Here is a 57,671-nt window from a genome sequence, read left to right on the forward strand (position 1 = left end):
TTTTTAACCTTTATGCCGACCACGAAGCAAATTACCCGCTACCGGATAGCCTGCTACTGGGTGATGTAAGCACGGCATATAATTCGTTTTATATATCGTATAAACAATATAGGCAACTACTCACCTCAGATTTGTATGCCACGATGCGCATAAGCCTACAACAGCAAATCGAAATAGACAAAGAAATTGAAGACAATTTGCACAAGGAGATTGCTTTAAAAAAACAGGTGTTGGAAGCAATGGGCAAGCGTTTGGAAAAAGACAGCATCTTGTATGCAGCCAAAGGCATCAGCCAACAAGAGTATTTGGAAAAAGAATCCAACTACTTTTCTTTGCAAGAAACATTGCTAGCATTGGAAAGCAACTGTTTAATAAAACAATCTGAAATCAGACAAAGTCAAATAGAAATACAACGCACATTACTGGAAGAACAAGAAAACAAAGAAAAAGCCTTTGCCGAACTGGTAGCCCAACAAAATGTACTGTCCAACGCTATCAGCGTATGGAAAGAAAAATATATGGAAATAGCCCCGATTACAGGTGAGGTGGAGTACCTGGATTTCTGGAAAGACAACAGCTTCGTACAAGCCGGACAAGAACTGTTTACCGTCATACCAACCCGAAACGATATAGTAGGAGAAGTCATGATCGCTTCATATGGGGCAGGAAAAGTAAAAGAAGGACAAACTGCCAATGTAAAAATAAACAATTATCCTTACGAAGAATACGGAATGCTGAAAGGCAAGGTGCATTCTATCTCGCGTTTGACTAACAAGATGGAAACCAACAATAACATAATCGATGTATATTTGGTGGAAATCGTATTCCCTGATGGATTGGTCAGCAATTTTGGCAAGACACTTCCATTGGATTTTGAAAGCAAAGGTACAGTAGAAATCATAACAAAACGAAAAAGATTAATAGAACGTTTATTCGATAATCTTCGGTCAATAGGAGAAAAGTAAATATGAGATGGAAAAGGTTTCCAGTAGAATATCAGATGGACTCGCAAGACTGCGGACCAGCATCGTTGAAAATTATAGCCAAGTATTTCGGACGTTATTACTCCCTACAATACTTGCGGGACCGCTGCGGAATTACAAAAGAAGGTGTCTCTTTGCTAGATATTAGCACTGGAGCTGAAAGCATCGGACTACGCACTCTTGCCATTAAATGTACATTAAACGACGTTGTATCGAAAGTGCCACTACCTGCCATTGTGTTTTGGAATGAGAACCATTTTGTGGTAGTGTATAATGCAGATAAGAAATATATTTGGATATCCGACCCAGCCAAAGGACGTGTAAAATACACCCACGAAGAATTTCGCAAAGGATGGTATCCCAAGGGAGAAGAAAACGGTGTATTGCTTGCCGTAGAGCCGACTGTGGACTTCCAAAAAAGCGAAGCTGAAAAGACGCAACGCAAATCTACCTTTAGCGGCATACTGAGATACTTTTTCCCATATAAAAAACAGTTCGGCCTGGTCTTAGGTATCATGTTAGTGGTTACTTTATTGCAAGCAGTCCTTCCTTTCATATCGAAGGCTGTCATCGATGTAGGAATTAAAACCTCGGACGTGAACTTCATTCACATGGTGTTATTCGGCAACATTTGCATACTGGCAAGTGTCATGGCATTCAATGTACTACGCGACTGGGTGCTTCTACATATTACTTCGCGAGTGAACATTGCTTTGATATCTGATTATTTGATTAAGTTGATGAAATTGCCGGTAACATTCTTTGAAAATAAACTGCTGGGCGATATCCTGCAACGCGCACAAGATCATGAACGTATTCGCAGTTTTATCATGAATAATTCGCTGGCTTTAATATTTTCTTCACTAACGTTTGTTATCTTTGCAATCATATTGTTGGTTTACAATACAAATATCTTCTACATCTTTTTAGCAGGATCTGTATGTTACATCGTTTGGGTGTTACTATTCTTATCTATCCGCAAAAAATTAGATTGGGAATATTTTGAATTGCTCTCCAAAAACCAAAGTTATTGGGTAGAAACAGTATCCGCCATTCAAGACATCAAGATATTCAATTATGAAAAATACCGTCGTTGGAAATGGGAAGAGATACAAGCAAGATTGTATCATGTAAATAAGAAGGTACTGACCGTGACCAACGCACAAAATCTTGGTGCACAATTCATTGAAGGAATGAAAAATATGGCCATTGTGTTTTATTGCGCCGTAGCTGTCATTAATGGAGAAATCACATTTGGCGTCATGATATCCACACAATTCATTTTAGGTATGTTGAACGGCCCATTGATACAATTCATTAATTTCGTAGTTTCAGCCCAATATGCCAAGATCAGTTTTTTGCGCATTAACGAAATACGCGAATTGGAAGATGAAGAAGAATTACTCTCCATCGGCTCAACAACCGTCATGCCGGAGAAAAAAGACATCACGCTGGAGAATGTTTTCTTCCAATATACTCCGAATGGCTTTATGGTCCTGCGAAATGTCTTCTTACGCATCCCAGAAAAAAAAGTAACAGCTATTGTGGGAGGTAGCGGAAGCGGAAAATCAACATTGCTGAAATTATTGGTTCGACTTTATAAACCCACTCACGGAGAGATAAAAATGGGGGGGTATGAATGTTACAGCCATCAACTTGCGGCAATGGAGAGATTTGTGCGGGGTAGTGATGCAGGATGGAAAAATTTTTAGCGATACGATTTTGAACAATATAGTGTTGGATGATGACCACATTGACTATGAGCGCTTGCGTGAAGTATGCCGTACGGCACAATTGGAAGAAGAAATCAACAACATGCCTAAAGGATTTGAAACTATGATAGGAGAAACAGGGCGTGGATTAAGCGGTGGACAAAAACAGCGATTACTAATAGCACGTGCACTTTACCAAGACCCAGAGTTCTTATTTTTAGACGAAGCGACCAATTCATTAGACGTGATGAATGAACGGAAAATCGTAGAAGCTTTAAACAATGCTTTCAAGCAACGAACCGTGGTAGTGATTGCACATCGGTTAAGTACAATACAACATGCAGATCAAATCGTTGTCCTAAACCAAGGATATATTGCGGAAATAGGAAATCATCAGACTTTAATGGAGAAAAAAGAATTATACTATCAACTGGTGGCCACACAAGCTACAGTTAATCCTTGTATACCGTCCTCAACCATATAGAACATACTGTGCAGATTTTAAGGCTTATTTTAGCATCCAAACATTATAGTCCGATAGAACTGGACTAAATTTCATGTTATCACCTTCCATTCAACCTTCTGTAGCTATCTATTTGAGCTATTTTCTTGCTTTCTGCCACCATAGCCCTCTACTAGCCTATAAAGCGAGAAAATAGCTCAAAATATCCCTCAAGCAGAAAAGAATAAATCTTAAGACAGACTGACAACGCATATTTTCACAATCATTTTATTATAATTAACATGGAAATATCCCATTATTCACTTTTTTGATTTATCTTTATAATATAAATATCTACAACACCTTATGAAAGGCGGTGCATTATATCTGTTTTTTTTGTGCCTGTTATTTCCAAGCCAGTTAACAGCGCAAGAATTATCTACCTTAAGATTGAATGAGGTATTGCACGTGTATGTTTTACAATCGCCTGTTGCACAAATAGAACAAAAAGAACATCAGAATGATCTGCTTCAATATGAAAATTATCGGAAAGGTCTCCTGCCTTCCGTTTCTTTTTCCTTCAACCCAGTAGCTTTCAATCGTTCATTGCGCCTGCTTCAAAGTCCGGAGGACGGCAGTTATTCATCGGTAGAAGATTATGCCAACAGCAGCTCGGCAGGCATCACAATCAGCCAACGTATCGGGTTTACAGGGGGAAGCCTCCAAATCGGTACAAATTTAAGCTACCTAAATGAATTTTCCGACAAGCGGCATAGCTTCACAACTTCTCCTTTCTTTGTTAGCTATTCCCAGCAACTATGGGGAGGCCGCAAATTGTTCCTTTTCGATAAAAAAATACAAGAAGCGGAACATAGCATCTCCATAAAGAAATATTGCTCCAAGATTTCTAAAATCCAAGAGGAAGCATTGGAGTTATTTTTCATAGCTTTATCTCATCAGCTGGAAAGTGAACTGACATTGCTCAACAGTGCTGCAAACGACACCTTGCTTTCTATTGCCAAGACTAAATTAACCCATGGACATATCACTGAATACGACTATCGGCAAGTGGAACTGCAAACGATTGAATTGCAACTTAACTACAGACTGGCACGGAAACAGTATGAAGAATCTTTCCGGGCTCTTTGCACATATTTAGGACTTGAAAGAAACAACGGTAGACTAATTTTGCCTGACTTCGACCTACCTTCTTTGATCGAACGTCAAGAGGTGGAATATTACGTGAAGCAGAATAATCCCACGTTGACAGAACAAGAAGTGAACAGACTGGAGGCAGAAAAAGATTTTTTCAATGCCAAAATGGAAACGCGCTTCAATGGTAATCTCAGCCTGAATTATGGCATCAACCAATATGCCGAGAATTTTACAGACGCTTACCGCCATGCCAACAAGTTGCAAACGGTTACTCTCAGTTTCCAAATTCCTATCTGGCAATGGGGCATCAACCGAAATAAACGGAAGATAGCCCGCAACACCTATCAGGCACGTAACCTTGAGATAGAAAACATAATTCGCAAGTTCCGCGATGAGATAAAAGAATGCACCGACAACTATAATCATTCTGTCGGTTTATGGCAATTGTCCGAACGCGCCTATAAATTGTCACGCGAACAGTACCAGTTAGCCATCAAAAGTTTTGCACTGGGTCACGTATCTGTGTACGAATTGACCGACGCATTGCAAAAACAACACGAAACGATGCTGCAATTCTATTCAGCCATGCGAGACACCTATGCAGCTTATTATAGGTTGCGGGGAATGGCACTGTATGATTTTAAAGAGAAAAAAAACTTAGAAGAAATCTATCTATGAAACCATATTGCATCAATAAAGAGATTCTTGCGAAGATGAGCTATTATGTAGCGCTCAACGCATGTACTGTGGGGTTAAGTGGACTCTACAATGGCAAAGCCGGCATGTCTTTGACATTGTTCGAGGCTTCCCGCGTGCTTGCAGACGAATATCTGGAAGAACAAGCCAGCCAACTGTTGCAAGAAGCTTTATTGGTCAGAACTCAAGATATTAGCTTCGAGAACGGGTTGTCGGGCATTGGGTATACCGTACTGTATCTATTAGAAAACGGTTTTATAGAGACCGAGTTTGAAGATGTGTTTGGCAAGCAAGCTTTGACTATTTGCCAGCAGATAGGCAGGCAACAAAAACAATGCGAAGAAACTGGCAAACGCAGTCTTTACCCCGCCATTTATTTCCTGCACCATTATTCTAAATGGACAAACAAACCGGAAATCCGGGAATTGGAAGACAAGCTGTTCAGACGCATGTCGGAAGAACTGCTGCAGCAAGCATCACGGACAAACGCTTCTGCCGAAGAAATGGCACATTGGTTAGTTCTTTTCAAACAATACCTTTCCTTGTCGCTTTATTGCCGCAAGTTGTCACTCCAACCGGGTGAGTGGATGTCGCTATACGCATATGCACATGCCTGTGAATCTCAAGAACACATGTATTATATTGACTATGCCATTAGAAAGGTTGCCGAACAAGCATTCATCGATGATTTGCAAGTACAAGCTCGGTCGCATTTGGAGATTTCTGTATCCAAATTCGAATGGCAGAATTCTACTCTTGCCGCACAAGTAGATTTTTTGTTCCGACCGCTGCACGAACTGCCTTATCGGCAAAAAGCAGAAGAAATGCAGATGTGTTTCAGCGATGCAGATGCAGAATATTGGGAAGATTATCTGACAACTCATATACCAGCCTCTACCTTCTATGCCGGCTACCAACACGGAGTATCCCGTCTGATATTGTGGGCTGTGAACGATGCTACCGGAAGAAAAAGAAACGATGTATTACGACCTTTGTAACGATGGATTATGAAACAGATAAATCTATACTTGCTGGATATAAACAGTACGGAAGATACAACGGGAGTAAGCCGTTATTTACACGTACTGCAAGAAGGGCTACGCCACTATGCTTCCGTCCGCGTTTGCCGCATCGTGTTCCAATTCAGTCCGCGCGTAACGTTCGTTTCGATAAAAGAACTGCCGGAAGGCAAAAGACAGGTCATAATACCACTCCCGCAACATCCGGACGGTACAATGAACGAACCTTTCTGGATGGAACAGTACAACAAACTGGCATTCGGTCTTATAAAACAAGTATTTGTTGACGATGGCTGGCATATTTTGCACTTACATACGCTGAATTTGATTGACTTTGCCCTATTGGTAAAAAACCAGGTTCCAAATTGCCGCATTGTAACTCACCTGCACTGCATTCCTTGGAAAGGATTGTATAATAGAGACACACAACGCTTCAACCGACTCTACAAACAATTCTGCATTGACGGAATGCAACAACAAAAGGCAAGCATGGCAATGTCCTGCCATAACGAACTGAAAGCCTATGAGGAAGCAGACCATATCGTTTGCGTCACCGAAAACGGACATCGTTTCATAACGTCTCTGCTGGGTGAGAATGTAAACGTTTCTGTAATATACAATGGAATGCCCGATTTGAATCTGAATGATAACGCTTGCAGACGCAATGACAATCAGCGAGTACCTTTCCGCCTATTGTATGTAGGCTCTATATCTCCTTCCAAAGGCCTTGTATACATTTTACAGGCATTAAGAATGCTTCAGACAGAAGGCTACTGCTTGTCTCTGACTGTAGCAGGAAGAGGACAAAGCAATTACTTAGAAACATTACGAAAGGAATATGCAGATGTAGAAGCTGATTTTGTAGGAAGAATTTCCTTGGCAGAATTGAAAGAATACTACCAGACATGCGACGTGGGAGTCATAGCTTCCTTGCAGGAACAGTGCAGCTATGTAGCTATTGAGATGGCCATGTTCGCCCTGCCAATAGTTACTACAGGAATTGACGGCTTGGACGAAATGTTTGCCGATGAAGTAAATGCATTGAAAGTGCCGGTTAATTTTTCAGAAACAGAGGGACTAGCGGTAGATGTTATCCGGCTAAAAGAGCAAATCAAGCGATTAATCAATAATCCTTTATTACGGATGAAATTGGAACAAAATGCCCGCAAACTTTACGAGGAAAAGTTTTGTCTGAATACAATGGTAAAAAAGACTTTGGGGATTTATCAAAAGGTTACAATGAAGTAATATATGCCTAACATTTAAAAACGGAATTTTTATGAAAAAGATTACGAGAAAAAGTTTGGATGAGTTGGCTAAAATAATGCCGATCATCAATGAAACAGAGCAACGTACATACATAGGAGGGACAATGCCCCCAAGCGGACTGTATGGTTCTCAAACTTACACCTATCAAGAATATTTAGCTATGATGGCCAGCGGCTTATGGAATGGTGGATATGTTGAAGGCTTAGGAGTAATAGGGCCTGATGGAGGAAAAATAAGCGATGGAGGATATAATGTGAATGAAACTGTATCATATTTAACTTCTCATGCGCAATCAACCTCAACCCAGCAATGCGCAAAAGCTATACGACAGGCACTGGAAGCTGGTGGATTATTAACAAATGGTCATCCAATAGATGCGTGTGATTATGATACATGGCTACAAGAACGAGGCTTTTATACCGTGAGTTCTTCTATAACATCCGGGGTATATGTTCCTCAGGCTGGAGACATCGTAGTTTTTGAAGCAATAGAAGGACATCAACACGGGCATGTCGCTATGTATAATGGACAATATTGGATTTCGGATTTTGTACAACGAGACATGTATGGAGGACCTGCTTACCGTGAAAATCCAAATACGGAATATACGATATTAAGACGTTAAAAATGAGTTTAGATTGAATTAAATAAAAGATTAATTATCAGAATTTTTAATCCAATATTATAGAGTTTCCATAGCAGAATGCTTCTTTTATGTTATATAAGCTAACTATAAGAAGTTATAAAAAATCATTTGTCCAACTTAAAAACACCAATTATGAAAACGAAGTTCTTACTCTTGTTTTTGATTCTATTCCTCGCATCTGCTTCGCAAGGACAAACGGTACAAACAAGAAGTACAGTTGAAAGTCCGGAGGAAGCTTCAGCACCCGTAAGGATGCTGTACGATTTCTATAGGAAATATATGGAATACATGGCGGTCATGCCCCATTCGCAGGCTTTCGAGGATTCCCTGAAACGGGCCTGTCTTACCCCAAAAGCAATGGAGCAGGCAAGGAAGATGTCGCAGGAAAGCGGAGCAGATGCCCTTATCTGCGCACAAGATGCAAGCATGGACGGCATAGAGAGTATAAGAGTAGTCCATATACGAGGAAACAATTATGCGGTAATTTATCAAGACAAGTATGCCAAACGGGTTATACAGATACCTTTGACGGTGGAGCAGGTCGATGGACACTACATGATTAGCAACGTAGGGAAGGCTACCCGTACGGCATACTTTAAAGAAACTAATACCCATCTGCAATAAACCACAGTTGCAGATTTGTAAGATATTAATCGACTATTTTAGTAATGGCTAATCAAAATTTGAGCACAATGAAAACTTATGCAATTACCATCATTTTTGCTTTTTGCGCTTCTTTATTGGCGGCTCAAAACAGTTATTCTCCGAAGGCCCTTGCCAAAAACAACAGGACGGAACGCATGAGCATGCATTCGGATTCTTTGGAAACGGCTCTTAAACTTTTGGACGAAGCAATTGCCATAGACCCGTCGCTGGTAAACGCTTACGGCAACAAAGCCGACATCCTGGAGTCTTTGAAGTGTTCGGAAGAAGCCTTGCAGACCATTCTTGACGCAGAACAATATGTGGACAAACGTAATCCGTATTACTACTTAGGGAAAGATAACATATTGCTGAAGAACGGAAGAAACGGTGAAGCATCCGAAGCATATACCTAGTCGCTCCAGCTGTTCGAAGACATGCTGAAAAGCAAACCGACTTTGGAATCATTCATCAACTACGTTACTAACAAATATTTCGTGAACGGCATCGAACTGTCCTTGGCAGAAATAGAGAAACTGATGCCTACCACATTCTCTACCATGGAGAAAAAACAGGTGACAGATTTCTTTGAGCACATGGGCACTCCGGCACGGATAAAAGAAGCGTTACTTGCAAAAAGCAGATGAAAAAATGAAAATTTAGTTGTTTCATAAAATCTGAATGATTTCTTAGACAAGTATGGCAGCGATGGAATTACAATCACAATTAAATAACCCATAAACAATCACATCTATGAGACCTTTGTTATTATTCTTTGCAGCATTTGCTTTGTCGCTTTCAGCGAAAGCGCAGCAGAGTGCGTATGTTATGGTAGACACTGTACGACTGAATGCCGCCTACGAAGCCCTGATGAAGAAGGAGGATGCGGACAGCCAGCGCGAGTACTTCGATGCCTTTCCTAAGACTTGGATGCAATATATCGCAACTTTTCAATACACCCGCAACAATGTCCCGCCAACTTTGTATTCCACATCGCACAAATTCGTGAATGCTTTCAGCAACAAGCTAACGGCCATATCAGCAGATGAGTATTGCAAAAGAGCAATAGACTTGTGCATAGGAGCAGAGATTGACGCAGACGCTCCCAATTATTTAAAAAGCATGGTTAGACAGTTATTGAACCAAACTGACACACGAAAAGCCATTTTCAACTACTTGTCCAGCTTACGCATCGGACATAGATTCCAATTCTGGTTTTTCTATTGGTCCAACATCACTCGCTCAAAAGACCTGGAAAAACAATTCGCCGATTTTTACGACTCCGTAAAAAACGACTATTCCGAAGAAGCAAACATCATGTTTGATGCTTACAAATACGCATACAACAATGTGAATTTTATGAGTACCGGGTATTTGGATGGCGAATAGGCACAGGTCATTTTTAATGCTCTACTCATGACGCAGCTGTTGCTATGAGAACATATTTTGTTGTTGAACAAGGAATAACTGAATAGTGCAATGAATCACGTGGTAAGAATTTTTTTAGCAGTCATCATTTGCCTGCTGGGAGCAAATCCGAAGGCAAATGCTCAGAATCCGTTTCTGACCCAGGTAGATTATATCTGGCAATTCGATGTGTCACCGGACGGGAAGTATCTTGCTTACAAGCAATGGAACAAGGACAAAGTGTCCAAGATCGTAGTAAAGAACCTTTCTTCGCAAAAGGAATTTGTGGTAGACTCGACGGAAATGTCCGGCAATGCGCCAACGGAGGCATCGTATGGTTTGACATTCCTCCCGAACGGGCAACTGCTGTTCGAGAAGCAAGGAAACCTCTTAGCCTATTCACCCTCGACACAAACTTGCAGTGAGATGGTGCGACAGGCAACCATCTCCCCAGCTCCCCTCTTGCATATGAGCGCCACCTGGCAAACAGTATACCTCGCAGGCATGCACACGCTTGCTTGCATGGATTTGGGCAAGGGCAGCAAAAAGCAGATTGAGACGGGCAAACAGGACGGGAACATCATTTCATTGTCTGCAACTCCCGGAGGAAACGCAATTTACAGCACCACGTATACGGAAGCAGGCAAGACGCAGGCACGGATATGGCAATGGAACGCCTCGCTTGCAAAGCCTGCGGACGTGACGGCACGCTTTGAGAAACTGGTCGCTGCCCCCTACCTGATAGAGGCTGCTTCGCAAGAAGGAACATTCATCGTGGCGGGCCGCGAAGGCGTATTCCGGGTAAATACGGAAACGGAAGAAACCACCCGGCTGATGGACAACTTGAGCGAGAATCCGGTGAGCAAAATCCATTTCGATGAACAGTCGCATGTATTGTATTACCTATTGTTGCGCGACAGCGGGCAAATACACCAATGCGAGGTACATAACTAGCCATAGTCTGTTTTTTATGATAATGGGAATTTAGCGGGACGAAGCCATGCAGCTACAAGCTGCAGACTATCCGGCAATAACCAGGACAGTGAAACCGCCCCAACTATGTTTAACCGCAGCGTGCCGCGTAGCTAGAGTTTCCGACGCAAAATTCAGCACCCGTAAGGGTGCTGTACGATTTCTATAGGAAATACATGGAATACATAGCGGTCATGCCCCATTCGCAGGCTTTCGAGGATTCCCTGAAACGGGCCTGTCTTACCCCAAAAGCAATGGAGCAGGCAAAGAAGATGTCGCAGGAAAGCGGAACAGATGCCCTTATCTGCGCGCAAGATGCAAGCATGGACGGCATCGAACTGTCCTTGGCAGAAATAGAGAAACTGATGCCTGCCACATTCTCCGCCATGGAGAAAAAGCAGGTGACGGATTTTTTTGAGCACATGGGCACTCCGGCACGGATAAAAGAAGCGTTGCTTGCAAAAGGCAAATGAAAAATGACAATTTAGCTGTTTCATAAAAACTGAATGATTTCTTGGATAAATATGTAGAGCGATGGAACTACAATCACAATTAAATAACCTCATAGGCTGGAGGCCGGATATTCTAATAGAAAATAAAAAGTAAGCAGATAATGGGCGGGTAATGAGGAGAAAAATGTATATTTGCAACCTATTATCATTATACTGCTTGATTATGTCTTGTATTTTACATATAGAAACTTCTACGGAAGTCTGTTCGGTGGCCGTCAGCCAGGATGGAGCTTCCATTTTCTCGAAAGAAGATTTTAAGGGACCTTCCCATGCCACGGAACTCGGGACATTTGTTGATGAAGCTTTGTCATTTGCCGACAGCCATGCCATTCCGGTAGATGCTGTGGCGGTCAGCTGCGGTCCGGGATCTTATACCGGGCTGCGTATCGGCGTTTCTATGGCAAAAGGCATCTGCTATGCATTGGGCATTCCTTTGATAGGCCTTCCTACACTGGAGGTGATGTGTGTCCCTGTACTGCTTTTCCGTGATTTGCCGGAAGACGCGCTTCTTTGTCCGATGATTGACGCCCGCCGTATGGAAGTATATGCTGCCGTTTACGACCGCGCCTTGCGTGTGAAGCGTGAAATCTCTGCGGATATTGTCGATGAGAACGCTTATGAAGAATTCTTGGCTGAGCGTCCGGTGTATTTCTTCGGAAACGGCGCTGCCAAGTGCAAGGATAAGATTAAGCATCCCAACGCCCATTTCCTGGACGACGTTCATCCGTTGGCAAAATGGATGTTTCCGTTGGCAGAGAAGGCTGTAGCGAACAATGATTTTAAGGATGTGGCTTATTTTGAACCTTTCTATCTGAAAGAGTTTGTTGCGTCCAAACCTAAAAAGCTGCTGTAGCAGTTTATTTGTTTTTAGAACAACTTATTGATATGGAATATAATACCCAACAACGAAAATTGCCTCTTCCTGAATACGGAAGAAGCGTGCAGAATATGGTTGACCATGCACTGACCATTGAAGACCGTGCGGAGCGCCAGCGCTGCGCCAATACCATTGTGAACATCATGGGAGGAATGTTTCCTCAATTGCGCGACATGGAAGACTATCGCCACAAGCTGTGGGACCATCTGGCAATCATGTCTGATTTCAAACTGGATATAGATTATCCGGTGGAGGTGGTGAAGAAAGAAAGTCTGGAAGTGAAGCCGGAACAGATTCCTTATTCGCCGAATAAGATTAACTACCGTCATTATGGCCGTTTGATACAGGATCTGATTAAGATTGCGGTTGCCTATCCGGAGGGCGAAGAGAAAGATGTTCTTGTCCGTTACATCGCCAACCACATGAAAAAGGATTATATCAACTGGAATAAGGACGGAGTAGAAGATCAGAAGATTCTGGATGATCTTTGCGAACTGTCCGGAGGGAAAATAAAGCTTTCCGCTGCCGATTATCATTTGGTTGAACAGCGTATGCTGATTCCTCGGCGCCGTCAGGGGCAGCAGAACAATAATCAGAAACGTAAATATTAAAATGCTATGGCTTCGTTTGTCATCGAAGGCGGATATAAACTGAATGGGGAAATCACTCCGCAAGGGGCGAAAAATGAAGTGCTGCAAGTGCTTTGCGCAACCTTGCTGACCGATGAGGAAGTGACGGTCAGCAATATCCCGAACATTCTGGATGTGAACAACCTGATTCAGTTGCTCCGCGATATGGGAGTGCAGGTGTCGAAGACTGGAAGCGACACTTACACGTTCAAGGCGGATAACATCAATCTGGCTTATCTGGAAACCGAAGAGTTTCTTTCGCGGTGTTCCAAGTTAAGAGGTTCTGTCATGCTTGTCGGTCCGTTGGTAGCCCGCTTCGGGAAGGCGATGATATCCAAGCCCGGAGGGGATAAGATCGGACGCCGCCGGCTGGATACGCACTTTCTCGGAATCCAGAAACTGGGGGCGAAATTCGATTATGACGCATCGGAAGGCTTGTTCCGCATTTCGGCTGATAAACTGAAGGGCACTTCTATGTTGCTTGACGAGGCTTCCATTACCGGAACGGCCAATATCATCATGGCTGCTGTTCTGGCAGAAGGAACGACTGTCATTTATAATGCGGCGTGTGAACCGTATATACAGCAGTTGTGCAAGATGCTGAACCGTATGGGAGCGCGAATTTCGGGCATTGCGTCTAACCTTCTGACAATCGAAGGGGTAAGCAGCCTGAAAGGATGCACGCACCGTGCGCTTCCGGATATGATTGAGGTGGGCAGCTTTATCGGTATGGCAGCAATGACAGGGAGTGAGATTACAATCAAGGATGTTTCTTATGAGAATCTGGGAATCATTCCCGACAGTTTCCGCCGGCTGGGCATCCGGGTGGAGCAGCGCAATGATGATATTTTTGTGCCGGCGCAGGAACATTATCAGATCGAAACCTTTCTCGACGGTTCTATCATGACGATAGCCGACGCGCCCTGGCCGGGTCTGACTCCGGATTTGCTCAGTGTGATGCTGGTTGTTGCTACTCAGGCAAAAGGAAGCGTGCTGATCCATCAGAAGATGTTTGAAAGCCGCCTGTTCTTTGTGGACAAGCTGATTGACATGGGAGCTCAGATTATATTGTGTGATCCGCACCGGGCGGTGGTGATCGGGCATGACCGGGGCTTTTGTCTGCGTGGCGGAAACATGACTTCGCCGGATATCCGTGCAGGAATCGCGCTGCTGATAGCGGCCTTGGGAGCTGAAGGCATCAGCCGCATTCATAATATTGAACAGATTGACCGTGGTTATCAGAATATAGAGCAGCGCCTGACTGCTTTGGGTGCCCGGATTACACGAATCGAATGACAGCATATGATCAGAAAAGAAGAAGTATATAAGATAGGTGTCATAAACAAGCCGCATGGGGTGAGGGGAGAAGTATCGTTTACTTTCTCTGATGACATTTTTGACCGTGCGGACTGCGATTATCTGGTGCTTCTGCTCGACGGAATATTTGTCCCTTTCTTTATCGAAGAGTATCGTTTCAAGAGCAGCAATGTGGCTTTGGTGAAATTTGAGGGGGTGGATACTGCCGAAAAAGCGCGCATGTTTACAAATGTCGAGGTCTATTTCCCGATCAGATATGCGGAAGAGGACGGGGATGCAGCCTTGTCGTGGAATATATTTGAGGGCTTTAAGGTGATAGACAAGAATCATGGCTTTCTGGGAGAGATAGTCGGTGTGGACGATTCGACAATCAATGTGCTTTTTGTAATAGAGAAAGAAGGGAAGGAGCTGCTGCTTCCTGCTCACGAAGAGTTTATTCTGGATGTAGACAGGGAAAATAAGGCCGTACATGTGGATGTGCCTGACGGATTGTTGGATTAAAGCGGTTGTGTTATGAAGAACTCAGGACATAAGGCATTCTGGAGGAACTTCAAGTTCAAGTATAAGTTGACGGTCATCAACGAGAATACGCTGGAAGAAGTGGTGGGCATCCATGTTTCAAAACTGAACGGATTGTCTGTGCTTCTGTCTGCATGTACTGTCATCTTTCTGATTGCCGCTCTGATTATCGCTTTTACGCCTTTGCGCAATTATCTGCCCGGCTATATGAACAGTGAAGTCCGTGCGCAGGTGGTGGACAATGCGCTTCGGGCGGATTCGCTTGCCGAGGCTTTGAATCGTCAGAAGATGTATATCATGAATATTCAGGATATACTTGAAGGGCGTGTCAAGACGGATACGGTCGGCTCGATGGATTCGCTTACCAGCATACGTACGGAAGAACTGATGTCGCGCACACAGGAAGAAGAGCGTTTTCGTCAGGAATATGAGCGGAAAGAACGCTATAACCTGCGTTCGGTATCGGAACGTACGGAAGTGACCGGACTTATTTTCTATCGTCCGTCACGGGGTGTCATAACGACGGAATTCAATCCTGAAGAAAAGCATTTCGGCGTAGATTTGGCTACGGCTTCCGGAGGAAGTGTGCTGTCGGCCTTAGACGGAACCGTGGTGTTTGCCGGGTATGCAATGGACTACGGATATATCATTCAGGTCCAGCATGTGCAGAATTTTATAACCATATACAAGAATTGCGGTTCGCTGATGAAACAGGTGGGCGACCGCGTGAAAGGCGGAGAAGTTATTGCTTTGACTGGAAAATCGGACGACAAGCGCTCTGAGCCGCATCTGCATTTTGAATTGTGGCACAAAGGGCAGGCTATCAATCCGGCTAAATATATCGTTTTTTAGACTTATGAAGAAACAGATTGCTATATTGGGCTCTACAGGCTCTATCGGGACGCAGGCTCTTCAGGTGATAGAAGAACATCCCGATTTGTATGAGGTATATGCGCTTACGGCGAACAATAAGGCGGACCTGCTGGCTGAACAGGCACGCAAGTTTCATCCGGAGGTTGTAGTTATAGCCAACGAAGACAGGTACTTGCAGCTTAAGGAGGCGTTGGAGGATCTCCCTGTAAAGGTTTATGCAGGGAACGATGCCTTGTCGCAGGTTGTTGAGGCAGGGCCGATAGACATCGTGCTTACGGCGATGGTGGGCTATGCGGGACTGCGTCCGACGATAAATGCCATCAAGGCCGGAAAAACAATCGCGCTTGCCAATAAGGAAACGTTAGTCGTGGCGGGAGAACTTGTCACCAGGCTGGCGAATGAGTATCACGCGCCTATCTTGCCGGTCGATTCGGAGCATTCAGCGGTTTTCCAGTGTCTGGAAATGAACAACCCGGTGCATAAGGTGATTCTTACTGCTTCCGGCGGACCGTTCCGCACTTATACGATGGATCAGTTGCAGACTGTTACGAAAGAGCAGGCTCTGAAGCATCCGAACTGGCACATGGGAGCGAAAATCACCGTCGACTCGGCTTCGATGATGAACAAGGGATTTGAAGTGATGGAAGCCAAATGGCTCTTTGGCGTGCGTCCCGACCAGATAGAGGTGGTGGTTCACCCCCAGTCGGTGATTCATTCCATGGTTGAATTTGAGGATGGAGCGGTGAAGGCTCAACTGGGAGTTCCTGACATGCGCTTGCCCATACAGTATGCCTTTTCCTATCCCCGCCGTGTACACTTGTCGGGCGAACGGCTGGACTTTTCGAAATACAGTACGTTGACTTTTGAAAAGCCGGACACTGCCCGTTTCCGTAACCTGGCGCTGGCATACGAAGCCTTGCATCAGGGAGGGAACATGCCGTGTATAGTCAATGCAGCCAACGAAGTGGTTGTGTCAGCTTTTCTGAGCGACAAGATTTCTTTCCTCGGAATGAGCGATGTCATCGAGAAGGCAATGGCCCGCGTGCCGTTTATACAGATTCCCGATTACACGGATTATGTGGAAACGGATGCCGAAACACGCCGTATCGCCGCCGAACTGGTGATAAACGGAGTGAAATGAGATGAAGAACAGTTATGGTTTAATTATAAAACAAGAATTTAAAGTAGAATGGAAACGTTTTTGATTCGCGCCTTGCAGCTCGTTCTCAGCCTTTCGTTGCTGGTGATTGTGCATGAAGGCGGACATTTTTTCTTTGCGCGTCTGTTCAAGATCCGTGTGGAGAAGTTTTATATATTCTTTGATCCTTGGTTTTCTTTGTTCAAGTACAAGCCGAAGAACAGTGACACGGAATATGGTGTGGGATGGCTGCCCGTAGGCGGATACTGCAAAATTTCGGGCATGATCGACGAATCGATGGATACCGAACAGATGAAGCGGCCGCCTCAGCCCTGGGAGTTCCGTTCCAAACCGGCATGGCAGCGTCTGCTGGTGATGATTGGCGGTGTGCTGATGAACTTTCTGCTGGCTTTGTTTATCTATTCCATGATTTTGTATGCGTGGGGCGAGCGTTATACGGCCTTGGGCGACATGACGTATGGAATGAAGTTTAACGAACAGGCTCAGAAGATAGGATTCCGCGACGGTGATATCCTCAAGCGTGCGGACGGAAAGGAACTGACCCGTTTCAACATGGATATGATACGGAGCGTTGTGGAGGCGCGCGAAGTGACGGTGCTCCGCAATGGAGAAGAAAAGAAGATTCTTATGCCGGAACTGAGCCTGCTGGACGTGGCGAAAGAAGATCCGATGTTTATGGATCTGTTTTGTCCGAATGTCGTAGACTCTGTGCTTGCCGGGGGCGGATTTGCCAAGGCGGGCATACAGAAGGGAGATTCGTTGCTGGCGTTCAACGGCAGGCCGCTGGCATCGTGGAACGAGTTCCAGCATGAAATGAACGTGCTTAAGGCGAAAGCTGAACTGGAGAAGAAAACTTCCGCCGAGTTTTCGCTGGTCTACTCCCGTGCAGGTGTACGCGATACGGTGAATGTACAGACCGATTCGAACTTTAAGGTTGCCGCAATCGGAAGCATTCCCGACTATAAGGTGACTGAGGTGGATTATGGCTTTTTCCAGTCGTTCCCTGCCGGCGTGACGCTGGGTATTAACACGCTGAAGGGATATGTAAACGACATGAAGTATGTGTTTACGGCGGAAGGCGCCAAGAGTCTGGGAGGATTCGGCACGATCGGGAGCATTTTCCCGAAGGTATGGGACTGGCAGCGTTTCTGGGAGATGACTGCATTTTTGTCTATCATCCTGGCCGTGATGAATCTTCTTCCGATTCCGGCGCTCGATGGCGGGCATGTGCTGTTCCTGCTTTACGAAATCATCGCGCGCCGCAAGCCGAGTGACAAGTTCCTGGAATATGCGCAGGTGGTGGGAATGTTCCTGCTGTTCGGCCTGCTCATCTGGGCAAACTTCAACGATGTGATGAGGTTCTTGTTCTGACAAACTTACGTAATGCCATACGGGGCTGCCGGGAGCGATTCTCGGCGGCCTCTTTTTTTGAGGTGGCTATGACGGAATTTCTGGAAAAGAATCCCGTCATTTTTATCTCCTCACTGGAGTGAAGAGGTTGGTGTGCCTCAGACTTTTATGCGGACAAAGGCTTGTCTTTTACGGAAAATCCTTATTTTTGTCGGTGAAACTTGGGGATAGTTGACCTCCTCTTTGCGCGAATGCGTTTATGACTACAATTTGTAAATAATTAATGATATGATGAAACATTTGTTTGTTGCCACGGTATTGGCGGGAAGTCTGTGTGCCGCACCCTCTGCCTATGCGCAGGAGCGCCTTCCCGAATACCTTCAGGCTGAAAAGTTTACCAAATCCAAACTCGACCACATGCTGTTTTCTACAACGGTCGATCCGCATTGGTTTCAGAAGGGCGATTCTTTCTGGTTTACCTATAAGACCAGTGAAGGCACGTTCTGGTATGTAGTGAATCCCTCGGCTCGCTCGAAAGAATTGCTTTTCGACCGTGAGCAGCTTGCCTCCGAGCTGACGGCAATCATGCACGATCCTTTCGAGGCTCGCCAGCTCCCTATCCGCAACTTGAAGGCAAAGGAGGACGGGCGCACCTTTACGTTTGAAGTGGTGTCTTCGCAAGACGAGAAGCCGGAAAAAGGAAAGAAGTCCGGCAAGAAGGAAAAGAAGGTATATTATTTCTCGTATGATTACCCGACTCGCAAGCTGACCCATCTGGAAAAGGCGGAAAAAGAACCGAAGAGGCTGGGATGGGCGTCGGTTTCTCCGGATGAAAAGACGGTGGTTTACGCCAAAGACTGCAACCTTTACCGGATGAGCATTGAGGACTACCGCAAGGCGCAGAAGGACGAAAAGGACAGCACCATCGTTGAAGTGCAGCTTACCAAGGACGGCACTCCCGATTTCGGCTATGGAATCCCTTACAGCATGTTGAACACTGATACGTTGTGCAACGGAAAGCGCAGGGGTGTGTGGGGTGCCTGGTCGCCCGATTCGCGGTATTATGTGACCATCGTTCTTGACCAGACTGATGTGAAGCCTCTGTGGGTTATCAACTCTGTTGCCGAGCCGCGCCCTACGCTCGAAACTTATAAGTATGAGATGCCTGGCGAAACGGGCATGCCCGAATATCATCTGTATCTGTTTGACATGCAGAACAACACGCGGAAGGAAATCAAAACATCGGCCTGGAAGAACCAGTCGCTCGACCTTTCGTTCAAGCCTCGTGAACAGAAGCAGCGCGACAAGGAGTTCGCTCCCTCGGTGTGGCAGGGCGACAACAACCGTTTCTTCCTCACCCGCAGCAGCCGCGACCTGCACCGCATAGACGTGTGCACCTATACGGTCGGGCAGGATTCGATTGTGCCAATCGTGGAAGAACGCATGAACACTTATCAGGAAACCCGTCCGATTGAGGTGTTCAACGGAGGCAAGGAGTTCATTCAGTGGAGCGAACGCGACGGATGGGCGCATCTGTATCTGTATGATGACAAGGGAAACCTGAAGAACCGCATCACTTCGGGACCTTGGCATGTAGAGCGTGTGCTGAAGGTGGACGAGGCGACACGCACCGTTTATTTCATCGCAAACGGGCGCGAGAAGGATGAGAATCCGTATTATGAGCACCTCTATAAAGTGAATGCTGACGGAAGCGGACTGAAGCTGCTGACGAAAGGAGATTATTTTCATCAGGTGAAGGCCGATGACGACGCCCGTTTCTTTGTTGACAACTATTCGCGGGTAAATACCGTTCCCTGCGCCGATCTGATTGACCGGAACGGAAACAAGGTGATGACCATTCAGGAAAGTGACTTTTCGCAGCTTAAGCTCGCCGGGTATCAATTCCCCGAACTGTTCAAAGTGAAAGCGGCTGATGGAGTGACTGACCTGTATGGAGTGATGTACAAGCCGTTCGACTTTGACTCGACCAAAGTTTATCCGATTATCGACTACGTATATCCGGGCCCGCAGGTTGAGGCGGTTTATTACCCGTTTACCCGCATGAGTGTGCGTACCGACCGTTTGGCGCAGGCTGGTTTCATCGTGATATCCGTAGGCCAGCGCGGAGGTCATCCCAGCCGTTCGAAATGGTATCATAATTACGGCTACGGCAATATGCGCGATTATCCGCTGGCCGATCATAAGGCAGCCGTAGAGCAGCTTGCTGCACGTTACTCCTTTATCGACATTGACCGCGTCGGCATCCACGGACATTCGGGAGGCGGCTTCATGTCGACCGCAGCCATCTGCCAGTATCCGGACTTCTATAAGGCAGCCGTTTCGTGTGCCGGAAACCATGACAACCGCATCTATAACCGCTGGTGGAGCGAAACCCATCATGGAGTGAAGGAAGAGATCTCGGAGAAAGGGGATACTACCTTTGCTTACCGTATCGCCACCAATCCGGATATTGTGAAGCAGCTGAAGGGACATCTGATGCTTGTGCACGGTGATATAGACAATAATGTGCATCCCGGGAATACGATTCGCGTGGTCAATGCCCTGATCCGTGCCAACAAGCGTTTCGACATGCTGATTCTTCCCGGCCAGCGTCACGGATTCGGCGACATGGATGAATATTTCTATTGGAGGATGGTAGACTTCTTCTCAGAGCATCTGAAAGGGAAAAAAGAAACTTCGGTTGACATACCGCGGAGGTAACGGCCATCGCAGTATGTTTATATGACAAGGGCTTGCGGTTCATGACGGAATTCAGTTTCCTGAATGTGCTGCAAGCCTTTTTTTCTTCGGGCAGGTGCATAAAAAAAGCGAGGTTCAGATTCATGAACATCGCCGACATCCTAAAGAACCCCCTTTACGGGTTCTTTTCATCTTTTGTCTAGTCATTTTTGTTTGTGTTATCCTTTTATCAATCTCTTCTTTACCAAGAGAAAAAACAATTAATCTTTGAAAACTTTACTTCTTTGTTACCTTAATCTAATACCTTTAAAACCTTAAATTAATACCTAAATGTAAATTGCTTTTTACCTTAAAAATATTAATATAAATCTAATACCTGATTTTTTTATCTTTTTACCTTCTGGTTTCACAACCACATTGCAAATGTACGTCATTTTCTTTATATGGCAAGCATTTGGTAGCTGTTTTTTGGTGATTTGCTTGTTTTCATGACATAAATCAAGAAAACATGTGCTTGTCTGGCTTCTGGCTGTTTCTGAAGCGTGTGCGATAACGGAATTTCTCATGAAATGCAGCGGCTGAAAATGTCCATTCTCCTGTATGTGTCAAATGGGTAACTTCAGCCGTGTCATTTGGCTGTTATTGTTAAATCTGTATCCGGATGCTCCCGCTTGTTCTTACAGGCGCATGCCGTTCATTCTCAGCACACGCTGGTTGCTGCTTCCCTTGAACTCCAGATGCGGCGAGTATAGTTCTTCGATGAACCGGCCGTCTACCAATACGTCGATGTGTTTCAGGAGCGGGCTCCGCAAAGGGTCGTTCTGTATTTCTTCCAGCGTATATCCCGTATAGCACCAGATGTTCATGCCGGTCTGCTGCTTGACTGCTTTCAGCACTTCGGCAAATTCCTGGGGATTGAAGAAGGGGTCGCCCCCGGTGAATGTCACTCCGTCCAGCAGCGGGTTGGAGTTTATTTCGCCGATAAACTTTTGCAGAACTTTCCCGGTGAGCGGGAATCCGACAGCCGGATTCCATGATTCGGGGTTGTGGCAGCCTTTGCAGCGGTGAGAGCATCCGGCAAGATAGATGGAATACCGGATGCCTTCACCGTCGACAATCGTTTCGGGATAGGTGTACAGGTAGTGCAGCATTCTTATGAATGTTTTACTCTGTCGCTTTCTTCTGCCCGCTTTGCCGAGTTCCAGCTGTTCAGGTCACCGGTAAGATAGCCGGTGATGCGGCGCATGCGGAGTATGTTGTCGCTGTTGCATACGGGGCATTTGCTGTAAATCACTCCTTTGTATCCGCAATTGTGGCATGTGTCTACCGGGTGGTTGATTGAGCCGTATCCGATCTGTTCGTCGTGCATTGCTTTGACGATTTTCACGATGGCTCTGACATTCTTCTGCGCTTCGCCGTCCAGTTCTACGTAAGTGATGTGGCCTCCGCGTGTCAGTGCATGAAAAGGTGCTTCGCATTTGATCTTTTCAATGATGCTGATCGGCTCCTTTACATCCACATGGAACGAATTTACATAATAGTCGCGGTCGTTCACTCCCTCGATAATGCCATATTTCCGTTTGTCCATGCGGGTGAAGCGCCCGGACAGTCCTTCGGCGGGAGTGGCGAGTACGGAATAATTCAGGCGGTATTTCTGCTTGTATTCGTCGGCCACCTTGTTCATTTCCTCTACCGCTTCGTAAAGCGTGTCCCATGCTTTCCTGCAATGCCCGTGCCCCTGTCCGTACAGTGCGGCCATAGCGTTGTGCCCGCCGATAAAGCCGATTCCCAGCGTGCCTTGATTCAACACGTCGCCTACTTCATCGTTGGGATTCAGTCTGCCTCCTCCTTTCCATACGTCGTTGCTCATCATAAAAGGGAATTGGCGTGCCAGCGCTGTACGCTGGTACTGGTAGCGCGCGTAGAGCTGTTCTGCTATGAATCTTGACATTCTGCCGACAGCCTGCAGGAACAGTTCTTTCGCCTTTTTTTCCTTGTCTTCTCTGTCTGTTGACAGTGATTCCGCCTGACGGACAGCTTCGATGGCCAGGCGCGGAAGGTTCATGGTTGTGAAAGAAAGGTTTCCCCGCCCGAGCGAAGTCTTTTCGCCGTTGATGTTTTCAAAGACACGTGTGCGGCATCCCATTGTCGCCAGTTCATAGCGGTAGCGTTTGGGGTCGTCTGCCTTCCATTTTTCGTTTTTGTTGAATGGCGTGTCAAGAAACATGAAGTTGGGAAACAGTGCCTTGGCCGTGGTGCGGCAAGCCTTCAGAAAAAGGTCGAAGTTGGGTGTTTCAAACTTTATTTTTCCTTCTATGGCTGCGTCGAGATCCTGCATGGCAAGGTTATAGTCGGCTTCGGAATACGAAACCCCGTCCTTTACCTTGAAAATCTGGATAGGAAATACCGGCACTTCGCCTTGGTTTCCAAGTCCTTCTGTGGTAGCTTTCAGCAGTTCCTCCATAACCATGCGTCCTTCTGCCGAAGTGTCTGTCCCGTAATTGATGGAACTGAACACCACCTGGTTTCCTCCACGCGAGTGCATGGTGTTTAGGTTGTGTATGAATCCTTCCATCGCCTGATGGGTTTCTTTCCGTGTCTGTTGGAGTGAACGGTGCAGCAGATGTTCCAGCTCTTCCATTGAAACCCTTATCCCGGCAGATTCGAGCGTGTGGAGCAGCGCTGACCTGGATTGTCTGTCGGGCTCAACTGTGGTGAGCTGTTCGCCTGCGATGGCATGAAGTTTCTTCTCGTCGTGCTCCGTTCCTTTCATCTCCAGGAAAAACGAAAGGTTGGCCGCCACGGCTTTCTGGAAAGATTTCAGCACGCCTTTCGCCATGAAGAAGTCAAAGGCGGGGATTGCCTGGCCGCCATGCTGCTCGTTCTGGTTTGTCTGGAATATGATAGTAGCCAGCGTTGCATAGCTTTGAATCGACTGAGGTGTGCGGATACTGCCGTTTTTGGTGTGGAAGCCCCTTTCAAACAGATCGTCCAGGTCGTATTGGATGCATGTGGTCGTTTTGGTCGGATAATAGTCGAGGTCATGTATGTGAATGTCCCCGTTCCGGTGGGCTTCCGCATATTGTGCCGGCAGCAAATATTTGTATGTATAATCCTTGGTGATTTCTGATGCGAATGTCATCATTTGTCCAGCAGGCGTATGGCTCGACATGTTGGCGTTGCTCAGGTTCACGTCATTTTTGTCGATGGCCACGATGCCGTCCATGATGTGTTTGATTTGCGTTTTCCGCTCACGTTCGGTGTTTCTCCATTGGCGGTAGATGATGTACTTTTTTGCCACTTCAGGCTGGTCCTTCATCAGTTCGGTTTCTACCATGTCCTGGATTTCTTCCACTCCGATGGTAGGCTTTGCGATGCGTTTCACCACGTTGCGGGTGATTGATTCGATTTGTTTTTCCCGGTTTTCCATTCCGGTCGCCAGAAATGCCTTTCTGATGGCGTTGCTGATTTTGTCGCTCGAAAAGTCTTCCCGCTTTCCGTCGCGCTTGATGATACAGGTTCCGACTGTGTTCATTTTCTCTGTTTTTAATTGATGTACAATAGTTGTTTTCTTGAAGGCAGGTCTTCTGACTGATCTTTCCCCTATGGCGCCTTCCCGGTCTGTCAGACCAGTGGCTGTGGTTTACGTGCCAAGGTTCGTTAAGAATTACAGCAGCGGGTACTGTCGCCGATTCGCACGGCGTTCCCTTTTGAAACGTTTCCGCTACCTTCGGAAAACGAGTCAAAGATAAGAATAAAAAAGAACACTTTGAAAATCGAAAATTCCGTTTCTGTCTAAATTTGGGAAACTTTATCGGAGTAAAAATGCTTTGTAGTATGCTGTATGACGGTTATTTGGGTAACTGTAATTTATAATGATTTTCTTGTTTTGAAATATTGAACAAACTTCTTATGACTTATTCGTCTGATTTCTTCGGCTTCGGATCCGGAAGATTCACGGGTGTCAGACCCATTTTTTTTGCTTTCTCCAGCATGTAATTGAAGGCGGCGTCATGCTCGTTGGGTATTACTCCGTCAAGTATCGCATCTTTAATGGAACTTTTCAGGCTTCCGATCTCCCGGCAAGGCTGCAGGTTGAACACATGCATGATTTCACTCCCGTCTACTGGCGGCTGGAAGTTGCGGATGCGGTCTTTTTCTTCAAGGTCCTTGAGTTTCTGGCGCACCAGCCTGAAGTTGTCGAGGAAACGTTGTTTGCGTGCCTCGTTTTTTGATGTGATATCTGCTTCGCACAGCATCATCAGGTCGTCAATGTCATCTCCGGCCTCGAAAAGCAGGCGTCGTACGGCCGAGTCGGTCACTTCCTCATCGGCAATTACAATCGGACGCATGTGAAGCCCTACCAGTTTCTGCACGTATTTCATTTTCTCGTTCATCGGGAGTTTCATCTTGCGGAAGAGTTCGGGAACCATTTTCTCTCCGATGAAGTTATGGTTGTGGAACGTCCATCCGTTTTTCGGATCCCAGCGTTTGGTGCGTGGTTTTCCGATGTCGTGGAGGAGAGTGGCCCATCGCAGCCATAAGTCGTTGCTTACTTTTGCGATATTGTCCACCACTTCCAGCGTGTGGTAGAAGTTGTCTTTGTGAGCCCGTCCGTTGCGTATCTCTACGCCTTGCAGCGCAACAAATTCAGGGAAGATAAGTTCCAGCAGGCCGCAGCGGTCCAGGTCGATGAATCCTTTTGAAGGAATGGGAGAAAGCAGGATTTTGTTCAGTTCGTCGGCTATCCGTTCGCGCGAGATGATTTTGATGCGCTCTTTGTTGCGTTCAAGCGCATTGAATGTTTCGTCATCGATATAGAAGTTCAGTTGGGTGGCAAAACGGATGCAGCGCATCATCCGCAGCGGATCGTCGCTGAAAGTGATGTCCGGGTCGAGCGGCGTGCGGATGGTGCGTTCCTTCAAATCCTTGAGTCCGTTGAACGGATCTGCAAGTTCGCCAAAACGCGCCTTGTTCATGCATACAGCCATGGCGTTGATGGTGAAGTCTCTCCGGTTCTGGTCGTCTTCCAGTGTTCCGTTCTCTACCACCGGCTTCCGGCTGTCGTGGCTGTATGATTCTTTGCGCGCTCCTACAAATTCCACTTCCGTGTCCCGGTATTTTACCTGCGCTGTTCCGAAGTTTTTGAAGACAGACACTTTGGCTCCACGTCCCAGCTTCTGGCCGAAAGCCTGCGCCATGCTGATTCCGCTGCCCACCACCACAATGTCAATATCTTTGGACGGGCGGTTGAGAAAAATGTCGCGCACGTACCCTCCCACGATGTAGCATTCCAGTTGCAGCTCATCGGCAGTTTCAGATATCAGTTTGAATATTTTGTCCGTAAAGTGTTCTTTAAGTTCCATCTGTCTGTCTTTTGAATTCGGGCTGCAAAGTTAGACATTTTTTTTGAAAGGTGGAAGCCGCAGGTGTTCAATGGAGCGCGAGAAACAGAAATGCTTTTGAATGATTTTGTCTGATGTTTGTTCGGTTTTTGCTGAAAATTTGTATTTTTGCTTGATATATAAAGGCTGGATTATATGAGAAAGACATGTTTATTGGTTTTGCCGTTGGCTCTGATGCTGGCGGGCTGCGGCAGCGATGAGAAAAAAGCTGATGCGCTGTACAGGCGCGCCGAGGCATCGTATGCCGGAGGCAACTACAGTCAGGCCAAATTGCAGATTGACAGCATACGCAATCTTTATCCGAAAGCTTTCGAGGCGAGAAAGGCCGGCATCAGGCTTATGCAGCAGGTTGATCTGGCAGAACAGCGGAAGACGCTGGCCTATCTCGACAGCATGATGGCCGTCAAGAAGGCTTCACTTGATTCGATTGTCGGAAAATTTGTATTGGAAAAGGATACGGCCTATCAGGAAGTAGGCAACTATTTTTATCCTACGCAGGTGGTAGAGAAGAATATCGGGCGGACTTTTCTTCGCGGCCAGGTCAGTGAAGCGGGTGAAATGTCGTTAACTTCCATTTATTGTGCCGGGGGCAACATTCATCATACGGCTGTAAAGGTGAGTGTGGGAGATAATTTCGCGCAAACTCCTCCTTCGAGCGACAGTTACGAAACAACCGATTTGGGAAGACCCGTCGAGAAGGCTGATTACAAACAGGGCAGTGACGGAGGTGTGATTGCTTTCATTGCGGCCAACAGTGACAAGAAATCCATGCGTCTGGAGTTTATAGGCGACCGCAGCTATACCACCACGATGTATGCCAATGACATCAAAGCCATTGCCGAGTTGAGCGGTCTGGCGCGGGTATTGTCAAGTATTGAGGAGATAAAGAAAGAGCAGAAAGAAGCGAACCTGAAAATCCGCTTCGTTACCCGAAAGATGCAGGAAAGCGCCGCTGGTGATTAAAGCGGCGCAGAAAGTTCGTCAAGCGTTTTCCCCTCGAAGGCGCAGATGGCTTTCTTGTAGCTTAAAGGAATATCTACGGGTTCTTTTGTCGCGATGTCGTAGCCGACAAGTACGGTACGGCATTGGCATTTCAGCACGCCGCTGGCCTGGTTGATGGCGCGCTGGAGGAGCGTGAAGCTCTTGTGCCCCAAATGAATTACGGCAGTTTCTATAATCAGCTTGTCGGAAAAGAATACGGGAGCCAGAAAGTCTGCGTTTATGTTGGCCACAACCACGCTGAAATCCTGCCATTCTTTCTCTCCGAACACTTCCCGGAAATAGGAAGTCTTTGCCAGATCGTAAAGTGAAAAATAGACGGAGTTGTTCATATGTCCGTACTGATCCACATCGCTGAACCGGATCTGAACGGGGGTTACGTGCTTAAATTGGACATCTTGTTCCATAGTATAACTTTTTGTTAGTGCTTTTCGGTTTTTATATTTTCCAAATATATATCTTTTTTGTTGAAAAATGCCAGCGTTGATGGATATTTTTTTACTTTTGTCTGTCATTATCTGATGAAAGTTCAAAAACAGTTTTAAATATGGAACATAAATTTAGCAAAGAAACGCTCTGCGTGCAGGGCGGTTGGACTCCCAAAAACGGTGAGCCTCGTGTGTTGCCCATTTATCAGAGCACCACATTCAAATACGACAGCAGCGAACAGATGGCACGTTTGTTTGATCTGGAAGACAGCGGATATTTTTATACCCGTCTGCAGAATCCTACGAACGATGCGGTAGCCTCCAAAATAGCGGCGCTTGAAGGAGGCATAGGCGCAATGCTTACTTCGTCGGGGCAGGCCGCCAATTTCTATGCGGTGTTTAATATCTGTGAGGCGGGCGGGCACTTTGTCTGTTCTTCGACCATTTACGGCGGCACATTCAATTTGTTTGCCGTGACAATGAAGAAGCTGGGCATCGATTGTACGTTTGTTGATGCGGATGCTCCTGAAGAGGAAATTGACAAGGCTTTCCGTGAAAACACGAAGTGTCTGTTTGGTGAAACGATTTCCAATCCGAGCATCAATGTGCTGGATATTGAGAAGTTTGCACGGATTGCGCACAAGCACGGAGTGCCTCTGATTGTGGACAATACGTTTGCCACACCAATCAATTGCCGTCCGTTTGAGTGGGGGGCAGATATCGTGACGCATTCAACGACCAAATATATGGACGGACATGCCACTTGCGTGGGAGGTGCTGTTGTTGACAGCGGAAATTTTGACTGGGAGGCTTATGCGGACAAGTTCCCGGGACTGACTCGTCCTGATGAGTCGTATCATGGGCTTACTTATACCAAAGCGTTTGGCAAGATGGCTTATCTGACTAAAGCTACCGCTCAGCTGATGCGTGACCTCGGTTCGATTCAGTCACCCGAAAATTCGTTCCTGCTGAATCTGGGGCTGGAAACGTTGCATCTGCGCATGCAGCGTCATTGTGAAAATGCGCAGAAGGTTGCCGAATGGCTGGAAGCCAATCCGAAAGTGAAATGGGTGCATTATAGTGGACTGAAGAGCAACAAATATTATGCGCTTGCCCAGAAATATATGCCTAACGGTTCATGCGGCGTAATAGCATTCGGCCTTCAGGGAACCCGAGAGGATGCCATCCGGTTTATGGACCACCTGAAGATGATTTGCATTGTGACTCATGTGGCAGACGCGCGTACTTGTGTGCTTCATCCTGCCAGCCATACACACCGCCAGCTTTCGGACGAACAGCTGATTGAGGCCGGCGTGGCTCCCGACCTGATTCGTCTGTCGGTAGGCATTGAGAATGTGAATGATATTATAGCTGACCTGGAGCAGGCTATGGAGCAGATATAGTTGCTGTCCGGGTTTGTCCAGAATGGAAAGTAAAGCACGAGGTTCACAGAGAGGTGAAATGACAGAAACTCTGTGACTTCGTGCTTTGTTTTTCAGAATGAGCAGAAAAATGTTACCAGAAACGGGACGCTGAAATCAACCAGAAAGCCGTGAAAAATCGACACGACAACAAACTCTTGCCCGGCGCTGCGGGTAATGATGGGGAGTGTGGTGTCCATTGTTGTAGCTCCTCCGGCAGATATGGGAGCCAGGTTGCCGAACCAGCGCACCAGTAGCGGAGCGCAGAGCAAAGTTATCATTTCGCGCATGATGTTTGAAAGCAAGGCTACGGTGCCCAGTTCCGGCCCTTTGTATTCGGTGATGAAGATGCTGGATAAAGAGTAGTAGCCGAATCCCGAACCGATTGCCATACAGTCGGCCGCACTCCGTTCCGGCAGAATCAGGCTTGTCAGTGCAGAGGCAGCCAGTGTGCCGAGTATCGTCATGATCGGAAGGAAGGCAAGCCGTGGGTTGAGCGAACGGAAGTTGTTGAGCGTCTGCGGGTTGTTTCCTACGCTGAGCCCTACGCTGAACATCAGTGCGCAAAGCGCATAGAAACTGATGTCGCTTTGGGTTATGTCTATGGGGCATAGATGGAAAAGTCCGGCCAGTACCCCGATTGTGAAAAATCCGACAATAATCAGGCTTCCTTTCATTTCGCAGATTCTTTTTTCCTTGTTTTGTTAAGCCGGGCCCATAGTATTTTGGCTGCGATGCAGCTTCCTGCTACGGCTGCCACTGTAATGACAAACGCTTCGATGCCCAATGTGCCCAGGCCTTGTATGATTTTTTCATTTTCTCCCACTTCTATTCCGAGCAGGAACAGCAGTATCCAGATGAGCACTGTAATGATTCGGTTGAGTTGCGGCAGCTGACGGTTGCGGAGCAAGAAACCGAGGCACATCCCCCCGAGCATGAATCCGATGACTGTAAACATTTCTTATAGCGTTGAATGGTGCATGTACAAAAACACAGAAACACCCGCCGCACAATCTTCATTCCCGAAGCTTTGGCTTTGTGTTTCTGCGTTTTTGTTGAGATCGTAAAATCTGAGATTACTTAAACGACTTTTGGTAGATGTTCAAAACCTCCTCATCCGTCAGCGGACGCGGGTCGAGCGTGAAGAGTGCTCCCATCGTATCCCTTGCGTTCTGTACCATCTTGGGGAAGTCTTCCATTTTGATTCCCCAGTCGCTGAGCTTCAGCTCGTGTACTTTGCATTCCTTCTGCATGCGTACCAGCGCATCGATGAAATCGCTCGGGCGGTTGCTCTTCAGCTGGGTCATCACTTCCGCCATCTTCATGTAGCGTTTCATGCAGTCGTTCCGGAATGTTTCGAAGTAAGCTTCGCTGATAGCGATGAGGCCGGCTCCATGAGGCAGTTGCGGATAATAAGCACTCATGGCGTGCTCCATGGAATGTTCCGACGTGCAGCTTGAGGTTGATTCAACCAGTCCTGCCAGCGTGCTTGCCCAAGCCACTTTGGCGCGCGCTTTTATGTTGCGCCCGTCAGCTACGGCTACAGGCAGGTATTTGTATAGCAGGCGGATGGCTTCCAGGGCATACAGATCGCTTATCGGTGTCGAGCAGTTGGCGATGAAGCCTTCTGCTGCGTGGAAGAAAGCGTCGAATCCTTGATATGCCGTAAGGTGCGGAGGTATGGAAAGCATCAGCTCCGGATCGATGATTGACAGGGCGGGGTAGGTCAGTTCGCTGCCGAATCCGATTTTCTCTTTTGTGTCTTCGTTGGTGATGACGCTCCAAGGGTCAGCTTCCGTTCCGGTTCCGGCGGTTGTGGGAATGGCTACAACGGGCAGCGCTTTGCTGACCGGCCGTCCTTTCCCTGTGCCGGCAGGTATATAGTCCCAATAGTCGCCCGGATTGCATGCCATCACGGCTATGGCTTTTGCCGAATCGATGCTGCTTCCTCCGCCCAGTCCGACTATGAAGTCGCATTTTTCGTCCTTGCAGAGCGCTGCCGCCTCCATGACATGCTTTTTGGTGGGATTGGGAAGTATCTTGTTGAAAACAACCGATTCGGTTTCATTCTCTTTCAGCAGTTCGATGACCTTGTCCAGGTAACCGTATTTTTTCATGGATGTGCCTGAAGAGATGACAATCAAAGCTTTCTTTCCGGGGAGCTTTTCCGTTGCCAGCCTCTTTATTTCTCCGCATCCGAACACGATGCGTGTCGGGATGTACAAACTGAATACCGGATTTGTGTTCATAATGCTTAATGTTTAAAGTTTGTTTATTCAAATGTACGAAAAGAAACGCATAAACCGTGGTGAATAGTGTTAAAAATAATGATACCTCCCATTACTTGGCCGAGAGCGGTTTGCCGACGAAACGCGGACGCGCGAAAGGCTTGCCGCCCGAGATTGTCCGGCTGGATACGGCACGTTGCCGCGACTGTTTGGTCTGCAGGTCAAAAGTCACGAATGTGTCGAAGTCGGGCGAAGTGTCTGTGCCGTCTTTCATCACCCGGTCATAGATCGCTTTTCGTGACGGCGCGTTGAATCCGGCGTTGTTTTCGTTCATCATGCTGTTTTCTGTGGGGCGGTAGGCACCGTAAGCATACGTGCAGGCACCTTCAAAGATACCCAGTCCCTCATCGCCGTAGTTTTCGTTTTCAAGGAACTGATGCCAGAGCACCTCGCTTCTATCGTCTGTGAAGTCCACATTCTGCGCCCATCCGTATTGCGACTGGAGGTTCTGGATCTGTTCTTTTTCTGCCTTCGGGATCGAATTGCTGTAAGCGTATTCATCTTCGAGTTTTGCGAATCCGTGCCCTACGGCTTCATGAACAAGCACTTCTCTGAAATGCTCGCTTTCAAGGCTGTCTATCACCGGGCAGTAAGCGATGGCGAAATCCGTCATATCAGGGTTGGTGAAGCCGTAATAGGTAGTTCCGGCATATTGGTTTGTGTTCAGAATGACTACAGCGAGAACCTTGTCATAATCGATGTCCTTGACACAGTGCGTATAGCTGATGACTGCAAAGCTTTCGCCTGTGATGAGCGTGCTCCCGCCCCCTTCCAGGCTGCATCCGAAGGCTGTTTCATAGCCGCTCCCGAAGATATTGTTTTTTGAAACGGCGGTTACCGTATACACGTCAAAATATTCCTTCAGCGATGTGAAAGGTTCTTCCGTGAAAAGATTCTCGTAGGCCTTTTCCATGGTCTGGTCGTAAGTCCCGTTGCTTATCTCCGCATCAATGAAGCCGTCGCCCATCAGCACGATAGGAATCCCGTTCCCTATTGTTGCCGACTGCAGCGTCTTTACCTTTCCGTCTTCAGAATAGTCGGTTGACTCGCTTCCGGTGCTTCCTTCCTGGATGATGGCGATCGTGGCCAGGATTATCTGCTGCCTGCTTTCTTCTTTTACAAAGTATAATGAGCAGACGCGGCTCTGCACTGCCGGGTTCGGGTCGACATTCAATGTCAATGTGTATTGGGTGAGCGCGCGTGAATCGGAATCTTGGTTGATCCATGAACTGTTGCCGATAATCATCAGTTTGTCGGCACTGATGGACGTGGAGAATTCGATGTTCAGCTCGCCGCCTTCCGAGTCTATCTGATATACGTTTTGCGTCAAGTGCACGTAGTCGGAAGTTTCCTGCCTTATGGTAATTGTCCGGCTGAGTCCTTCCGAAGTCAGTATCAGTGAAGCAATGCGGCTTTCATCCGAGTCGTTTTCCGTGAGGGCCATGATGGTGATCGCGTTTGTTCCGGCGGTGCCCTCTGTCGCCGAAATGGTCAGCCAGTCGGCTGAAACCTCGGCTTGCCAGTTGAGTTCGCTGGTAAAGCTGATTGTGGACAGGGAGCCGGCTTCCGATGCCAATACGATATCTTCCGTGATGCTGAAAGAAAATTCGGGTTTTACGTCGTCTTCGGAGCATGAAGTGAATGCTATGGCAATAGCGATAGCAATAAGCTGGATGGCAGAATGCAGGTATTTCATTGTCGTATAATTAAGTCTGCCCAAATGTAGGAAATATTCGTGAATTGCGGAATGCTTTTGACTGCTGTTTGATAAAAAAATGCGTCGGCCGGATTCGGGAGCTTTTATTCGGATTCTGCTTTCTCCCTCAAGCCAAATCGCGTGTGTGGCCGCATGTTTTATGTTTCAAAGTATGGAATGTGCATTCCACGTTTGGGAACGTATATTCCACAATGTGGAACATGCATTCCACAACGTGGAACGTAGAATGTATCCCGGATTCGTGAAAAAATGGCGGGCCGGACGGGAAAACAGATGGGCGGAAGCGAAAAAAATCCGGAGCCTTGGCCGCGGCCGCTCCGGATTGTAGTCACGAAAGGAGAGTGATGTTGCGTGCTCATTGCTGTTTCTTGTAGCTTATGATAGCCCACCCGTAAAAAGTTACGGCAAATGCGGAGAGTATGCCGAGTTGGGGCAGGATGTCCGTCAGACCGCTTCCTTTCAGATAAACCATGCGCATGACTTCCATGAAATGGCGCAGCGGATTGGCGTATGTGATGACCTGTGCCCATTCAGGCATACTGCTGATGGGGGTGAAAAGGCCGCTCATCAGAATGAAGATCAGCATGCAGAACCACATAACGAACATGGCCTGCTGCATGGTGGCGGAATAGTTGGATATGACGAGCCCCAGCCCCGAAACCACAAAGATGAACACCAGAGCGGCGAGATAGATGTTCAGCAGGTTGCCTGCCGGTGTCAGGCCGTAAACCGCCCACGCCAGCGCCATGCACAGGCTCAGGACGATGAACCCGATCAGCCAGTAGGGCAGGAGCTTTGCCAGAATAAAGGTGAAACGGCTGACGGGGGTGACATTGATCTGTTCGATTGTTCCTGCTTCTTTTTCGCCCACAACGTTTAGTGCCGGAAGAAACCCGCACAGCAGGACAAGCACCATCGTCATCATTGCCGGAACCATAAACACTTTGTATTCCAGGTGGGGGTTGAAAAGGTAGCGCACGGAACTTTGGGATGGCTGCGACTGCAGAATCTGGGTGAGATAGACATTTCCCAGTCCGCCTTTGGTTCCGTTTACAGCATTCACTGCAATCAGTGCAGAGGCGTCGCGGCCGTTTATGATGTCTTTCTCAAAGTCGCGCGGGATTTCGAGAAGTATGTCTGCCTTGTCTTTCTCTATCAGTTCTATGCCTTCCCTGTAAGTGGAAGGAAAACCAGTCAGAACAAAGTAGCGTGACGCTTCAATCCGGTGCGTCAGCCGTTCGGATGTCGTACTGCGGTCGTGGTCGATCAAGGCGATGCGCAAATCTTCTATTTCGAGCGTAGCGGCCCATGGAAGAACCAGCATGATCATGCACGGAAATACCAGAATCAGTTTCGGCAGAAAGCTGTTGCGTTTCAGTTGGCGGAATTCTTTTTCTATCAGATAGCGTAACATCATAGTCGTTCTCCTTTCTTTTAGTCCAGGCGGTTGTTGAATTTGCGTGCGGTGAGAACTGTCAGCGCGATGCCCATGGCCAGAAGTATGCAGGTTTCTTGCCAGACGTAGCCGAACGGTACTCCTTCGATCATGAGCTTCCGTACAATGTCAACATACCATCGTGCCGGAATCAGGCAGGAAATGGCTTGCAGTATGGCTGGCATGCTTTCTATCGGGAAGATGATGCCGGACAGCACGATGGTGGGAATCATCATGACCATGCCCGACAGAAGCATGGCCGCTACTTGAGTCCGCACGATGCAGGAGATGAGCAGTCCCAAAGCCAGGGACACGAAGATGAAGAGCAGCGATACGCCCAATAACGCTCCCAGGTTTCCTGCGACAGGCACATGCAGCACGAAGACTGAAAGCAGCAGGATGGTGGTCAGATTCACGACCGACAGCACAAAGTAGGGTACAGCTTTCGAGAGGATGACAAACAGCGGATTCATCGGAGATACCAGCAGCACTTCCATCGTGCCGGTTTCCTTTTCCCGTACAATCGAGATGGAAGTCATCATGGCGCATATCAGCATCAGAATAAGTCCCATCACTCCGGGCACAAAATTGTATGCGCTCTTCATCTGAGGGTTATACAGCAGTTTGGTTGACAGCTTCAGGCCGCCGGACTGCCGGATGACAGACTGGGCCGATGCGATGACTCCTTGCGCATATGAACTTCGGGTTATCGCCTGGTTAGGGTCTGTCGCGTCGGCTATCAGCTGGATTGATTCGGAGTCAAAGCGCATCCGGTTCATGTCGCTCGGGAAAATGACCGCAAGGTCTATCCGGTTGCGCAGGAACAGCTCTTCGACTTCCTTCATTGAATAGACTCTGTAGCGCACCTCAAAATATTCGCTTGCGTCCAGGTGGTCGATGATGCGCCGGGTGTCTGAGTCGACGGAAGGAGCCAGCACTGCCGTCTTCACGTTTTTTACTTCGGTAGAGATGGCAAATCCGAACAGTATGATCTGTACGATGGGCATCCCTATGAGAATCAGCATCGTGCGGCGGTCGCGCAGGATGTGGTGGAATTCCTTTATGACAAAAGCGAGAAACTGTTTCATCTTTCGTGTTTTTGCTGTTTATTTCTGTTTCCTTGCCAGTTTCTGGAACACTTCGTCCATGTTGCTTGCCTGGAAACGGGCTTGTAAGGCTTGGGGAGTGTCAAGCGCCTTGATTTGTCCGTCTACCATCATGGAAATCCTTCCGCAATATTCGGCTTCGTCCATGTAGTGTGTCGTGACGAAAATCGTGATGCCCTGATCGGCTGCCTGATAGATCAGTTCCCAGAACTGCCGGCGTGTGGCAGGGTCTACTCCTCCAGTCGGTTCGTCAAGAAAAACGAGCTGCGGGCGGTGGAATATCGCTACGGAAAAGGCAAGCCTCTGTTTCCATCCCAGCGGGAGATCTTTCACCAGCGCTTTCCGGCTTTCGTCCAGTCCGATGCGCTGGAGCGTTTCATCCGCCCGTTTTCTGATTTCTTTGTCCGGTATGCCATAAATGCCTCCGAACAGACGGAGGTTTTCTTCTACGGTCAAATCTTCGTAGAGAGAAAATTTCTGGCTCATATATCCGATGTGCTTCTTGACCTCTTCGCTTTGCGTGCCGACATCATAGCCCAGCACTTCGGCTCTGCCTTCGGTCGGGACGCTCAGTCCGCAAAGAATGCGCATGGCTGTTGTCTTTCCGGCGCCGTTGGCTCCTAAGAAGCCGAATATTTCTCCTTGCTTCACCTCAAACGAAATATGGTCTACGGCTGTAAAATTGCCGAACCTTTTCACCAGTTTTTCCACGCGGATAACGGCCGGCCTGCCTTCCGGATCTTGTTTCCTTGAGAGTCCGGGCGGACAGAGTATTTCTTTGAAACGTTCGAGAATGATTTCCGGTGCGTCGGTTCCCTGTATGCTTCCTTCGCGGATAAAGGCAATCCGGTCGCACTGCCGGGCCTCGTCCATGAACGGCGTGGATACCACGATGGTCACTCCCCGTTGTTTCAGACGTTTGAGCATCTGCCAGAATTCTTTTCTTGAAACCGGGTCCACGCCGGTTGTAGGTTCATCAAGGAACAGAATCTCCGGGTTGTGCACCAATGCGCAGCAGAGAGCCAGCTTCTGCTTCATACCTCCCGATAAGGCACCGGCACGGCGGTCGCGAAATGGAGCTATCTGCTCATAAATCTCCCGGATTTGCCCGTAGTTCTCTTCAACGGTTGTCTGAAATACCGTGGCGAAGAAGTTCAGGTTTTCTTCTACGGTGAGGTCTTGATACAGAGAGAAACGTCCGGGCATATAGCCGACACTTCTGCGTATCTGCTTGTAATTGTCCGTTATGTCGAATCCGTTCACAGCAGCTTTCCCTTTGTCCGCCTTTATCAGGGTGGTCAGTATCCGGAACAGGGTGGTCTTGCCTGACCCGTCCGGACCGATGAGGCCGAAAATCTCTCCTTTCCGCACGCTGAGTGAAACGTCGGTCAGGGCTGCTGTATTGCCGTAGCTTTTATACAGGTGGCTTGTTTCGAGGATGAAAGGACTGTCCATGCCGTTAAAACTTTACTTCTCCGTACATTCCCAGTTTGATGACGCCGTCGTTTCTTACCGCGATTTTCACGGCATACACCTGGTTTGCCCTTTCATCGTCAGTCAGAATGGTTTTGGGGGTAAACTCCGCTTCGTCGGCAATCCATGAAACCGTGCCTTCGTATTCTTTTCGCTGCTTGTCGCCGAAATCGGCAAAGACCTTTGCTTTTGCTCCAATTTTTATTTTTTCAAGCTGGGTGGAAGTGACGTATGCGCGTAAAAACACATGCTGCATGTCGGCTATCTTAAACAGCGGTTTCCCGACTGATGCCAGTTCGCCCGGTTCGGCGTATTTGGCGAGTATCGTACCGTCAATCGGTGACAGGATGTGGCATTTCTTGAGCTGGTCCTCGATTTGCGTCACTTGTATGGCTACGGAAGAGCTTTGTTCGTTCAGGCTCGCCGTGCTGTTGTGCAGCGTGGACAGTTGGGCTTCCAACTGCCTGTTCAGCACAGCCAGTTGGGAATCCCAGTCGTCCAGCTGTTTGCGGTTTGCCGCGTTTGCTTCCAGCAGCTTTTTCACTCTTAGTCTTTCGCGTTCGGCTGTAGCGATCTGTTCTTTGGTGGCAGCTATCTGCTTGCGTATGTCGGGCCGTTGGCTGTCCACCGATTTCCGGCTGGCTGTCAGTTGCAGTTTTTTCAGATGAAGCTGCACGGTATCAATAACTCCCACTTCTTCTCCCTGTTTCAGTATGCGCCCTTCTTCCGCATTGAGGAAGAAGAGTTTTCCGTTGTTTTCTGCTGATACGATGATTTCGGTTGCCTCAAACGTACCGGTCGCGTCGTAATCTTGGTCAGACTGGCAGGCGGTTGCTGCCAACATGCTTGCCAGAAAAAATAGCTGGATGCGTTTCATAACAGTTCAATATTTAGGTATGGTTCTTTTTCAAAAAAGGTTGGTTTGTCAGTTTGTCAGATGCTTGAGCTCGTATTGCGCTTTCAGCAGTTCGATTTTGCGGACTGCCAGATCTTGCTTCGCCAGGCTCTCGCGCGTCAGTTCACGGAGCATGTCGGTAACGGACATTGTGCCGTTGGCCACTTTCGCTTCGGAAGCCTTGCGGATATTGGTGCGCAGCTTCACGATTTCTTCGTCGCTTTCCATCTGGCGTTGCAGTGTGGCTATGTTCCCTTTCTCCTCGGTCAGTTTCAGCCGGGTGTTGAAGAGAAACAGTTCACGGTCGTTTGCGATTTGTTTTCTGCGTGTTTCCAGTTTGCGTTTGTCGTCCTTCAGTGTATAAAGACTTCCGAAGTTCCAGTTCATGCGGGCACCTACAATATAATAAGGCGAGAATTTGTCTTCCAGCATGTTCAGTCCGGGATTGCCGTATCCTCCTTGGGCGAACAGGCTGAACTTAGGCATGAATCCGGTGCGCAGCCGCTGCCGTTCTACATCAATCGTATGTCCTTGTGCTGCATATAAAGCCAGTTCGGGACGATTGATCAGTTCGCCGGCATTCGGTTCCGGCGTTTCGGGCACAGCCAGTTGCGTGTCGTTTCCTAATTCTTTTCCGGTAAGCATAGCCAGCATTTGCAGATACGCCTTCCGGCTGTTGTTCAGCTTGATGCGCTGTTGGTCTGTTTGCAGGATTTCCACCTTTACGGCATCGATGTCTGCATCGTTCGCTATCCCGTTGTCCCTGTAGGCGGTTACATTGCGTAAGTTCCGTTCAAGGTCGTCGCTCAGCAAACGGTTTTGCTTGAGCTGTTCGTCGATCAGCAGAATGCCGAAGAACACTTGGTTTACCCTTTCGTTGAGTGCATACATGCTTACGTCCGTTTGCTTTAATGCTTCATCGGTGGCGGCTTCAGTCTGTTTCTTTCTGTTTTTTATTTCTCCTCCGTCCCAAATGTTCTGGCTTATTTCCACCGTTACCTGATACTGGTCTTTCGACACTCCGTGGAAGTCAATGTCTGGCACCTCGAACGGCAAGGTAGTCGCATCACTCTGATATGTAGCTTTTCCTCCGAGTGAAATCTGCGGAAGGTTTCCTTTGGCGGCATTTGAAAGGCTGTATTCTTCCGACATTTCGATCAGTCTGTACTGGCGGACCAGCGGATAATTGGCTTGTGCGTCCTGCCGGCATTGTTCCAGAGTCAGTTGGGCAAACGCATGTGTCAGTCCCTGAAGGCAAAACAGCAGTGTGAGAAATCGTTTCATAGCTTTCATTCTTTTGTTTAATGCAAAGGTAGTGTTTCCGGAGTTATGCAAAGGTCCTGGAATTTGCTCTGTATGTTCCGATTGTCCGAATTTACGAATAAATCCCTTAATAAGCAAGGCAGATTATTATCTTTGCATGCAATAAGTATGGAAAATATGAGAAGGAAAGAATTGCGTGACTTAGGGCTTCAACAAGTGATAGAGCTGCAGATGATTCCTTATAATGTGGAGCGTTACATTTCCTCGGACTTTGGATTGGTCCTTTCTGTGAAAGGCATGTCTGATATCACTGAAAAGATTTTTGTTCCCGAACAGCCTTACAGGCTGACCGAAGGACGCATTGTGTATATGCGTTCGGGTTATGTGCGTGTACGCATGAATCTGATAGAGGCAAGGCTTGACGCCCATCAGTTGCGGGTCGTTTCGCCTGGAGCAGTGCTAGAGTTTGTGGAATATTCTCCCGATTGTGATTTGACGATGCTTGCCTTTTCTTCCGGTTTCATGGAAGGCTGGCAGAAAGAGAACCTGCTTTCAGCCTATATCCAAGGGAGGGTGAACATGCAGCTTGCCCTTGATGCAAAGTCGGAGCATCGTCTGGAAAGCATATTCCAGTTGATGTGGGATGTGCTGCATGATGAGCCTTTGTCCCGTGAAACGATGCAGGCTTTGATTTCTGTTCTGTTCCGTCAGATTGAGTGTTTCCAGGGAAAGGGGCAGAAAGAAGTGAAGCGGACTACCCGGCAGGAGCAGCTGTTCGCCCGTTTTATCAGTCTGGTCAACCGTTATGCCGTGAGTGAAAGGAATGTGTCGTTTTATGCAGGAAAACTGTATGTCACTCCCCGTTATTTGTGTACGCTGATCCGTGAAACCAGCGGGCGCACGGTGATGGATTGGGTGAATGATGCGGTGTTGCTTGAGGCGAAACTGATGCTTTGTCATACGGATAAGCTGGTGTATCAGATTGCTGATGAATTGTATTTTCCGAACCCTTCGTTTTTCTGCAAGTTCTTCCGGCGCATGACCGGGAAGACTCCGAACCAGTACAGACAAGGACGCAGGTGATTTTGCTGTTTAATGAACTTTTTCTGGTCAAAGTCATTTTTATTATGTATATTCGGAACAGATAGCGAATGGCATGTTATCAGCATACATTATATTATATAGCATATGAAAAAGAAAATGATTTTGGGAATGCTCGGCGCGTTGGCTGTATTTTTGCCGGCCGGCAACATTGCAGCCTGTACAGGCATTTCGCTTGCGGCATCTGACAGCAGCCGTGTGGTAGCCCGCACCATTGAATGGGGAGGAAGCGATTTGAACAGTCAGTATGTGATCGTTCCGCGCGGATATGTGCAGCAGTCATATATCCCCGGAGGTGTGGCAGGCGGAAAGAAGTTTTCAGCCCGTTACGGCTATGTGGGACTTGCTGTAGAGCAAAAGGAGTTTGTGGCGGAAGGACTGAACGAAGCGGGACTTTCGGCCGGGCTGTTCTATTTCCCCGGTTACGGCGGATATGTAGCATACGATGAGTCTGAGAAGGCGGAAAGCGTTGCGGATCTTCAACTTGTTTCTTATATATTGGCCACGTGTGCTACCGTGGACGAAGTGAAAAAGGCTGTCGGTGATGTCCGTGTAGTTGCCATTGATCCGCGTGCTTCTACCGTACACTGGCGCTTTGCCGAGCCATCCGGAAGGCAACTGGTATTGGAAATTGTTGACGGCAAGTGCCGTTTTTATGAGAACAAGCTTGGCGTGCTGACCAATTCGCCGGATTTTGAGTGGCAGCTGACCAATCTCAATAATTATGTCAACCTTTTTCCGGGCACGGCTCCGGCTCAACGTCTGGGAAACTTGAGCCTGAAGTCATTCGGTGCCGGAAGCGGATTTCTCGGAATTCCGGGTGATGTGACGCCTCCGTCACGTTTTGTCCGTGCAGCATTTTACCAGTCGACAGCTCCGTTGCAGAAAACCGGTGAAGACGCTGTTTTGCAGTGCTTTCAGATATTGAATAATTTTGACATCCCTGTCGGTATAGAAACAGCCGCTGGAGAAGTGGCGGCCGATATACCGAGTGCCACTCAATGGACATCTGCTACGGATGTGACTCATCGTGTCATCTATTTCCGTACCATGCATAACAGTGCCATACGCCGCATTGACCTGAAAGGAATTGATTTCTCGAAGGTCGGGTATAAGGCTGTGCCTTTGGATATGGTTAAGCGTCAGCCGATTATTGATGTTTTATGAAATACTATAGAAAAATGAAACGTTGGTTCTTGTTTTTGCTGGCGGGCGGACTGTTCTGCACCGTCGGTTGTACGGCTTCGGTTAAAGTGATATATCCGAGCCGCAGTTATGTGACAGAAAAAAGACATCTTGGTGATGTGAAAACCATTATGCTTGTTTCGTCCGTTGATGTGGAGTATTACCAGACAAAGGGAAAGCCTTATGCGGAAATCTTTGCCTCTGATAATGTCCTGCCCGAGGTGCTGGTCGAAGAATCGGGCGGCACATTGACGGTAGGATACAAGCGTTCTGTTTCCTTTCGGGGTGAAAACCGCTGCAAGGTGAAAGTCTATGCTCCTTCTGCTACGGTTTTTGAAACGAACGCTTCGGGAGATATCAGCATTCCGGGCGGACTGCATACGAACCGGGCTGTCATATTGCATGTGAATGCCAGCGGCGACATTGATCTGTCGTCCGTTGTCTGCCAGTCACTGAAGGCGGAAGTGAATGCCAGCGGTGACATTCAGATTCAAAGCGTAAAATGCGACAGGGCGGATGGTATGGTCAATGCCAGTGGGGATCTTAATATTAAAAGGCTGGATTGTACGCGGGCCAATCTGGAAGTGAATGCTTCGGGCGACTGTGAGGTAGAAGGCCGTTGCCGGACCGTGCGGCTTATGAACAATGCTTCGGGCGACATTGATGCGGAAAATCTGAGAGCTGTGGATGTGACAGCGGAAAACAACGGCTCCGGCGACATCAGTTGCCATGCGTCCGAAAGTCTGGATGCTGTGAATAGAGGGAGCGGAGATATCAGCTATGCGGGCAACCCGAAGCAGGTGAGGAAAGAAGGAAAACACATTGACAGGGACTGATGTTATGGATATTCTTCTGATCATATTGGGCGTTATCTGTTTGATAACCGCAATTCTGGGAACTGTGCTTCCGGTTCTTCCCGGACCGCCGATTGCGTATGTAGGAATGATACTGTTCCATCTTACCGACCGTATCCAGTTTACGCCCACTCAACTGATTGTCTGGGCGGTATTGGTTGTGCTGGTCCAGGTGCTTGATTACGTGATACCGATGCTGGGCAGCAAATATGCCGGCGGAACGAAATGGGGAAGCTGGGGATGTGTGATAGGAACAGTAGTCGGTTTGTTTTTCTCGCCTTGGGGAATTGTCTTGGGACCTTTTCTTGGAGCGGTGGCCGGCGAACTGTTGGGTGACAAGGATTTGAAGTATGCGTTGAAGTCGGGCTTAGGTTCGTTGCTTGGTTTTCTTTTCGGCACAATCGTGAAACTTATGCTTTGCGGCTATTTCATCTGGCAGTTTATTGCTGCGTTTTGAGCCGTCTGACGGTGAGAGTTTTTTTATTGGCGCAGACTGTTGCAGGCATTTTCTCTTTTGTCGGCAGCAGTCTGTTTTTTATTGTATGGGAGGGACAGCCGTTTGTAATTGGAAAGAAATATTTGTAAATATTTTGTATCCCACTCTTAATTGCATTGTCTTGCTCTGTTGATAAGGATGTAACAGCAGACCTCTTTCTTTGCGTAAAATTAATCAAAAGAGGTTATTAATGGAGAAAAACAATTTTTTCAGGAAAAAGAGTTTGTCGGGTAAGAAAGTTGTGGCGGCATTGTTGCTGGGCGCATGTTGTTCTGCAGCTTATGCCGATGAGGACAGGGTTATTACCGGAAAGGTGCTGGACAGCAGCGGTGTCGGACTTCCCGGAGTAACGATTTTGCAGAAGAACACTTCTAATGGAACTGTTGCGGATATGGACGGTAACTTTTCATTGTCTGTATCCGATCCAGCATCAGCTTCTTTAATCGTATCTTTTGTAGGTTATGATACACAGGAGATACTGGTCAAGGATAAGGGATTTATTGCGGTGACACTGACGGAAGATGTGCAGGCTTTGGATGAAGTGGTGGTTACGGCATTAGGAATCAAGCGAGAAAAGAAATCGCTGGGATATGCCCAGCAGGTTGTTGACGGGAATGAGATGAATGTAGGCAATGACGCGAACGTGCTGAACAAGCTGGCGGGAAAGGTTGCCGGTGTGCAGATGATAGCCGGCAGCTCCGGTGCGGGTTCTTCTACGAGGGTTGTTATTCGTGGCGAATCTTCTTTGTCAAACAATAACCAGCCTCTGTATGTCGTTGATGGAGTTCCTGTCAATAACAATATATACTCCAATCTTGCCGGTACGCCGCAGGAGATTGATTATGGAAACGGTGCCGGCGAACTGAATGCTGACGATATTGAAAGCATATCCGTGTTGAAAGGAGCCAATGCCGCCGCTCTGTATGGTTCGCGTGCCGCCAATGGAGTGGTGCTGATAACGACCAAATCCGGAAAGACGAAGAACAAGTTCCAGATAGCCGTCAATTCGACCACTACTTTTGAGATGGTTTCCCGTCTGCCAAAGTATCAGAACAGTTACAGTCAGGGACTTGATGGAGAGTTTGAATACTGGGACGGCAATAACGGCCATGGCACTCAAGATCATCAGGATCAGAGCTGGGGACGTCCTCTTGACGGAAGTCTTGTGGCACAGTTTGACTCTCCTTCTGTCGGTGCTGACGGTACGGTTTATCGTGGCGGTGATGTCTTGGGGCGTAACGGCGCGTCTATCCAGCCTACTCCGCTGGTTCCTCATCCGGATAATGTAAGGGACTTTTTTGAAACAGGTGTCACGCTGAACAACAATATCGCGCTGAGCGCAAGCAATGACAAGGGCGACATACGTGTTTCCTATACCAATCTGTACAGTATGGGCGTAATTCCGAATGTAGATCTGCGGCGGAATACGGTAAGTATAAATACGGGCTATAAATTTACAGACAAGTTTTCGGTGAAAGCAAGCGCTTCTTACATGAATGCAGCCAGCACCAACCGTCCGAGCCTGGGATACGGCCCGGAGAATCCGATGTATACATTCACATGGTTCGGCCGGCAGGTTGATATCAATAGCCTGCGCGAGTACTGGCAGCGCGGTTATGAGGGAAGGCAGCAGTTCCACTTTAACTCGGGATGGAACGACAATCCTTTTTTCACGATGTATGAAAACACGAACGGGTATGACAAAAACCGCATGTTCGGCAATGTGATGCTTGCTTATGATTTCCTTCCGAACCTGAAGCTGACGGCACGTACGGGAATCGATTTCTTTTACGATCTGCGCCAGAGCAAGCGTGCCTATAGCAGCAAGAGTTTTCCGACCGGAGCGTACAAGCGTGAAAATGTATTCTTCTCAGAATGGAATACGGATATCCTGTTGCAGTGGAACAAAAGGTTCAAGGAGGTATGGCGTACGGATCTGACCGCGGGAGTGAACTCAATGGTTCAGAAGAACTCATATGACTATAGCTTTGCCGACGGGCTTTCCATTCCGGGGGTATATAACTTGGGCAATGCCGCTTCAAATGTTGCGGTGATACAGCGGGACAGCAAGAAGCGAATAAACAGCGTGCTGTTTACGGGGCAGTTGTCTTATCGTGATTATCTGTTCTTGAATGTGACGGCACGTAACGACTGGTCCAGTGCGCTGACCCGGTCGGACGGTGCGGGACATAATTCTTATTTTTATCCTTCCATATCTGCCAGTGCCGTGCTGAGCGATATCTGGAGGCTTCCCAAAAAGATTACATACTGGTCGGTCAGAGGCGGATATGCAGAGGTGGGAAGTGATACAGAGCCTTACCGTCTGGAAAATACTTATTCATACAGCAGCAAGTACGGTTCTCAGTCGGGGGTCACAATGCCTTCAACGCTGTCTAACACGGATCTGAAGCCCGAGCGTATGCACTCTTATGAAATAGGGACGGACTTCCGCATGTTCGATAACCGGTTGGGTCTTGACTTGACTTATTATAATACGTTGAACACCAATCAGATTGTGCAGATACCTATATCTGCTACTTCCGGATACGATACGCGCTACATTAATGCGGGTGAAATCCGTAACTACGGATTTGAGGCTACCTTGTCGTATACGCCGGTAAAGACGCAGACCGGCTTCCAATGGGACGGAACCATCAATTTCTCCATGAACAAGAGCCGTGTGGAGGAAATCAGCGATGAATATGACCAGTATGTATATTCTTGGGCAGCCATTTATTCGGATGAAGATGCGCGCGTGTATGCGATAGCAAAAGAAGGCGAGCCTATGGGCAATCTGTATGGTACAGGATTGAGGCATACCGACGACGGCAAGCTGATTGTAGACGCTACCGGGTTGCCGGTGGCAGACCAGACGCTTGTGAAGCTGGGCAATTATAATCCGGATTTCATTATGGGATTTTATAACAAGTTCTCCTATAAAGGCTTTACTTTCGACTTTCTGATCGACTGGCATCAGGGAGGTGTGTTCGTTGCCAGATCATTTGGCATGGGCATGGAGTCTGGTGTGCTTGACAGAACAGAATACCGCAACGATGCCGGCATGGTGATTGACGGAGTTGTGTGGGATGAAGCGCAGAATGCTTATGTCAAGAATACGACTCCGGTAAGCCCTCGTGATTATTACAGAAACTTGTACCGGCGTTACCACGAAACCCAGTCTACTTTCAGTGCGACTTATGTGAAGCTGCGTGAAGTGAAGCTTGCATACAGCTTCCCGTCAAAATGGTTCGTGCATACTCCGATAAAGAGCCTGGGGCTGGCTGTGGTTGCCCGTAATCTGTTTATGTGGACAAAAGACCAGGACTATGTAGATCCGGAGTCTATTACTTACGAGGGCAGCTCGTCTACGCCCGGAGTGGAAGAGATGGCTTATCCCTCTACCAGAAGCATCGGTTTTAATGTGAATGTCGTATTTTAATTGTTAGGTTGCATATATGAAAAATAAGATAAAGATAGGATTTGTTTCGTTGGCTGTCTTCTGTGCGACAGCATGTACCTCTGATTTCGGTTCGATAAATACGGATCCGAACAATCCGACGAGTGTCACTCCGGATCTGTTGCTGACACCTTTGCTGCACACGCTGACTCAGAGGCAGTTCAATTATGGCGACGGAGCCGGGCTGGCGCATTATGTTTCGCGCACGAACTACAACGAAACGGACCAGTATGCGTTTGGTACGAATGAAAGCACATGGTCAGACTATTATCTTCAGTTGAACAATATCAGTGAAATGATCCGGCTTTCCGAAGAAACCGGCCGCCCTTCTTGCGTGGCGATTGGATACATACTGAAAGCCTTTGTGGCTTCTCAACTGACGGACATGTGGGGAGATGTGCCTTACTTTGAGGCTACCCAGGGAAGCGAGAATATTACTCCGGCCTATGATACGCAGGAAGACATCTATACGGCAGAAGGCGGAATCATCAGCCTTCTGAAAGAGGCGGACGAACTGCTGGCCGGGAATACGGACGTGCTTCCGTCTGATCTGGTCTATGAAGGCGACCGCGACAAGTGGCGCAAGTTCGGAAACTCATTGCGGCTGCGTTATTTGATGCGTATCAGCAACCGGATCGGCGACTGCACAATGGATATCAGGTCTGAAATCGCCTCCGTTATGGCGTTGCCGTTGATGGAGTCGAACGACGACAATATGCTTCTGCCGTTCTTGTCGGGAAATCCTAACATGTGTCCTATTTACGACATGCGTGCCGGCAATTTTGAATACACGCGGATGAGCAAGGAAATCCAGGCAATGTGGGACAATTATCAGGATCCGCGCGTTCCGGTATGGTTTGCCCCTTCTACGAATTCCGCTTCAACGTCATCTCCGGTTTATGCGGGAGTTGAATCGGGATGCTCTTCGACTACGCTTACGGAAATCGGATATTCACAGGCGGATGTGTCTATGTTGGGAAGCTATTACCGTGACGCTCCCGACGCATGTGATGCCGTGCTGATGAACTGTTCGGAGGTCAAGTTCCTGGAGGCTGAGGCCATAGCCAGAGGCTATGTTGCCGGAGATGCGCGCCAGGCTTACGAAGACGGCATCAGGCTGTCGATGGAATATTATGGGGTTGAAATGCCGGCAAGTTACCTCGCTCAGCCCGGGGTGGCCTACAGTGATGCTGATGCAGACGAGGCTGTCAGGCAAATCATGCTGCAGAAGTGGATGTGCATGTTCTTTGTCGGTTATGAAGCCTGGTTTGATTTTCTGCGTACAGGACTGCCTGAGCAGACTCCTGTGCTTGACAACCGCAATCCGACGGCTGCCGGTGAGATTCCTTCGCGTTTCTATTATCCGGAAGACGAGCAAGCCTTGAACATGAATAATTACCAGGAGGCTGTTGACAGGCAAGGAGGAACAGATGATATAAACAGTAAATTGTGGTGGGAAAAATAATGAGAACGATGAAAATGCATAGAACGGTTTTTACAATGGCGCTGGCCTGCCTTTGGGCTGCTTCGGCCGGTGCCGCAATGGTGAAAGGAACGGTTAAGTCGGGGGATAGAGGCCTTGGAGAAGTGCTTGTGACAGACGGATTCGCGTTTGTCGTGACAGATTCGAAAGGGAACTATCAGATTGATTTGAACGAGAAGGCGGAGTTTGTTTATTTGCTGACTCCCAAAGGATACGTGGCTGATTTCAGCACAGGAGTGCCCCAGTTTTATCAGCGGGTGGATCCGTCCAAAAAGAATTATGACTTTAATCTTCAAAAGATGGAAGGAGATCCCGACCGCTTTGCCATGATTACGATGGCAGATACCCAGCTTGATACCGAATTGGATGTGAAGCGTCTGATGGCGGAAACTCTTCCGGATGTTCAGGCTACATTGCAGCAGTACGGCGGCGTGCAGAAAGCGGGCATTCTTTTGGGTGACATCTCCTGGGACAATTATGTGCAGAATGACGCATATAAGGATTTTGTCCGCAAGCTGGGGATTCCGGTGTATCCGGTTATAGGCAATCATGATTTTGACAAGTACATGACGCCGTCGCCGGACGCTGACTTTGCCCATATTTATAAAGAGAATTTCGGCCCCTTGTATTACGCTTTTCAATTGGGGGACGTGTATTACATTGTATTGAACAATATGAAATATTTCGGCAACAAGCGCTACAAGACTACGCTTGAACTGGAAGATCAGATGAAGTGGCTGGAGCTTTTGCTGGGGTGTGTGCTGCAGCAGGACAAGCAGGTTGTTGTTGCGATGCATGCTCCGCTGAAACCTTCTCCCGAGGCTCCGCTGATCGAAGGAGGAGAAAAGCTGAAGCGTATGCTGATGAACAAGTTTCATGCGACGGTCGTTTCCGGACACTTTCACCGCAATTCAACTACGGATATTGGTGCAGGGATTATGGAGCATAACTTAGGAGCCGTATGCGGCACGTGGTGGAGCTGTGATGTATGCAGCGACGGCACTCCCAACGGCTACCAGGTGTTTGAAGGAAACGGAGCGCAAGTGTCCTCTTATTATAAGTCGACGGGAAAAGACCGAAGCTGTCAGCTCAAGCTGTATGCAAAAGGGCGGGTTATGGACCGGCCGGATGCAGTGGTGGCCAAGGTGTGGAACTGGAATTCCAATTGGAGAGTGCGTTGGTATGAAGACGGAGTGCTGAAAGGAGATATGTCGCAGTTCTATTCGTTCGACCCTGATTATCTGGAGCATTTGGACGGACGCAGAGCCGTGGCCGATTATACTCCGGCAAGAACCAATCATTATTTTTCGGCTGTTCCTTCTGAGACGGCTAAAGAGATAAAGGTGGAAGCGGTAGACGAGTTCGGCAATGTGTATTCCGAAACGATCGCTTTGTAGTGGGCACGCTGTGTCAAAATGAAAGCAGGTTTTCATTTTGACACAGCTTCTGTTTTTTGCTGTCAGATTGACTTGATGAATCTGGCGGGAACGCCTCCAACGATGACATTTGCCGGAACATCTTTAGTTACAACGGCTCCGGCTGCAACGATGGCATTGTCGCCGATGGTCACTCCCTGCAGGATGGTTGCGTTTGAACCTATCCACACATTCTTCCCCAAAGTGATGGGAGCGGGATAAGTATAGATGCGGTCTTCGGGGGCTGTGCCGTGATTGAGGGTTGCGAACACCACATTGTGTCCTATCTGGCAGCCGTCGCCTATGGTCACTCCTCCATGATCCTGAAAGTGGCAGCAGGCGTTTATAAACACATTCTGCCCGATGTGAATGTTTTTGCCGAAGTCGGTGTAAAACGGCGGGAATACGCGCAGGGTAGGATTGACCGGCTGTCCGAACAGCTCGGCCAGCATTTCTCTCACTTCATCCGGCGTATAGTAGCTGGTGTTCAGCTTGAATGTGATCTTTCTTGCTTCGTTGCTCATTTCATTCATAAACAGAAAAATTTCTTCCGTATTCAGGGGCTTTCCTGTTTTCACGTATGCGAGGAAATCGTTCAATGTCATATCTTTTCTCTTTCTTGTTGGTTTGGCTGCAAAGTTAGCCAAGTTAGCCGGTATATCCTGTAGATATATTACGGAAGTTGGTGTCTTAATTACGGCTTTTGCAGCATGTTGTGTACATATTACGGAGATTATAACCGTTATTCCGTTTTTTTCAGGCAAGATGTTCCGGTTCATGATTTATTCTTTAAATTTGTGGAAATAAAAAGTGATTGTTATGGAAGCAGATGTAATCAAACTTGACAAGGTTGAACAATACAATGACCTGTTCGGACTGGAAACGCTTCATCCGCTTGTCAGTGTGGTTGATTTGAAGGAGTCTACCCGGTATCCCACACATTTTATTATCAATTATGGCGTGTATGCGCTTTATCTGAAGGATATCAAGTGCGGGGACATCCGTTACGGAAAGCAGAAGTATGATTATCAGGACGGCACTGTGGTGAGCTTCGCTCCGGGGCAGGTGGCTGAGGTGGAAATGCTCGACGGCATGAAGCCGATGGCAACGGGGCTGCTGTTTCATCCCGACCTGATCCGAGGCACGTCGCTTGGCGAGAATATCAGGCAGTATTCTTTCTTTTCTTATTCTTCGGCGGAAGCCCTTCATTTGTCGGAAACGGAAAAGGAAATATTCATCGACTGTCTGCATAAAATCAAGCTCGAGCTTCTGCGTCCCATCGACAAGCACAGCAAAAGGCTGATATCGAGAAATATCGAACTGCTGCTTGATTATTGCATGAGGTTTTACGAAAGGCAGTTCATTACCCGCAGGGAGGCGAACAGGGATGTGCTGACCAAGTTCGAGGCCTTGCTCGATGCCTATTTCATGGAGAACATGCCTGAGCGGAACGGACTTCCGACGGTGAGGTATTTTGCCGATAAAGTCTGTCTGTCGCCGAACTATTTTGGCGACCTTATAAAGAAAGAAACGGGGAAAACAGCTCAGGAGTATATCCAGAACAAGATTATGGATGTGGCAAAACAGCAGATTGTTGGTACGGACAAGACCGTGAGCCAGATAGCCTATGAACTGGGCTTTCATTATTCGCAGCATTTTAACCGCATTTTCAAGAAAAATGTGGGATGCACGCCCAATGAATACAGGAAGGTGCAGCATGGGTGAGGCTGTAGGAAACCATCCTTCACTGTAAAAAAACGGTGCTTTTGCTTTGTGGCATTCTTTATCTTCAGGTTAGAGATACAGATCTCCAGCTTGGAGATACATGTCTTTAGCCTAAAGATGCATATCTCCAGCGTGGAGATGAACTTTTTAAAGGGCAGGCGGATTTTTCCGCCAGGCAGGAAGAGTATGCCTTGCGCCCAGCCCGAAGCGGAGTGCCGGACAGATTGCCGGATCCGCTCTCTTCCGGGAAAAACAGCATGTTTCTAAATGAATGCGGATTCCGCTAAACCGATGACAAAATGTTTTGAATAGTTTCCGAGGTACAGATTAAGTCTAAAGGAAAAAATCGAATTTGAAAAGGGCGGTTATGGTCTTTCACGGCGGTGTATATTTCATCGGATTGTCACATCAATGCAACAATTAAGGGGATTGAAAGCGATGGTTCAAAAAATATTTTCAATTTATTTTCTTATAAGCAAAACTTTTTATAAATTAACTGCAAATTTTCAAAGAAAATTCGGCGTAGTAGTGGTAGAAGCTAGAAAACGAAAAAACATTTTGCAAACGTTATACAAACAAAACTAACTTTATGAACAGACTTACGGTATGGGGAGGCGTATTTGCCTTGTTAATTCTCCAGGCTTGTGACAACGGGACTCCGGAGAGGATGCAGACGGACAACAGCGTGACAGACAAAGTGACTTTCACGTCTTCCATTGAGAACAATTCCGCATCGAGAGCGTATGATGGAAAGTGGGAAAAGAATGACAGAATCGGAGTGTTTATGCTGAACAATGCAGACGGAACGCCTATTGAAAGCAACGTACCTTATATTACTTCTTCCGGCGACGGCAACTTTGTGGGGGATGGTGATTTCATCCGCTTCCCGGAAGAAGGAACTGTTGTCGATTTTGTAGCCTGCTATCCCTATAAAGCTGATTTGGCAGATGGACTTTCTTATTCGGTTGATGTAAGTGACCAGAGCAGCCAGAAGGCCATTGACCTGATGGTTTCGAACAATCTGACCGGGCGCGATCTCACTAATCAGGCTACGGGAAATAACCTGCAGTTTACGCATGTGCTCTCAAAACTGGTGCTGAACCTGCGCTCTGCAGATAACGGTTCGCTTCAGGGACTGAAGGTTTATGTGCTGGGGACGAAGGTTCGGGCTTCTGTGGGCCTGAAGGACAAGAAACAGACAGAGCCGGAGGGCGAAGCGCAAGATATACTTATGTATACGAATGATGATTGTACGCAGGCGGAAGCGGTGCTTGTGCCTCAGACAATCGGCGGGAAACTGAAGCTGCGTCTGGAAATCAACGGAAAGAGCAAGGAAGTGGAAACCGGCATCGAAGGCGGACTGGTTGCAGGCAACAAATACATCTACAGCTTGACGGTAAGCAATACGGGAGGTCAAATCGTTACAGACCCGGAGGCTGAATATACGCGCTGGTTTGAAACTCCGGTAATTACTGAGTCGCAGCTTGCGCAATATGAATACATAACTCATTATACGGACACGAAGTATACAGGCTCCAACAGTTCATGGGGAAGCGTCCGCAATTATAGTATGTTATATGATACGGATTTAAAGATAGCCTATTGGGTGGCTTATCCGCTGTGCGGATATTATCTGGGAGATTCCGGCCGTACCGATGCCTGGGACTTTGATCCGTCAATACCCAACGGTTTGCAGGCAAACCTTGGAAAGGGATTCAGCGGTTACGACCGGGGACATCAGATTCCGAGTGGCGACCGCACGGGATCGAGAAGCATGAATACCGCTACGTTCTATTATACCAACATGACTCCGCAAATCGGAAAGGGACTGAACCAGACAATCTGGGCTGATTTGGAAGGAGCGGTGAGGGGATGGAGCAGCGGCATTGACACACTCTACGTGGTGACGGGAGCGATGCCTGTCACGCAGACCGACAAGAACATTACTTATGTAGACGACAACAGCGGCAGGGATGTGGCTGTTCCGAAATATTATTTCAAGGCACTGGCCCGGAGAATCTCTTCTACCGGAAGCTATCAGACAATTGCATTCAAGATGGATCAGAAAAGATATTCCGGCAACGATTATGCACAATGTGCTCTCAGCGTCAATGAACTGGAAGAAATCACAGGCTTCACTTTCTTCCCCAACATCGATGATCAGTATAAGAATAGTTCAGAACTATGGTGAGAAAGACTTTTCACTTTTGCAACGCAACGAACAGAATAACCCCTAAAATAAACGAGTTATGAAACTGAGTAATTTATTCTATCTGGGCGCGTTTTCCGCCTTGGTTCTTACCGGATGTAAGAGCAATGATGACAACAGTGAATGGATGGGAAGTGACGGTATCGTCTTTACTTCTCAGATTGAAGGAGTGACTTCAAGAGTATCAGGCGCTTCATGGGATGAAAACGATGAGGTCGGCATCTTTATGACCACTGCTGAAGAAGAATATTCAAACTACAAGTATCTGGCAAAAACAGACGGCTCTCTGGTGGCTGACGGGCAAGTATTGAAGTATCCGGCAAGCGGTGCGTCAAGCTTCATCGCTTATTATCCGTATACGACTTCGCTCAGCGGGAAGATATATGCGGTTAATGTCAGTGACCAGAGTGACCCGAAAAAGATTGACCTGCTCTATTCGAACAATGCTACCGGCATTCAGCCCAACGATCAGGTTGTTCTTAGATTCCAGCATAAGCTGAGTCAGATTGTGCTTAATATTCAGAAGGAAGGCGATCTCGACATCAATGGAATGGCGATAAAGGTTTCCGGAATGAATACAACGGCCAACTTTGACCTGAATGACGGAACATTGACAGCAACAGACAGCAAGGCGGATTTCAATATGAACGTGCAGACGGAAGGGAATACCGGAACGGCTGAGGCTATTGTCATTCCGGCTGCTGACTTGACTGGTGCAACGCTGACTTTCACGCTGGCTGACGGCAAGAACTTTGCATGGACTGTCGATTCGCCGGAAGCAGACGAAAGCTTCAAGGCCGGCACCAAGTATATCTATACAGCTACTATATCCAACACCAACGGACAGCCTGCGGTTGAAATGGGCAAGGCTACGATCGAAGACTGGACTGAACAGGCCGGAGGCAATATCAATGTAGATATGGGAGAAGGTGAAGATCCGCAGCCGGGAGAAGAGTTCGTGGCTTTGGATGAATCGTTTGCTGATGGACAAGGCGAGTTTACCATCAAAAATGTTACTGACCCTCTACCTTCTGGAATATCTTATGTATGGAATTATTCTTCTGGAACAAGTGAATCAGGTGCATATCACTATATGAAAGCCAGTGCACACGTAGGTGATGTGGATTATGCAACGGAAAGTTGGCTTATCTCTCCGGCTATAAACCTGACGAATGCTACAACGGCAACGCTGACTTTTACTCATATTATTAATTATGGCGGCGGTCTTATGTCTACAAACCAAACACTATGGGTAAGTGAAGCATCTGTAGAAGATTGGGAACAGGTTACAATTCCCAATTATCCTAACGGGACAAGTTGGACTGCAGTTTCATCCGGTGATATTGATTTGAGTAAATATGCAGGTAAGACTATTAAATTAGGATTTAAATATGTTAGTACAGAATCTTCTGCTGCTACATGGGAAGTTTATGATATAAAAGTTGTTGGCAATCCAGGAGGCGGAACAGTTGATCCAGATCCGGATCCGGAACCGTCAGGAAGCAATCTTTTGACTAATCCTGGATTTGAAGATTGGACAGCAACATTGCCTACTGCATGGGATAATAAAACTTATAATACGGGAGAAATTGTAAAAGAAACTACCATCAAGCATGAAGGGAATAATTCTCTTAGGCAGACTTCTGCAAGTGGGACGAATAAGGTTCAACAGGAAGTCAATATTATAGGTGGAAAAAAATATCGTATATCTTATTGGTTCTTAGACAACGACACCAAAGCATCAAGCAGATATTGGTTTGCAATTGTTGGAAGTGACAATAAAACTATCACTGATATCAACGATCAAATCCAGCAGAAAGACTATTCAACAGATAATGCTGAATGGCAAAATGTTGTAATTGAATTTACAGCGCCTGAAGGTGCCGCTAAAATGCGTTATGAGGTAAGAACATATCGTAATCTAGATAGCAACGAAGCTGGTGGATACATTTACTACGATGATATGGAACTGACAGAGGTCCAATAATAAATTACCATTTTGAAAGAAATGAAGAATCTCGCGGACAACCAGTGTCGCGGGATTCTTCTCTTCTCACTGAATAACCTGAAGAGGTTAACTAAACAATTAATAACAACTTACAAAAACTATTTATGAAACAAAAATTACTGTTCTTCATGGCATTCCTGTTGCCCTGCCTGCTCTTTGCACAAAGCAGATACAGCGTAAAGGGTAATGTAATCGGAGCAGTGAGCAACGATCCTGTTCCGGGAGTCATTGTGACCGTTACGGAACATGACATTCAGGTAACGACCGATGCAGACGGAAGATTTACTCTCCGGAACATGCAGCCCGGAAAATACGTGCTCCATTTAAACTCCGTAATGATTACTCCGAAAAGTGTGACCATCGAAGTGAATGATCTGGGCGATACGGAACTCGACCCGATCCGTGTGACTGAACTCAACGCCAACGAAGACATCTCAATGATCGGAATCATTGATGCGGAGATGGTGGACGATGATGTGGAAAGCGCTTCGCAGGATGTCAGCTCTACAGTAATCCTCTCGAACGACATTTTCTTGAACCGCACCGCTTATCAATTGTCGCCGGGACGATTCTCGCCCAGAGGATACAACAGCACCAAAGAACTGAAATACATCAACGGTGTGGAATTCAACGATCAGAACCGGGGCGTGTTCAATTATGCTTCAATCGGCGCTTTGAACGACATGACACGCAACGGTGACGTAACCAACTTCACCGCGCCTTCGCGCTTTACTTTTGGGGCGTTGGGAGGAGCAGAAAACATAGACATGCGCGCCTCAAGCTATACGCCGGGCGGCAAACTGACGCTAAGCTATACGAACAGAAACTATTATCTCCGCGGCATGTTCACCTATTCAACGGGAGTGAACGACAACGGATGGGCTGTCACTGCTTCTGTGGGAGGAAGATATTCGCATGAAGGAAATATTGACGGAACATTCTACAACAATGTTTCACTGGCACTTTCGGCCGAAAAGCAATGGGAAGGCGGAAAACACAGCCTGTCGATGGTGGCCTTCGTTTCGCCCGTACAGCGCGGGCAGCAGGGAAGCTCTTACCGCGAAGTGTATGAACTGACAGACAACTATCTGTATAATCCGAACTGGGGGTATCAGAACGGCAAGAAAAGGAATGCGAGAGTGGTGACGGCATTCGACCCGACAGCAATCATTTCGCATGTCTGGAAGATAAACGACAACATGCGTCTGACAACCGGTATCGGAGCGCATTACCAGCGCTATGGAAATACAGCACTGAACTGGTATAACGGACCGGATCCGCGTCCGGACTACTACCGTTATCTCCCGTCTTACTTCGAGAACGAAAGCGTGCAGATGCTTTATCGGGATTTGTGGAGAAGCGGCGATCCGAGCTTTACCCAACTGAACTGGGACAACATGTATCTGGCTAATGCCAACAATCTGCGTAACGGAAACGGTGCGGCCATCTATATGGTGGAAGAAAGACGCAGCGACCTTTTTGAAACTTCGCTCAACTCGACACTGAACGCGCGCTTCGGAAGACATCTGAATCTGACTGCCGGAGTAGGCGCACGGTTTACTCAATCGCGCCAGTTCAAGACGGTAGATGATTTGCTGGGAGCCGAATACGTGCTGGATATCGACAAGTTCTCCGAGCAGGACTTTTCTGGCGACCATGACAAAATTCAGAACGACCTGCTGCGCCCGGACCGGAAAGTGTATGAAGGCGGTATCTTTGGCTATAACTTCAATCTGAACATTTATTCGGTGAATGCGTGGGTAGTGAACCAGTATACTTCGCGTCACTGGGATTACTATTATGGGATGAAACTGACCTATACCAATTTCCAGCGTGACGGAAAAATGATGAACGGACGTTATCCTGACGATTCGTACGGAAAGGGTGCCAACCACTCGTTTACCGACATCATGCTGAAAGGCGGTCTGACCTATAAATTCAACGGACGCCACATGCTGACAGCCAACGTCAGCTACGGAAGCGAGGCTCCGCTGCCCTATGATGCCTATATTTCACCGCGTATCACCGACCGCACCATCAGTAACATAGAAAGCGGGCGTGTGTTCTCGGCTGACTTGAACTATATATTCTCCATGCCGAAGTTTGCGGGACGTATCGGTGTGTTCCAGACTAATTTCTATGATCAGATGGAACGTAACAGCTATTACGACGGAATTGAAGGGACCTTCATCAATCACATCCTGTATGGCGTAAACCGTATTCATCGCGGATTTGAAGTGGGAGCGACCTACAAGCTGGACGACCATTGGAGTTTCGACCTGGCCGGTACTGTAGGCGAATACTATTACAGCAACAATCCGAACGGACTCAGACACTCCGAAAACGGCAAGGTAGTAGAAGAAGAAAAAGTGTATATGAAAGACGTATATGTAGGAGGAATGCCCCAGATAGCCGGAACTTTCGGAATC

The 57,671-nt window shown here is 47.4% G+C and carries 46 protein-coding genes, 1 pseudogene and 1 riboswitch (1 of these 48 running past the window's edge); of the genes and pseudogenes, 33 read left to right on the forward strand and 14 right to left on the reverse strand.

The window, feature by feature from the left end; all coding sequences use genetic code 11:
* The 20 genes and pseudogenes from QUW60_RS08430 to QUW60_RS08525 form a co-directional block, all read left to right on the forward strand.
* On the forward strand, positions 1-965 hold a 965-nt coding region (locus QUW60_RS08430; RefSeq protein ID WP_289559816.1), incomplete at its 5' end, for an HlyD family secretion protein.
* Positions 966-967: 2 nt separating this feature from the next.
* Positions 968-3,179: pseudogene (locus QUW60_RS08435) on the forward strand (peptidase domain-containing ABC transporter).
* A gap of 324 nt (positions 3,180-3,503) precedes the next feature.
* A complete protein-coding gene (locus QUW60_RS08440) occupies positions 3,504-4,970 on the forward strand; it encodes a TolC family protein (protein WP_289559817.1) in 1,467 nt (488 codons plus the stop codon).
* A 35-nt stretch (positions 4,971-5,005) separates the two neighbouring features.
* Entirely contained in the window at positions 5,006-5,986 is a 981-nt protein-coding gene (locus QUW60_RS08445) for a glycoside hydrolase family protein (protein ID WP_289559818.1), read from the forward strand.
* A gap of 9 nt (positions 5,987-5,995) precedes the next feature.
* Positions 5,996-7,255 carry a glycosyltransferase gene (locus QUW60_RS08450; RefSeq protein ID WP_289559819.1) on the forward strand — a complete coding sequence of 420 codons (1,260 nt, stop codon included), beginning with the start codon at positions 5,996-5,998 and terminating at the stop codon, positions 7,253-7,255.
* A gap of 31 nt (positions 7,256-7,286) precedes the next feature.
* Positions 7,287-7,901 carry a hypothetical protein gene (locus QUW60_RS08455; RefSeq protein ID WP_258339416.1) on the forward strand — a complete coding sequence of 205 codons (615 nt, stop codon included), beginning with the start codon at positions 7,287-7,289 and terminating at the stop codon, positions 7,899-7,901.
* Positions 7,902-8,054: 153 nt separating this feature from the next.
* Positions 8,055-8,546 (forward strand): hypothetical protein, encoded by a 492-nt coding sequence (locus tag QUW60_RS08460; protein WP_258339415.1) that lies wholly within the window; start codon positions 8,055-8,057, stop codon positions 8,544-8,546.
* 68 nt (positions 8,547-8,614) lie between these two features.
* On the forward strand, positions 8,615-8,980 hold the full coding sequence (locus tag QUW60_RS08465; RefSeq protein ID WP_258339414.1) for a tetratricopeptide repeat protein: 366 nt from the start codon (positions 8,615-8,617) through the stop codon (positions 8,978-8,980).
* A 21-nt stretch (positions 8,981-9,001) separates the two neighbouring features.
* A complete protein-coding gene (locus QUW60_RS08470; protein ID WP_258339413.1) occupies positions 9,002-9,211 on the forward strand; it encodes a hypothetical protein in 210 nt (69 codons plus the stop codon).
* A 106-nt stretch (positions 9,212-9,317) separates the two neighbouring features.
* Positions 9,318-9,953, forward strand: coding sequence for a hypothetical protein (locus QUW60_RS08475; RefSeq protein WP_289559822.1), 636 nt, complete (start codon positions 9,318-9,320; stop codon positions 9,951-9,953).
* 90 nt (positions 9,954-10,043) lie between these two features.
* Positions 10,044-10,925: a hypothetical protein gene (locus tag QUW60_RS08480; RefSeq protein ID WP_289559824.1), complete on the forward strand. Its 882-nt coding sequence runs from the start codon at positions 10,044-10,046 to the stop codon at positions 10,923-10,925.
* A 194-nt stretch (positions 10,926-11,119) separates the two neighbouring features.
* Positions 11,120-11,416 (forward strand): hypothetical protein, encoded by a 297-nt coding sequence (locus QUW60_RS08485; protein WP_289559826.1) that lies wholly within the window; start codon positions 11,120-11,122, stop codon positions 11,414-11,416.
* A gap of 202 nt (positions 11,417-11,618) precedes the next feature.
* Positions 11,619-12,308, forward strand: coding sequence for a tRNA (adenosine(37)-N6)-threonylcarbamoyltransferase complex dimerization subunit type 1 TsaB (gene tsaB, locus QUW60_RS08490; protein ID WP_258339391.1), 690 nt, complete (start codon positions 11,619-11,621; stop codon positions 12,306-12,308).
* Positions 12,309-12,340: 32 nt separating this feature from the next.
* Positions 12,341-12,943: a DUF4290 domain-containing protein gene (locus tag QUW60_RS08495; RefSeq protein ID WP_258339390.1), complete on the forward strand. Its 603-nt coding sequence runs from the start codon at positions 12,341-12,343 to the stop codon at positions 12,941-12,943.
* A 6-nt stretch (positions 12,944-12,949) separates the two neighbouring features.
* Entirely contained in the window at positions 12,950-14,257 is a 1,308-nt protein-coding gene (gene murA / locus QUW60_RS08500; RefSeq protein WP_289559829.1) for a UDP-N-acetylglucosamine 1-carboxyvinyltransferase, read from the forward strand.
* Positions 14,258-14,263: 6 nt separating this feature from the next.
* Complete coding sequence (gene rimM, locus QUW60_RS08505) at positions 14,264-14,779, forward strand: ribosome maturation factor RimM (RefSeq protein WP_258339388.1); 516 nt, start codon at positions 14,264-14,266, stop codon at positions 14,777-14,779.
* Positions 14,780-14,791: 12 nt separating this feature from the next.
* The gene (locus tag QUW60_RS08510) at positions 14,792-15,649 is read left to right on the forward strand and encodes a murein hydrolase activator EnvC family protein (protein ID WP_289559831.1); all 858 of its coding nucleotides are present in this window, start codon (positions 14,792-14,794) and stop codon (positions 15,647-15,649) included.
* Between the two features lie 4 nt (positions 15,650-15,653).
* Positions 15,654-16,811, forward strand: coding sequence for a 1-deoxy-D-xylulose-5-phosphate reductoisomerase (locus QUW60_RS08515; protein ID WP_258339386.1), 1,158 nt, complete (start codon positions 15,654-15,656; stop codon positions 16,809-16,811).
* Positions 16,812-16,859: 48 nt separating this feature from the next.
* Positions 16,860-18,200: an RIP metalloprotease RseP gene (rseP, locus tag QUW60_RS08520; RefSeq protein ID WP_289559833.1), complete on the forward strand. Its 1,341-nt coding sequence runs from the start codon at positions 16,860-16,862 to the stop codon at positions 18,198-18,200.
* Between the two features lie 267 nt (positions 18,201-18,467).
* Positions 18,468-20,900, forward strand: a complete 2,433-nt coding sequence (locus QUW60_RS08525; protein WP_289559835.1) for a S9 family peptidase — start codon at positions 18,468-18,470, stop codon at positions 20,898-20,900.
* A gap of 656 nt (positions 20,901-21,556) precedes the next feature.
* On the opposite strand, the gene nrdG is transcribed toward QUW60_RS08525, so the two are convergent.
* The 3 genes from nrdG to QUW60_RS08540 form a co-directional block, all read right to left on the reverse strand.
* The gene (nrdG, locus tag QUW60_RS08530) at positions 21,557-22,027 is read right to left on the reverse strand and encodes an anaerobic ribonucleoside-triphosphate reductase activating protein (RefSeq protein WP_289559918.1); all 471 of its coding nucleotides are present in this window, start codon (positions 22,025-22,027) and stop codon (positions 21,557-21,559) included.
* 5 nt (positions 22,028-22,032) lie between these two features.
* A complete protein-coding gene (locus tag QUW60_RS08535) occupies positions 22,033-24,414 on the reverse strand; it encodes an anaerobic ribonucleoside triphosphate reductase (protein ID WP_289559836.1) in 2,382 nt (793 codons plus the stop codon).
* Positions 24,415-24,439: 25 nt separating this feature from the next.
* Positions 24,440-24,626: riboswitch (cobalamin riboswitch) on the reverse strand.
* A gap of 170 nt (positions 24,627-24,796) precedes the next feature.
* Complete coding sequence (locus tag QUW60_RS08540) at positions 24,797-26,245, reverse strand: CCA tRNA nucleotidyltransferase (protein ID WP_289559839.1); 1,449 nt, start codon at positions 26,243-26,245, stop codon at positions 24,797-24,799.
* 174 nt (positions 26,246-26,419) lie between these two features.
* Here QUW60_RS08540 and QUW60_RS08545 point away from each other — a divergent pair, with 174 nt between their 5' ends.
* Positions 26,420-27,247, forward strand: coding sequence for an outer membrane protein assembly factor BamD (locus tag QUW60_RS08545; protein WP_289559849.1), 828 nt, complete (start codon positions 26,420-26,422; stop codon positions 27,245-27,247).
* On the opposite strand, the gene QUW60_RS08550 is transcribed toward QUW60_RS08545, so the two are convergent.
* The gene (locus tag QUW60_RS08550; protein WP_353479566.1) at positions 27,244-27,690 is read right to left on the reverse strand and encodes an acyl-CoA thioesterase; all 447 of its coding nucleotides are present in this window, start codon (positions 27,688-27,690) and stop codon (positions 27,244-27,246) included. The genes QUW60_RS08545 and QUW60_RS08550 overlap by 4 nt on opposite strands.
* Positions 27,691-27,830: 140 nt before the next feature.
* Here QUW60_RS08550 and QUW60_RS08555 point away from each other — a divergent pair, with 140 nt between their 5' ends.
* Positions 27,831-29,114, forward strand: coding sequence for an O-acetylhomoserine aminocarboxypropyltransferase/cysteine synthase family protein (locus tag QUW60_RS08555; RefSeq protein WP_258337941.1), 1,284 nt, complete (start codon positions 27,831-27,833; stop codon positions 29,112-29,114).
* A 92-nt stretch (positions 29,115-29,206) separates the two neighbouring features.
* Here the strand turns inward: QUW60_RS08555 and QUW60_RS08560 are convergent, their stop codons facing one another.
* The 9 genes from QUW60_RS08560 to QUW60_RS08600 form a co-directional block, all read right to left on the reverse strand.
* Complete coding sequence (locus tag QUW60_RS08560) at positions 29,207-29,809, reverse strand: LysO family transporter (protein WP_258337942.1); 603 nt, start codon at positions 29,807-29,809, stop codon at positions 29,207-29,209.
* Positions 29,806-30,090 carry a lysine exporter LysO family protein gene (locus QUW60_RS08565; protein ID WP_258337943.1) on the reverse strand — a complete coding sequence of 95 codons (285 nt, stop codon included), beginning with the start codon at positions 30,088-30,090 and terminating at the stop codon, positions 29,806-29,808. The genes QUW60_RS08560 and QUW60_RS08565 overlap by 4 nt, the downstream gene beginning before the upstream one ends.
* A gap of 118 nt (positions 30,091-30,208) precedes the next feature.
* Positions 30,209-31,381, reverse strand: coding sequence for an iron-containing alcohol dehydrogenase (locus QUW60_RS08570; protein WP_258337944.1), 1,173 nt, complete (start codon positions 31,379-31,381; stop codon positions 30,209-30,211).
* A gap of 91 nt (positions 31,382-31,472) precedes the next feature.
* Entirely contained in the window at positions 31,473-33,116 is a 1,644-nt protein-coding gene (locus QUW60_RS08575; RefSeq protein WP_289559854.1) for a M64 family metallopeptidase, read from the reverse strand.
* A gap of 376 nt (positions 33,117-33,492) precedes the next feature.
* The gene (locus QUW60_RS08580; protein WP_289559920.1) at positions 33,493-34,551 is read right to left on the reverse strand and encodes an ABC transporter permease; all 1,059 of its coding nucleotides are present in this window, start codon (positions 34,549-34,551) and stop codon (positions 33,493-33,495) included.
* Positions 34,552-34,571: 20 nt separating this feature from the next.
* Entirely contained in the window at positions 34,572-35,660 is a 1,089-nt protein-coding gene (locus QUW60_RS08585; protein ID WP_258337946.1) for an ABC transporter permease, read from the reverse strand.
* An 18-nt stretch (positions 35,661-35,678) separates the two neighbouring features.
* On the reverse strand, positions 35,679-37,133 hold the full coding sequence (locus QUW60_RS08590; protein ID WP_258337947.1) for an ATP-binding cassette domain-containing protein: 1,455 nt from the start codon (positions 37,131-37,133) through the stop codon (positions 35,679-35,681).
* Between the two features lie 4 nt (positions 37,134-37,137).
* Positions 37,138-38,028, reverse strand: coding sequence for an HlyD family secretion protein (locus tag QUW60_RS08595; RefSeq protein WP_434736858.1), 891 nt, complete (start codon positions 38,026-38,028; stop codon positions 37,138-37,140).
* 48 nt (positions 38,029-38,076) lie between these two features.
* Positions 38,077-39,330, reverse strand: a complete 1,254-nt coding sequence (locus tag QUW60_RS08600; RefSeq protein WP_289559856.1) for a TolC family protein — start codon at positions 39,328-39,330, stop codon at positions 38,077-38,079.
* Between the two features lie 156 nt (positions 39,331-39,486).
* Here QUW60_RS08600 and QUW60_RS08605 point away from each other — a divergent pair, with 156 nt between their 5' ends.
* The 7 genes from QUW60_RS08605 (at position 39,487) to QUW60_RS08635 (ending at position 49,282) form a co-directional block, all read left to right on the forward strand.
* Positions 39,487-40,392, forward strand: a complete 906-nt coding sequence (locus QUW60_RS08605) for a helix-turn-helix transcriptional regulator (RefSeq protein WP_289559858.1) — start codon at positions 39,487-39,489, stop codon at positions 40,390-40,392.
* A 105-nt stretch (positions 40,393-40,497) separates the two neighbouring features.
* Positions 40,498-41,577, forward strand: a complete 1,080-nt coding sequence (locus QUW60_RS08610) for a linear amide C-N hydrolase (RefSeq protein ID WP_434736859.1) — start codon at positions 40,498-40,500, stop codon at positions 41,575-41,577.
* 14 nt (positions 41,578-41,591) lie between these two features.
* The gene (locus QUW60_RS08615; RefSeq protein ID WP_289559860.1) at positions 41,592-42,431 is read left to right on the forward strand and encodes a GIN domain-containing protein; all 840 of its coding nucleotides are present in this window, start codon (positions 41,592-41,594) and stop codon (positions 42,429-42,431) included.
* Between the two features lie 4 nt (positions 42,432-42,435).
* On the forward strand, positions 42,436-42,906 hold the full coding sequence (locus QUW60_RS08620) for a DUF456 domain-containing protein (RefSeq protein ID WP_289559862.1): 471 nt from the start codon (positions 42,436-42,438) through the stop codon (positions 42,904-42,906).
* A 229-nt stretch (positions 42,907-43,135) separates the two neighbouring features.
* On the forward strand, positions 43,136-46,384 hold the full coding sequence (locus QUW60_RS08625; protein WP_289559864.1) for a SusC/RagA family TonB-linked outer membrane protein: 3,249 nt from the start codon (positions 43,136-43,138) through the stop codon (positions 46,382-46,384).
* A 16-nt stretch (positions 46,385-46,400) separates the two neighbouring features.
* Positions 46,401-47,867: a SusD/RagB family nutrient-binding outer membrane lipoprotein gene (locus QUW60_RS08630; protein ID WP_289559866.1), complete on the forward strand. Its 1,467-nt coding sequence runs from the start codon at positions 46,401-46,403 to the stop codon at positions 47,865-47,867.
* Positions 47,868-47,875: 8 nt separating this feature from the next.
* A complete protein-coding gene (locus QUW60_RS08635; RefSeq protein WP_289559868.1) occupies positions 47,876-49,282 on the forward strand; it encodes a calcineurin-like phosphoesterase C-terminal domain-containing protein in 1,407 nt (468 codons plus the stop codon).
* Positions 49,283-49,344: 62 nt separating this feature from the next.
* On the opposite strand, the gene QUW60_RS08640 is transcribed toward QUW60_RS08635, so the two are convergent.
* Positions 49,345-49,905 carry a sugar O-acetyltransferase gene (locus QUW60_RS08640; protein ID WP_258337955.1) on the reverse strand — a complete coding sequence of 187 codons (561 nt, stop codon included), beginning with the start codon at positions 49,903-49,905 and terminating at the stop codon, positions 49,345-49,347.
* Positions 49,906-50,119: 214 nt separating this feature from the next.
* Here QUW60_RS08640 and QUW60_RS08645 point away from each other — a divergent pair, with 214 nt between their 5' ends.
* The 4 genes from QUW60_RS08645 to QUW60_RS08660 all read left to right on the forward strand — a co-directional run.
* A complete protein-coding gene (locus QUW60_RS08645; RefSeq protein ID WP_289559872.1) occupies positions 50,120-51,025 on the forward strand; it encodes a helix-turn-helix domain-containing protein in 906 nt (301 codons plus the stop codon).
* Between the two features lie 589 nt (positions 51,026-51,614).
* Positions 51,615-53,216, forward strand: coding sequence for a DNA/RNA non-specific endonuclease (locus QUW60_RS08650; protein ID WP_289559874.1), 1,602 nt, complete (start codon positions 51,615-51,617; stop codon positions 53,214-53,216).
* 58 nt (positions 53,217-53,274) lie between these two features.
* Positions 53,275-55,221: a fimbrillin family protein gene (locus QUW60_RS08655; RefSeq protein WP_289559876.1), complete on the forward strand. Its 1,947-nt coding sequence runs from the start codon at positions 53,275-53,277 to the stop codon at positions 55,219-55,221.
* A gap of 125 nt (positions 55,222-55,346) precedes the next feature.
* Positions 55,347-57,671: the 5' portion of a beta-sandwich domain-containing protein gene (locus QUW60_RS08660; protein ID WP_289559878.1), read on the forward strand. It continues 396 nt past the right edge of the window; only the first 2,325 of its 2,721 coding nucleotides appear in the window; the start codon lies at positions 55,347-55,349; its stop codon lies off the right edge, out of view.

Origin of the sequence: Bacteroides gallinaceum, from assembly GCF_030373775.1 — a bacterium.
GTDB classification, from domain to species: domain Bacteria; phylum Bacteroidota; class Bacteroidia; order Bacteroidales; family Bacteroidaceae; genus Phocaeicola; species Phocaeicola excrementipullorum.

Bases quoted from the DNA above. Each gene is read 5' to 3' on its own strand.
- QUW60_RS08440 (WP_289559817.1), top strand. From the start codon at position 3,504: ATGAAAGGCGGTGCATTATATCTGTTTTTTTTGTGCCTGTTATTTCCA.
- QUW60_RS08445 (WP_289559818.1), top strand. From the start codon at position 5,006: ATGAGCTATTATGTAGCGCTCAACGCATGTACTGTGGGGTTAAGTGGA.
- QUW60_RS08450 (WP_289559819.1), top strand. From the start codon at position 5,996: ATGAAACAGATAAATCTATACTTGCTGGATATAAACAGTACGGAAGAT.
- QUW60_RS08455 (WP_258339416.1), top strand. From the start codon at position 7,287: ATGAAAAAGATTACGAGAAAAAGTTTGGATGAGTTGGCTAAAATAATG.
- QUW60_RS08460 (WP_258339415.1), top strand. From the start codon at position 8,055: ATGAAAACGAAGTTCTTACTCTTGTTTTTGATTCTATTCCTCGCATCT.
- QUW60_RS08465 (WP_258339414.1), top strand. From the start codon at position 8,615: ATGAAAACTTATGCAATTACCATCATTTTTGCTTTTTGCGCTTCTTTA.
- QUW60_RS08470 (WP_258339413.1), top strand. From the start codon at position 9,002: ATGCTGAAAAGCAAACCGACTTTGGAATCATTCATCAACTACGTTACT.
- QUW60_RS08475 (WP_289559822.1), top strand. From the start codon at position 9,318: ATGAGACCTTTGTTATTATTCTTTGCAGCATTTGCTTTGTCGCTTTCA.
- QUW60_RS08480 (WP_289559824.1), top strand. From the start codon at position 10,044: ATGAATCACGTGGTAAGAATTTTTTTAGCAGTCATCATTTGCCTGCTG.
- QUW60_RS08485 (WP_289559826.1), top strand. From the start codon at position 11,120: ATGGAATACATAGCGGTCATGCCCCATTCGCAGGCTTTCGAGGATTCC.
- tsaB (WP_258339391.1), top strand. From the start codon at position 11,619: ATGTCTTGTATTTTACATATAGAAACTTCTACGGAAGTCTGTTCGGTG.
- QUW60_RS08495 (WP_258339390.1), top strand. From the start codon at position 12,341: ATGGAATATAATACCCAACAACGAAAATTGCCTCTTCCTGAATACGGA.
- murA (WP_289559829.1), top strand. From the start codon at position 12,950: ATGGCTTCGTTTGTCATCGAAGGCGGATATAAACTGAATGGGGAAATC.
- rimM (WP_258339388.1), top strand. From the start codon at position 14,264: ATGATCAGAAAAGAAGAAGTATATAAGATAGGTGTCATAAACAAGCCG.
- QUW60_RS08510 (WP_289559831.1), top strand. From the start codon at position 14,792: ATGAAGAACTCAGGACATAAGGCATTCTGGAGGAACTTCAAGTTCAAG.
- QUW60_RS08515 (WP_258339386.1), top strand. From the start codon at position 15,654: ATGAAGAAACAGATTGCTATATTGGGCTCTACAGGCTCTATCGGGACG.
- rseP (WP_289559833.1), top strand. From the start codon at position 16,860: ATGGAAACGTTTTTGATTCGCGCCTTGCAGCTCGTTCTCAGCCTTTCG.
- QUW60_RS08525 (WP_289559835.1), top strand. From the start codon at position 18,468: ATGATGAAACATTTGTTTGTTGCCACGGTATTGGCGGGAAGTCTGTGT.
- QUW60_RS08535 (WP_289559836.1), bottom strand. From the start codon at position 24,414: ATGAACACAGTCGGAACCTGTATCATCAAGCGCGACGGAAAGCGGGAA.
- QUW60_RS08540 (WP_289559839.1), bottom strand. From the start codon at position 26,245: ATGGAACTTAAAGAACACTTTACGGACAAAATATTCAAACTGATATCT.
- QUW60_RS08545 (WP_289559849.1), top strand. From the start codon at position 26,420: ATGAGAAAGACATGTTTATTGGTTTTGCCGTTGGCTCTGATGCTGGCG.
- QUW60_RS08550 (WP_353479566.1), bottom strand. From the start codon at position 27,690: ATGGAACAAGATGTCCAATTTAAGCACGTAACCCCCGTTCAGATCCGG.
- QUW60_RS08555 (WP_258337941.1), top strand. From the start codon at position 27,831: ATGGAACATAAATTTAGCAAAGAAACGCTCTGCGTGCAGGGCGGTTGG.
- QUW60_RS08560 (WP_258337942.1), bottom strand. From the start codon at position 29,809: ATGAAAGGAAGCCTGATTATTGTCGGATTTTTCACAATCGGGGTACTG.
- QUW60_RS08565 (WP_258337943.1), bottom strand. From the start codon at position 30,090: ATGTTTACAGTCATCGGATTCATGCTCGGGGGGATGTGCCTCGGTTTC.
- QUW60_RS08570 (WP_258337944.1), bottom strand. From the start codon at position 31,381: ATGAACACAAATCCGGTATTCAGTTTGTACATCCCGACACGCATCGTG.
- QUW60_RS08575 (WP_289559854.1), bottom strand. From the start codon at position 33,116: ATGAAATACCTGCATTCTGCCATCCAGCTTATTGCTATCGCTATTGCC.
- QUW60_RS08580 (WP_289559920.1), bottom strand. From the start codon at position 34,551: ATGTTACGCTATCTGATAGAAAAAGAATTCCGCCAACTGAAACGCAAC.
- QUW60_RS08585 (WP_258337946.1), bottom strand. From the start codon at position 35,660: ATGAAACAGTTTCTCGCTTTTGTCATAAAGGAATTCCACCACATCCTG.
- QUW60_RS08590 (WP_258337947.1), bottom strand. From the start codon at position 37,133: ATGGACAGTCCTTTCATCCTCGAAACAAGCCACCTGTATAAAAGCTAC.
- QUW60_RS08595 (WP_434736858.1), bottom strand. From the start codon at position 38,028: ATGAAACGCATCCAGCTATTTTTTCTGGCAAGCATGTTGGCAGCAACC.
- QUW60_RS08600 (WP_289559856.1), bottom strand. From the start codon at position 39,330: ATGAAACGATTTCTCACACTGCTGTTTTGCCTTCAGGGACTGACACAT.
- QUW60_RS08605 (WP_289559858.1), top strand. From the start codon at position 39,487: ATGAGAAGGAAAGAATTGCGTGACTTAGGGCTTCAACAAGTGATAGAG.
- QUW60_RS08610 (WP_434736859.1), top strand. From the start codon at position 40,498: ATGAAAAAGAAAATGATTTTGGGAATGCTCGGCGCGTTGGCTGTATTT.
- QUW60_RS08615 (WP_289559860.1), top strand. From the start codon at position 41,592: ATGAAACGTTGGTTCTTGTTTTTGCTGGCGGGCGGACTGTTCTGCACC.
- QUW60_RS08620 (WP_289559862.1), top strand. From the start codon at position 42,436: ATGGATATTCTTCTGATCATATTGGGCGTTATCTGTTTGATAACCGCA.
- QUW60_RS08625 (WP_289559864.1), top strand. From the start codon at position 43,136: ATGGAGAAAAACAATTTTTTCAGGAAAAAGAGTTTGTCGGGTAAGAAA.
- QUW60_RS08630 (WP_289559866.1), top strand. From the start codon at position 46,401: ATGAAAAATAAGATAAAGATAGGATTTGTTTCGTTGGCTGTCTTCTGT.
- QUW60_RS08635 (WP_289559868.1), top strand. From the start codon at position 47,876: ATGAAAATGCATAGAACGGTTTTTACAATGGCGCTGGCCTGCCTTTGG.
- QUW60_RS08640 (WP_258337955.1), bottom strand. From the start codon at position 49,905: ATGACATTGAACGATTTCCTCGCATACGTGAAAACAGGAAAGCCCCTG.
- QUW60_RS08645 (WP_289559872.1), top strand. From the start codon at position 50,120: ATGGAAGCAGATGTAATCAAACTTGACAAGGTTGAACAATACAATGAC.
- QUW60_RS08650 (WP_289559874.1), top strand. From the start codon at position 51,615: ATGAACAGACTTACGGTATGGGGAGGCGTATTTGCCTTGTTAATTCTC.
- QUW60_RS08655 (WP_289559876.1), top strand. From the start codon at position 53,275: ATGAAACTGAGTAATTTATTCTATCTGGGCGCGTTTTCCGCCTTGGTT.